This window comes from Candidatus Solirubrobacter pratensis, from assembly GCF_000425945.1.
In the GTDB taxonomy this organism is placed as follows: Bacteria; Actinomycetota; Thermoleophilia; order Solirubrobacterales; family Solirubrobacteraceae; genus Solirubrobacter; species Solirubrobacter pratensis.
Genome location: NZ_AUEK01000007.1, coordinates 556,347 through 602,736, shown reverse-complemented (window position 1 = coordinate 602,736; position 46,390 = coordinate 556,347). Strand labels below are relative to the sequence as shown.

Annotated in this window: 46 protein-coding genes, 1 tRNA gene and 1 riboswitch (1 of these 48 running past the window's edge); of the genes, 37 read left to right on the top strand and 10 right to left on the bottom strand. The window is 72.1% G+C overall.

Annotated elements, in window-relative coordinates:
* The first annotated feature begins 127 nt into the window (after positions 1-127).
* From ruvC to H958_RS0110275, 6 genes are all read left to right on the top strand, one after another.
* Positions 128-646 (top strand): crossover junction endodeoxyribonuclease RuvC, encoded by a 519-nt coding sequence (gene ruvC / locus H958_RS0110300; RefSeq protein WP_231379208.1) that lies wholly within the window; start codon positions 128-130, stop codon positions 644-646.
* Positions 643-1,221 (top strand): Holliday junction branch migration protein RuvA, encoded by a 579-nt coding sequence (gene ruvA, locus H958_RS0110295; protein WP_028058615.1) that lies wholly within the window; start codon positions 643-645, stop codon positions 1,219-1,221. The genes ruvC and ruvA overlap by 4 nt, the downstream gene beginning before the upstream one ends.
* Positions 1,221-2,264, top strand: coding sequence for a Holliday junction branch migration DNA helicase RuvB (gene ruvB / locus H958_RS0110290; RefSeq protein ID WP_156027884.1), 1,044 nt, complete (start codon positions 1,221-1,223; stop codon positions 2,262-2,264). Before ruvA ends, ruvB begins: the two co-directional genes overlap by 1 nt.
* A 122-nt stretch (positions 2,265-2,386) precedes the next feature.
* Positions 2,387-2,836, top strand: a complete 450-nt coding sequence (locus H958_RS0110285) for a PAS domain-containing protein (RefSeq protein WP_028058613.1) — start codon at positions 2,387-2,389, stop codon at positions 2,834-2,836.
* A gap of 75 nt (positions 2,837-2,911) precedes the next feature.
* A complete protein-coding gene (locus tag H958_RS0110280; RefSeq protein WP_028058612.1) occupies positions 2,912-5,851 on the top strand; it encodes a protein translocase subunit SecDF in 2,940 nt (979 codons plus the stop codon).
* Complete coding sequence (locus H958_RS0110275) at positions 5,851-6,126, top strand: hypothetical protein (RefSeq protein WP_028058611.1); 276 nt, start codon at positions 5,851-5,853, stop codon at positions 6,124-6,126. The genes H958_RS0110280 and H958_RS0110275 overlap by 1 nt, the downstream gene beginning before the upstream one ends.
* Here H958_RS0110275 and H958_RS0110270 read toward each other — a convergent pair.
* A complete protein-coding gene (locus tag H958_RS0110270) occupies positions 6,123-6,542 on the bottom strand; it encodes a class I SAM-dependent methyltransferase (protein WP_028058610.1) in 420 nt (139 codons plus the stop codon). The genes H958_RS0110275 and H958_RS0110270 overlap by 4 nt on opposite strands.
* Positions 6,543-6,594: 52 nt before the next feature.
* On the opposite strand from H958_RS0110270, the gene recJ reads away from it, so the two are divergent.
* From recJ to H958_RS48690, 3 genes are all read left to right on the top strand, one after another.
* The gene (gene recJ, locus H958_RS43105) at positions 6,595-9,357 is read left to right on the top strand and encodes a single-stranded-DNA-specific exonuclease RecJ (RefSeq protein WP_051324050.1); all 2,763 of its coding nucleotides are present in this window, start codon (positions 6,595-6,597) and stop codon (positions 9,355-9,357) included.
* A 152-nt stretch (positions 9,358-9,509) separates the two neighbouring features.
* On the top strand, positions 9,510-11,882 hold the full coding sequence (locus tag H958_RS36260) for a RelA/SpoT family protein (protein WP_231379207.1): 2,373 nt from the start codon (positions 9,510-9,512) through the stop codon (positions 11,880-11,882).
* 63 nt (positions 11,883-11,945) lie between these two features.
* Positions 11,946-12,068: a hypothetical protein gene (locus H958_RS48690; protein WP_255325416.1), complete on the top strand. Its 123-nt coding sequence runs from the start codon at positions 11,946-11,948 to the stop codon at positions 12,066-12,068.
* Here H958_RS48690 and H958_RS36255 read toward each other — a convergent pair.
* Entirely contained in the window at positions 12,065-13,024 is a 960-nt protein-coding gene (locus tag H958_RS36255) for a diacylglycerol/lipid kinase family protein (RefSeq protein WP_051324049.1), read from the bottom strand. The genes H958_RS48690 and H958_RS36255 overlap by 4 nt on opposite strands.
* Positions 13,024-14,013 (bottom strand): magnesium/cobalt transporter CorA, encoded by a 990-nt coding sequence (gene corA / locus H958_RS0110245; RefSeq protein ID WP_028058609.1) that lies wholly within the window; start codon positions 14,011-14,013, stop codon positions 13,024-13,026. Before corA ends, H958_RS36255 begins: the two co-directional genes overlap by 1 nt.
* Before the next feature lie 95 nt (positions 14,014-14,108).
* A riboswitch (SAM riboswitch) is annotated at positions 14,109-14,228 on the top strand.
* Positions 14,229-14,292: 64 nt separating this feature from the next.
* Here corA and thrC point away from each other — a divergent pair.
* From thrC to H958_RS36250, 3 genes are read left to right on the top strand one after another with little or no spacing between them, the layout of a single operon-like run.
* The gene (thrC, locus tag H958_RS0110240) at positions 14,293-15,528 is read left to right on the top strand and encodes a threonine synthase (RefSeq protein WP_028058608.1); all 1,236 of its coding nucleotides are present in this window, start codon (positions 14,293-14,295) and stop codon (positions 15,526-15,528) included.
* Positions 15,528-15,803, top strand: coding sequence for a ubiquitin-like small modifier protein 1 (locus tag H958_RS0110235; protein ID WP_028058607.1), 276 nt, complete (start codon positions 15,528-15,530; stop codon positions 15,801-15,803). The genes thrC and H958_RS0110235 overlap by 1 nt, the downstream gene beginning before the upstream one ends.
* Positions 15,800-16,699: a methylenetetrahydrofolate reductase gene (locus H958_RS36250; RefSeq protein ID WP_051324048.1), complete on the top strand. Its 900-nt coding sequence runs from the start codon at positions 15,800-15,802 to the stop codon at positions 16,697-16,699. Before H958_RS0110235 ends, H958_RS36250 begins: the two co-directional genes overlap by 4 nt.
* 31 nt (positions 16,700-16,730) lie before the next feature.
* Here H958_RS36250 and H958_RS0110225 read toward each other — a convergent pair whose 3' ends face one another.
* Complete coding sequence (locus tag H958_RS0110225) at positions 16,731-16,988, bottom strand: hypothetical protein (protein ID WP_156027879.1); 258 nt, start codon at positions 16,986-16,988, stop codon at positions 16,731-16,733.
* 161 nt (positions 16,989-17,149) lie between these two features.
* Between H958_RS0110225 and H958_RS46160 the strand changes: the two genes are divergently transcribed.
* Complete coding sequence (locus H958_RS46160; RefSeq protein ID WP_156027877.1) at positions 17,150-17,299, top strand: hypothetical protein; 150 nt, start codon at positions 17,150-17,152, stop codon at positions 17,297-17,299.
* Between the two features lie 44 nt (positions 17,300-17,343).
* On the opposite strand, the gene H958_RS36245 is transcribed toward H958_RS46160, so the two are convergent.
* On the bottom strand, positions 17,344-17,889 hold the full coding sequence (locus H958_RS36245) for a GNAT family N-acetyltransferase (protein WP_051324047.1): 546 nt from the start codon (positions 17,887-17,889) through the stop codon (positions 17,344-17,346).
* A 5-nt stretch (positions 17,890-17,894) separates the two neighbouring features.
* A complete protein-coding gene (locus tag H958_RS47470) occupies positions 17,895-18,548 on the bottom strand; it encodes a cobalamin B12-binding domain-containing protein (RefSeq protein WP_028058605.1) in 654 nt (217 codons plus the stop codon).
* 36 nt (positions 18,549-18,584) lie between these two features.
* On the opposite strand from H958_RS47470, the gene H958_RS47465 reads away from it, so the two are divergent.
* Both H958_RS47465 and H958_RS47460 read left to right on the top strand, forming a co-directional pair.
* Positions 18,585-18,779 (top strand): CpXC domain-containing protein, encoded by a 195-nt coding sequence (locus H958_RS47465; protein WP_028058604.1) that lies wholly within the window; start codon positions 18,585-18,587, stop codon positions 18,777-18,779.
* Positions 18,780-18,827: 48 nt separating this feature from the next.
* Entirely contained in the window at positions 18,828-19,013 is a 186-nt protein-coding gene (locus H958_RS47460; RefSeq protein ID WP_028058603.1) for a hypothetical protein, read from the top strand.
* Between the two features lie 50 nt (positions 19,014-19,063).
* Here H958_RS47460 and H958_RS36235 read toward each other — a convergent pair whose 3' ends face one another.
* The 3 genes from H958_RS36235 to H958_RS46155 all read right to left on the bottom strand — a co-directional run bounded on the left by H958_RS36235 (position 19,064) and on the right by H958_RS46155 (position 23,870).
* Positions 19,064-22,762: a M14 family zinc carboxypeptidase gene (locus H958_RS36235; RefSeq protein ID WP_156027875.1), complete on the bottom strand. Its 3,699-nt coding sequence runs from the start codon at positions 22,760-22,762 to the stop codon at positions 19,064-19,066.
* A 146-nt stretch (positions 22,763-22,908) separates the two neighbouring features.
* Positions 22,909-23,718: a M55 family metallopeptidase gene (locus H958_RS0110190; RefSeq protein WP_028058602.1), complete on the bottom strand. Its 810-nt coding sequence runs from the start codon at positions 23,716-23,718 to the stop codon at positions 22,909-22,911.
* Positions 23,715-23,870, bottom strand: coding sequence for a hypothetical protein (locus tag H958_RS46155; protein ID WP_156027873.1), 156 nt, complete (start codon positions 23,868-23,870; stop codon positions 23,715-23,717). The genes H958_RS0110190 and H958_RS46155 overlap by 4 nt, the downstream gene beginning before the upstream one ends.
* Before the next feature lie 47 nt (positions 23,871-23,917).
* On the opposite strand from H958_RS46155, the gene H958_RS0110180 reads away from it, so the two are divergent.
* Positions 23,918-24,379 (top strand): PH domain-containing protein, encoded by a 462-nt coding sequence (locus H958_RS0110180; RefSeq protein WP_028058601.1) that lies wholly within the window; start codon positions 23,918-23,920, stop codon positions 24,377-24,379.
* Between the two features lie 38 nt (positions 24,380-24,417).
* On the opposite strand, the gene H958_RS0110175 is transcribed toward H958_RS0110180, so the two are convergent.
* Positions 24,418-24,490 (bottom strand) — tRNA-Arg (locus H958_RS0110175).
* Positions 24,491-24,524: 34 nt separating this feature from the next.
* Here H958_RS0110175 and H958_RS0110170 point away from each other — a divergent pair.
* The 21 genes from H958_RS0110170 to nusA form a co-directional block, all read left to right on the top strand.
* Entirely contained in the window at positions 24,525-25,784 is a 1,260-nt protein-coding gene (locus H958_RS0110170; RefSeq protein ID WP_028058600.1) for a glycosyltransferase, read from the top strand.
* Positions 25,781-26,260, top strand: coding sequence for a metallophosphoesterase family protein (locus H958_RS0110165; protein WP_028058599.1), 480 nt, complete (start codon positions 25,781-25,783; stop codon positions 26,258-26,260). Before H958_RS0110170 ends, H958_RS0110165 begins: the two co-directional genes overlap by 4 nt.
* A gap of 27 nt (positions 26,261-26,287) precedes the next feature.
* Positions 26,288-26,857 (top strand): winged helix-turn-helix domain-containing protein, encoded by a 570-nt coding sequence (locus H958_RS0110160; protein WP_028058598.1) that lies wholly within the window; start codon positions 26,288-26,290, stop codon positions 26,855-26,857.
* The gene (locus H958_RS36230; RefSeq protein WP_051324046.1) at positions 26,857-28,059 is read left to right on the top strand and encodes an MFS transporter; all 1,203 of its coding nucleotides are present in this window, start codon (positions 26,857-26,859) and stop codon (positions 28,057-28,059) included. The genes H958_RS0110160 and H958_RS36230 overlap by 1 nt, the downstream gene beginning before the upstream one ends.
* Positions 28,060-28,081: 22 nt before the next feature.
* Positions 28,082-29,014 (top strand): ribonuclease Z, encoded by a 933-nt coding sequence (locus H958_RS36225; RefSeq protein WP_037409757.1) that lies wholly within the window; start codon positions 28,082-28,084, stop codon positions 29,012-29,014.
* 143 nt (positions 29,015-29,157) lie between these two features.
* Positions 29,158-29,844: an EamA family transporter gene (locus tag H958_RS0110145; protein WP_051324045.1), complete on the top strand. Its 687-nt coding sequence runs from the start codon at positions 29,158-29,160 to the stop codon at positions 29,842-29,844.
* A gap of 776 nt (positions 29,845-30,620) precedes the next feature.
* Positions 30,621-31,169 (top strand): bifunctional pyr operon transcriptional regulator/uracil phosphoribosyltransferase PyrR, encoded by a 549-nt coding sequence (gene pyrR, locus H958_RS0110140; RefSeq protein ID WP_028058596.1) that lies wholly within the window; start codon positions 30,621-30,623, stop codon positions 31,167-31,169.
* On the top strand, positions 31,170-32,108 hold the full coding sequence (locus H958_RS0110135; RefSeq protein WP_028058595.1) for an aspartate carbamoyltransferase catalytic subunit: 939 nt from the start codon (positions 31,170-31,172) through the stop codon (positions 32,106-32,108).
* Positions 32,105-33,427 (top strand): dihydroorotase, encoded by a 1,323-nt coding sequence (locus H958_RS0110130; RefSeq protein ID WP_028058594.1) that lies wholly within the window; start codon positions 32,105-32,107, stop codon positions 33,425-33,427. The genes H958_RS0110135 and H958_RS0110130 overlap by 4 nt, the downstream gene beginning before the upstream one ends.
* Before the next feature lie 58 nt (positions 33,428-33,485).
* Complete coding sequence (gene carA / locus H958_RS0110125; RefSeq protein WP_028058593.1) at positions 33,486-34,580, top strand: glutamine-hydrolyzing carbamoyl-phosphate synthase small subunit; 1,095 nt, start codon at positions 33,486-33,488, stop codon at positions 34,578-34,580.
* Positions 34,573-37,641 (top strand): carbamoyl-phosphate synthase large subunit, encoded by a 3,069-nt coding sequence (gene carB / locus H958_RS0110120; RefSeq protein WP_028058592.1) that lies wholly within the window; start codon positions 34,573-34,575, stop codon positions 37,639-37,641. The genes carA and carB overlap by 8 nt, the downstream gene beginning before the upstream one ends.
* Positions 37,642-37,888: 247 nt before the next feature.
* Positions 37,889-38,233, top strand: a complete 345-nt coding sequence (mihF, locus tag H958_RS0110115) for an integration host factor, actinobacterial type (RefSeq protein WP_028058591.1) — start codon at positions 37,889-37,891, stop codon at positions 38,231-38,233.
* Positions 38,234-38,241: 8 nt separating this feature from the next.
* Positions 38,242-38,772, top strand: coding sequence for a guanylate kinase (gmk, locus tag H958_RS0110110; RefSeq protein ID WP_407641134.1), 531 nt, complete (start codon positions 38,242-38,244; stop codon positions 38,770-38,772).
* 10 nt (positions 38,773-38,782) lie between these two features.
* Complete coding sequence (gene rpoZ / locus H958_RS0110105; protein WP_028058589.1) at positions 38,783-39,013, top strand: DNA-directed RNA polymerase subunit omega; 231 nt, start codon at positions 38,783-38,785, stop codon at positions 39,011-39,013.
* Between the two features lie 16 nt (positions 39,014-39,029).
* Positions 39,030-40,289 (top strand): bifunctional phosphopantothenoylcysteine decarboxylase/phosphopantothenate--cysteine ligase CoaBC, encoded by a 1,260-nt coding sequence (gene coaBC, locus H958_RS0110100; protein WP_028058588.1) that lies wholly within the window; start codon positions 39,030-39,032, stop codon positions 40,287-40,289.
* On the top strand, positions 40,290-41,264 hold the full coding sequence (locus H958_RS0110095; protein ID WP_051324044.1) for an AAA family ATPase: 975 nt from the start codon (positions 40,290-40,292) through the stop codon (positions 41,262-41,264).
* A 10-nt stretch (positions 41,265-41,274) separates the two neighbouring features.
* Complete coding sequence (locus H958_RS43100) at positions 41,275-42,375, top strand: DUF58 domain-containing protein (RefSeq protein ID WP_051324043.1); 1,101 nt, start codon at positions 41,275-41,277, stop codon at positions 42,373-42,375.
* A gap of 31 nt (positions 42,376-42,406) precedes the next feature.
* Positions 42,407-44,647 (top strand): transglutaminase family protein, encoded by a 2,241-nt coding sequence (locus H958_RS0110085; RefSeq protein ID WP_156027871.1) that lies wholly within the window; start codon positions 42,407-42,409, stop codon positions 44,645-44,647.
* A gap of 19 nt (positions 44,648-44,666) precedes the next feature.
* Positions 44,667-45,026, top strand: coding sequence for a tetratricopeptide repeat protein (locus tag H958_RS0110080; protein ID WP_028058585.1), 360 nt, complete (start codon positions 44,667-44,669; stop codon positions 45,024-45,026).
* A gap of 103 nt (positions 45,027-45,129) precedes the next feature.
* Positions 45,130-45,546 (top strand): ribosome maturation factor RimP, encoded by a 417-nt coding sequence (locus H958_RS0110075; protein WP_028058584.1) that lies wholly within the window; start codon positions 45,130-45,132, stop codon positions 45,544-45,546.
* Positions 45,547-45,551: 5 nt separating this feature from the next.
* A protein-coding gene (gene nusA, locus H958_RS36215) for a transcription termination factor NusA (RefSeq protein ID WP_037409756.1) crosses the window boundary here: on the top strand, positions 45,552-46,390 show its 5' portion. 430 nt of this gene lie beyond the right edge of the window; only the first 839 of its 1,269 coding nucleotides appear in the window; it begins with the start codon at positions 45,552-45,554; its stop codon lies beyond the right edge, outside the window.

The following is a 46,390-nucleotide window of genomic DNA, read 5'->3' as shown; positions in this document are numbered from 1 at the left end:
CAGGGCGAGATTCGCAACGGGCGCCAGCTGCGCGGGAGAATCGCCCCCTGGGCGATCTCTCCCTGCGAAACGAGCCCGCAGGGCGAGATTCGCAAAGGCGTCCGGGCCGCCGCGCAGAATCATCGCCGTGCACGTGATCGTCCTCGGCATCGACCCCGGCGTCGCCAACACCGGCTACGGAGTGGTCGCGCACGACCGCGGGCGCCTCGTGGCGCTCGACGGCGGCGTCATCGAGACGAGCGCGGGCCTGGACCCCGGTGCGCGTCTCGCGCGCATCCACGCCCGCGTGAGCGAGTTGCTGGACGGCTACCGGCCCGACGCGGTCGCGGTCGAGGACCTGTACTTCGGCGCCAACGCCCGCTCCGCGTTCGCGGTCGGCCAGGCCCGCGGGGTCGTGATCCTCGCGGCCGGCCAGCGCGAGATCGCCTGCACGTCGTACACGCCCCAGCAGATCAAGTCCGCCGTCTGCGGCTCCGGCCGCGCTGACAAGGGCCAGGTGCAGCGCATGGTGCAGACGCTGCTCGCGCTGCCGGAGCTCCCGAGACCGGACCACGCCGCCGACGCCCTGGCGGTCGCGATCTGCCACGCGAACGGCGCCCCGATGGCGGCCGCGCTCGCCCGCCGCGCGACGGCGGTGGCGCGATGATCGCCCTCGTCACCGGCGAGGTGGCCGTCCGGCGCGGGGATCACGTGGTCATCGCGGCCGGCGGCGTGGGCTACCGGCTCGCGGTCTCGGCCGAGACGCTCCGCCACGTCCCGCGCGTCGGCCAGCAGGCGACGCTCCACAGCCACCTGATCGTCCGCGACGACGCGCTGCTGCTCTATGGCTTCCACAGCGAGGCGGAGCGGGACCTGTTCCTGCTGCTGATCGGCGTCCAGGGCGTCGGCCCGAAGATGGCGCTCGCCGTGCTCTCAGGCGGTCCGCCGCGCGAGCTGCTGGCGGCCGTCGCGGCCGGCGACGTCGCGCGCCTGCAGGCCGTCCCCGGCATCGGCAAGCGCACCGCCGAGCGGATCGTCGTCGAGCTGCGCGAGAAGGTCGGCGCGGCGCCCGGCGACGCCCCGATCACGATCGCGCGCGGCGACGACCCGCGTCATCTGGCGCGCGACGGCCTGATCGGCCTCGGCTTCAGTCCCGCCGAGGTCGACCAGCTGCTCGACGGCGCCCCCGGCGAGACGCCCGAGGAGCTGATCGCGCACGCGCTCAAGGAGTCGCGCCGGTGATCCGCACGCCCGGCGCCGAGCCCGATCCGGACCGCCTCCGGATCCAGACCTCGCGTCTGCGCGAGGACGACGACGGCGAGGTCCGCCTGCGCCCGCGCCGGCTGGACGAGTTCGTCGGCCAGGAGGCGCTGAAGGCCCAGCTCGCGATCTCGATCCGCGCCGCGGCCGATCGCGGGGAGGCGCTCGACCACGTCCTGCTCGCCGGCCCGCCGGGCCTCGGCAAGACGAGCCTCGCCCGGATCGTCGCCGAGGAGCTCGGCGTCCCGTTCGTCCCCACGGCGGGCCCGGCGCTCGAGCGCAAGGCCGAGATCGCCGCCTTCCTCACGGACCTCGAGCCGCGCTCGGTCTTCTTCGTCGACGAGATCCACCGGCTCCCCCGGGCGGTGGAGGAGACCTTCTATCCGGCGATGGAGGACGGCCAGCTCCCGATCACCCTGGGCGTCGGCGCCGGCGCGAAGGTCGTCACGCTCGACATCCCCGCGTTCACGCTGATCGGCGCGACCACCCGCGCCGGCCTGCTGACCACCCCGCTCAGAGACCGCTTCGGAATCCAGCACCGGCTGGATCACTACGTCCCGGACGAGCTGGCGGCGATCGTGGTGCGCAGCGCCGGCGTGCTCAACGTGCCGGTCCATCTCGAGGGCGCGCGGGCGATCGCCGTGCGCGCTCGCGGCACGCCGCGCGTCGCGAACCGACTCCTCAAGCGCGTGCGCGACTTCGCCGAGGTCCACGCCGACGGGGCGATCGACGCGCAGACCGCCGACGCCGCCCTGGACCTCCTCGGCGTCGACCACGAGGGCCTGGACCGCACGGACCGCGAGATCCTCAGCATCGTGTGCGAGCGCTTCGGCGGCGGCCCGGTCGGGCTCTCCACGCTCGCGGTCGCGGTGCAGGAGGAGCAGGACACGATCGAGGACGTCTACGAGCCGTACCTGCTCCAGCGCGGCTTCCTCCAGCGCACGCCGCGCGGCCGCTGCGCGACGCCGCACGCGTTCCGCCACCTCGGCCTCGAGCCGCCGAAGGACGCCGAGAGCCTGTTCTGACGTCCGGGCACTGACCCCACGAAGGGGTCCCTTCGACCAGGCGGGAGTCCCAGCCGTAACGCGAGGACTCCCAGCGACATGAGCCGCCAGGCGAATGTCGCCAGCTACCCTCCCGATACGAAATGGCGCATCTGTTCATCTGCCCGAACTGCGGCAATCGCACGACGGCGACCGACCGCACCGCAGGCTTCCGCAACCAGGCGAGAGGCTGCTCGAAGTGCGGATTCGGGTTTCTCTTCGAGCTTCTGGACGATTACTACCCCGCGCCCAACGCCGCCTTCTTCGTCTGCGACAGCGAGGGCCGGATCATCGGCTGCGGCCGCGGCTCGCGCGAGCTGACAGGCCTCTCGGACGAGAAGGTGATCGGCCGTCCCGTGCGCGACGTCCTCGGTCTCTCCTTCGACGGCGGAGAGGACCATGTGGGCATGGCGCTCGAGTGGGGAGTGCGCCGACTCGGAAAGCGCGTTACGGTTCACGCCGAGGGAGATCTGCCGGCGAAGGCCGTCGCCGACCTCTTCCCGGCCTACGATGACGATGGCGGCCTGTTGCTGGTGCTGACCCCGTCGAAGTAGCCGCGCGAACTAGCCGATTGCCCGGCGGTCCGTCAGGACCGCACCGCCAAAGTACCCTTCCCTTACAGGTCACGCATGTCCGAACGCCGCCGCTCCTCAATCGTCCTGCTGCTCGTACTCGCTCTCATCGGCGGGGCGGTTGCGGTGGTCGCGACCAAGCCGACCCGCCTGGGGCTGGACCTCCAGGGCGGCGTCCAGCTCGTCTACCACGCCGAGCCGACCGCGGCGCAGCCGAAGATCGACGCCGACGCCATGCAGCGGTCGATCGATCTGATGCAGCAGCGCGTCAACGCGTACGGCGTGTCCGAGGCCGAGATCAACCAGGCGGGCTCCAACCAGATCGAGGTCGGGCTGCCGGGCGTCAAGGACGCCGAGCGCGCGGCCCAGCAGGTCGGCTCCACGGCGCAGCTGTTCTTCTACGACTGGGAGGCCAACCTCCTGGACGACAAGTGCAAGACGACGCCGGACGTCAACGCGAACAACCGCCAGCCGACGGTGGGGCTCTACAAGGCGGTCACGGCGGCGTCGAAGTGCACCGACGTCGGCGTCGGCCCGAACGGGCCGACCGACGCCGGCGACCAGAAGTACGACGGCGGCGTCTCGCAGGCGGCCGCCAAGCCGCGCTTCTACGCGTTCAACAAGAAGACGCACCAGGCGTACGTCAACGGCCAGACCTTCAATGACCGCAAGTCGGCGCTGGACTCGCTGAGTGACGCCCAGAAGACCAACGCCGAGATCGTCGAGGTCCCGGCCGGTGTCCTGGTCCTGCGCAACTCGAAGGCGAACGCGAACGCCGCGCCGCCGGACACCTGGTGGGTCCTGCGCGACCGCCCGGGCCTGTCGGGCGCCGACATCAAGAACCCGGAGCAGAGCTTCGACCAGTCGGTCGGCAACGAGCCGATCGTCACCTTCAACTTCACGAGCAAGGGCCGCAAGGCGTTCCACGACATCACGCGGACCGTCGCCCAGCGCGGCCAGGACAACGCGTTCGGCGGCGACCCGATCTCCACCTCGCAGCACTTCGCGATCGCGCTCGACAACGAGCTCGTCTCCGCGCCCTACATCAACTGGCGCGAGAACTCCGACGGCATCGACGGCGCCAACGGCGCGCAGATCTCCGGCAGCTTCACGATCCAGAGCGCCCAGGATCTCGCCAAGACGCTGAAGATCGGCGCCCTGCCGCTGAAGCTGACGCTCGTCTCGCGCTCGCAGGTCTCCGCGACGCTGGGCAAGCAGGCGCTGGATCAGGGCCTGAAGGCGGGCATCGCCGGCTTCATCATCGTCGCCCTCTTCCTGATCATCTTCTACCGCGTGCTGGGCGTCATCGCGACGGTCGCCCTGGGCATCTACGCGCTGTACTTCTACGCGCTGGTCAAGCTGATCCCGATCACGATGACGCTCCCGGGGATCGCGGGCCTGATCCTCACGCTCGGCGTCGCGGCCGACGCGAACATCGTCGTGTTCGAACGCGTGAAAGAGGAGATACGCGCCGGTAGAGGCGTGTCGACCGCCATCGTCACGGGCTACCGCAAGGGCCTGACGGCGATCGCGGACGCGAACATCGTCACGTTCCTCGTCGCGTTCATCCTCTTCATCATCGCCACCGCCGGCGTCCAGGGCTTCGCCTTCACGCTCGGTCTGGGCGTCATCGTCTCGCTCTTCACCGCCGTCCTCGCGACGCAGGCGATCCTGTACTCGCTGCGCGGGACGCGGCTGATCACGCACAAGTCGGCGCTCGGCGCCGGCGAGCAGAAGTACAAGTTCCGCTGGGACTACATGGGCAAGGCGAAGTGGTTCTTCTCCGCCTCCGGGATCATCCTGCTGATCGGCGCCCTGGCGATCTCCGGCAAGGGGATCAACTTCGGCATCGACTTCGACGGCGGCACGCGGATCACGACGGCGCTGGAGAAGCCGGCGACGGTCGAGCAGATCCGCAACGTGCTCTCGCCGCTCGGCCTGTCGGACGCCAAGATCCAGACCCTGTCGAATCCGCAGCTGGGCAAGAACGTCGTCCAGATCTCGACCAAGCAGCTCGGCCCCAGCGGCGTCGACCGCGCGGAGGCCCGCCTGGACTCGGCGTTCGGCGTCCAGGGCCAGCCCGAGGAGGAGTCGATCGGCCCGAGCTTCGGCAAGACGGTGGCCAAATCCGCGCTGATCGCGATCATCGCCTCGCTGGCCATCATCTCGATCTACATCGCGCTGCGGTTCGAGTGGAAGTTCGCGGTGCCGGTGCTGATCGCGCTGATGCACGATGTCCTGATCGTGTCCGGCGTCTACGCCCTGGTCGGCCGGGAGGTGACGACGTCGACGGTCGCGGCGCTGCTCACGATCCTGGGTTACTCCCTCTACGACACGATCATCGTGTTCGACCGCGTGAGAGAGAACATCCCGCGCATGCCGAGCGCGGCGTTCTCGCAGATCGTCAACCGGTCGATGTCCGAGGTCATCACCCGGTCGCTGGCGACGAGCTTCTGCACGCTGCTGCCGATCCTCTCGCTGCTGCTGTTCGGCGGCGACACGCTGAAGGACTTCGCGTTCGCGCTGCTGATCGGCGTCGCGTCCGGCACGTACTCGTCGATCTTCATCGCGACCCCGGTGCTGACGCACTGGAAGGAGCGCGAGCCCGGCTTCCGCGCCCGCCACGAGCGCATCCTGGAGACGCTCGGCGAGGTGCCGGCCTATGCCACCACGGCGCAGGGCGGGCCGATCGACGTCGCGCCCAAGGACAGCAAGCGCGGTCGCCGCCGCGTCACGACGCCGGTGGGCGAGGAGGTCTCGGGGTCGGAGTTCACCGAGATGGTGCGCGACCTCGGGCTGGACGAGGAGAAGGGCAAGCCGGCTCGCGAGCCGGCTGCCACGGGCGCCTCGCGTCCGGTCGGCGGGCGCCGTGCGCGGGCGCGCCAGAGCGGCGGCGCGCCGCCGGCGGGTCCGTCGTCGCCGCAGCCGCCCGACGGCGGCTCGCAGGAGCCCAAGGAACGCAAGCCGCGCAATCGCCGCCACGGGAGGCCGCGCTGATGGGACTGCTCGTCTGGGTCATGGTCGGCCTCGCCATCTGGCACGGCACCGTGTGGCTGCCGGACAACTTCTACGGCGGGATCGTCGGCGCGTTCTGCGGCGCCCTGCTGGGCTCGGTGATCCTCGGGATCATCATCAACGTCGGCTCGATCCCGGGCCAGCACGACACCGACCTGCTCACCGGCGTGGAGGCGATCCCGGGCGCGCTGCTCGGCCTCGCCGCCATGTGGTCCCTGGGCGTTCGCCAGCTCAGGCAGCAGGGCCGGCTCGCCTAGCGGCGAGCCCAGACCGCCCAGAGCTGATCGCCTGCGCCCGTCAATGACGTGCGCAGGTCGCTCTCGGCCGGGCCGAAGCCGGGCGTGGCGGCGAAGCGCTTGCGCAGCCGCCGCACCTGCGCGGCGGTGTCGGGCGCGAGCTGGTTGGTGAACGTCACCACGAAGCGCCCGCCCGGGGCGAGCACGCGCGCGACCTCGGCGAACAGCTCGGGGTCGTCGGGCAGCCCGAAGTAGACGACGTCGTCGAAGCTGTCGTCGCCGTGCTCGAGCCACCCCCCGCCGTGGACCGTGAGGTCGTCCGGCGGCACATTGAAGTGCTCGAGACCGGCGCTGCCGAGGTCCAGCACGTGCCCGTCGATCTGGAGGTCGTCATAGAGGTCGCGGATCGCGTCGATCGCCGCCGCGTCTAGCCGCATGCGCCTCATCTTGCCTCATTCCGTCCTGAGCCACACCTAGCCTGCCGGGGACGTGGACGCCCGTCTGACCGTGTCGCCGTACGAGTTCGCCGCCGCGGCGCGGCTGGCGCGGGCGCTCGGCTGCTCGCACGTCCTCGCGCAAGTTCTCGTGCGCCGCGGGCTGGGGGAGGCCGGCGCGGCGCGGGAGTTCCTCGCGGCGCGGGTCGAGCACCCGCTAGAAGCGTTCCCGGGGCTGGCCACGGCGGCGGTGCGGATCCTCGGGCACGTGGCGCGCGGCGCCCGGATCACCGTCCACGGGGACTACGACGTGGACGGCATCTGCGCCACCGCGGTGCTCGTGCGGGCGCTGCGCACGGTCGGCGCGGACGTGGACTGGTACCTGCCGTCGCGGATCGACGACGGGTACGGGCTGGCGGCGGCGACGGTGGAGCGGCTGGCCGCGCGCGGCACGCAGCTGCTCGTCACGGTCGACTGCGCGATCACCGCCGTGGAGGAGGTCGCGGCCGCTCGCGCGGCCGGCATGGACGTGATCGTCACCGATCACCACAGCCCGCGGGCCGACGGTGCGCTGCCGGACGCCCCGATCGTGCATCCCGCGCTCAACGGCTATCCATGTCCGGAGCTGTGCGCCGCGGCGGTGGCGTACAAGCTCGCGCAGGCGCTGCTCGCCGCCGCGGGGGAGGACGCGGCGCGCGCGGACGAGGATCTGGATCTCGTCGCCCTGGCCACGGTGGCCGACGTCGTGCCGCTGCACGGGGAGAACCGGCGGCTCGTGCGCGCGGGGCTGCGCGCGCTGGCCAACACGCGCAAGGTCGGGTTGCGCGCGCTGATGGACGTCGCACGCGTGGACCCGAGCCTGGTGGACGAGAGCGCGATCGGGTTCCGGCTCGGGCCGCGTCTGAACGCGGCCGGCCGGCTGTATCGCGCCGATGCGGGGTTGGAGTTGCTGCTCACGGAGGACCGAGAGCGGGCGCGCGCCGTCGCGGCGGAGCTGGACGCGGTCAACTCGGAGCGTCGCGACGTGGAGACGCGGATCCGGTTCGAGGCCGAGGCGCTGGCGTCCGAGTCCAGCGGCGCGGCGGGATTCGTCCTGGCGTCCGAGGGCTGGCACCCGGGCGTGATCGGGATCGTCGCGGCGCGGATCGCGGAGCGCCATCACCGCCCGGCGGTGCTGATCGCGCTGGAGGGCGACGAGGGCACGGGCTCCGGCCGGTCGATCCCGGCGTTCGACCTGCTGGGCGGGCTGCATGCGACGTCCGCGCACCTCGAGCGCTACGGAGGGCACAAGGCCGCGGCGGGCGTGTCGATCCGGCGCGAGAACGTCGACGCGTTCCGCGAGGCGTTCACGGCCCACGCCGCGGCGGTGCTGCGGCCGGAGGATCTGATGCCGGAGGTGCGGATCGACGCGGTCGCCCAGGGCGACGCGCTGTCGCTGGCGCTCGCCGAGGAGCTCGAGCAGCTGGCGCCGTTCGGCATGGGCAATCCGCGCGTGTCGCTGCTCGTCCCGGCCGCGACGCTGAGCGAGCCGCGCGGGCTGGGCGAGGGCGCCCGGCACTGCGCGTTCACGCTCAGCGCGGGCGGCGCGCGGTCGCGCTGCGTCGCCTTCGGGGCCGGCGAGAAGCTCCCGGTCGAGCCCGGCGTGCCCGCGGACGCCGCGGTGCGCCTGGAGATCGACCGCTGGAACGGCACCGTCTCGCCACGGCTCGTGCTGCGCCACGCCCAGGCGGCCGCGCCGCGCCCGATCGAGATCCTCGGCGAGGCCGCGTTCATGGCGGGAGTCGGGAAGGAGCTCGACCGCGACCTCCTCTATTGGAGCCTCGCGGGCGGCCGCGGTGACCTCGCGGAATTCGCGGGCGGCGGAACGCGAGAGCCGGCGCTTCCCGCCGGCGCGCCGCCCGCGTTCGCGGGCGGGGAGCCTGCCGACCACGCAGCCGCGGCGCGCGAGGCCGCGCTGGCCGGCGTGTACGGCTTCGCCGCCGCGGCCCGCGCCGCCGCCGCGGAAGCGGCCGCCTCGGGGGACGACGCGGCCTCGCGCGCCGACGCGGTCGGCCGCGGCGACGCGGTCTTGCGCGACGGCACCGCCGCGCCGCGCGAAGCCGTCTCCGCGCCCGCCCAGGCGTCCATCGCCACCTTCACCGGCGGCCCCGACCCCGCCTCGATGTTCCCCGCCGGCGGCGACCGCGAGCTCCGGGATCTCCGCGGCACGGGGATCGCCGGGCTTCTCGGGGACCTCGTGGCGAGCGGCGAGCCCGTGCTGGCGGTGACCGCGCACGCGCCGCATCGGGCCCGGTCGCTGCAGGCGCGCGTCGGCGGCTTCGCCGTCACGTCGTGGACCGCGCTGGAGGACGATCCGCGGATCGCGGCGCCGTTCGTGCACGTCGTCGCACTCGACCCGCCGGGCCGGCCGCCACTCGCCCATCCGTCCGGAGAGGGCTGGACGCATCTGGCATGGGGCCGGCCTGAACTAGAATTCTCTGTGCACATACATGAGTGGGACTTCGCTCTGCGCGACCCGCTGACCGCCGTCTACCGCGCCCTGCGCGCGCTGGGGACGGCCCGCGGGGAAGCCTGTGAGACGGTGCTCCGGGGCGAGGGGCCGCAGCCGAGGTCCGCCGCGCTGGCGGGGCGCCTCTTGCGGGTCCTCCTGGAGCTCGGGCTCGTGGATTTCAGCGCCGAAGGCCCGGCCCTGACGGCGGTGGAGAACCCCGAACGCACTACGCTGGAGCGCTCGGCCGCTTACCGGGCGTACCACAGACGGCTCGAGGACGGACGGCGATACCTGACCAGCAGCGACATAGTGGAGGCGGCAGCCTGAGCGGCGGCGAAGACGCCCGCGCGCCGCAGGTCACGGCGGAGGACATCCGGGCCGAGGCCGCGCGCCGCGCCACGGCCGGGCAAGCGAAGCGCGCCGAAGGCACCGCAGCCTCGTCCGGCCGCGGCTCCAAGCGCTCCAGACGCACCGCAGCCTTGTCCGGCGACATCGCTCCCGAGCTCGTCATCGCCGGCGGCGGCCCCGAAGCCGGCGACGCACCCGTCGCGGTCGCCGCTCACCGGCAGGTCGACGAGGCCGGCCACGGCGACGACGGCACCCTCACCATCCCGGACGACCTCACGCCGCTCGAGCACGAGCTGCTCGCCGACCTGTTCGCGATCGTCTCCGAGCACGCCGACGAGGTCGCCGAGCCGATCGACCGCCGCGCCGTCCTGCACGCGTTCACGTTCGCCTGCGACCACCACGCCGACCAGCGCCGCGTCTCCGGCGAGGACTTCATCGTCCATCCCGTCGGCGTCGCGAAGATCTGCGCCGGCATGCGCCTCGACACGGCGACGCTGTGCGCGGCGCTGCTGCACGACACCGTCGAGGACACGACGGCTTCGCTCGACGAGGTCCGCGAGGGCTTCGGCGAGGAGGTCGCGGGGCTCGTCGACGGCGTCACCAAGCTCACCGGCATCACGTTCCAGTCGCGCGACGAGGCGCAGGCCGAGAACTACCGCAAGATGATGGTCGCGATGGCCACGGACATCCGGGTCATCCTGATCAAGCTCGCCGACCGCCTCCACAACATGCGCACGCTCGGCGCGATGCCGAAGCAGAAGCAGATCGAGAAGGCCAAGGAGACGCTCGAGATCTACGCGCCGCTCGCGCACCGGCTCGGCATCCACGCGATCAAGTGGGAGCTCGAGGACCTCGCGTTCGCGACGCTGCACCCGCGCAAGTACCAGGAGATCAAGGGCCTGGTCAACCAGCAGCGCGAGGAGCGCGAGCGCTATGTGGCCAAGGCGGGCGGATACCTCGCCAAGGAGCTCGAGGCGCTCGGCATCACGGCCGAGATCTCAGGCCGCGCGAAGCACTTCTACTCGATCTACTCGAAGATGACCAAGAAGGGCCGCGAGTTCAACGAGATCTACGACCTCACGGCCATGCGCGTCATCGTCGACTCCGTCAAGGACTGCTACGGAGCCGTCGGCGTCATCCACTCGCTCTGGAAGCCCCTGCCCGGGCGCTTCAAGGACATGGTGGCGATGCCGAAGTTCAACATGTACCAGGCGCTCCACACGACGGTGATCGGGCCCGAGGGGCGCCCGCTGGAGATCCAGATCCGGACCGGCGACATGCACGAGACGGCCGAGTACGGCGTCGCCGCGCACTGGCGCTACAAGGAGGGCAACCAGGCCCGGATGGACCCGACCGACGCCAAGCTGAAGTGGCTGAAGTCGCTCCTGGACTGGCAGAGCGACAGCGACGGCGACGACCCGGCGGAGTTCACCGACCAGCTTCGCGGCGAGCTGATCGAGGACGAGGTCTTCGTCTTCACGCCCAAGGGCGAGGTCAAGTCGCTCGCGGCCGGCGCCACCCCGCTGGACTTCGCGTACGAGATCCACACCGACGTCGGTCACCGCTGCGTCGGCGCCCGCGTCAACGGCAAGATCGTCCCGCTGCACTACGAGCTGCAGTCGGGCGACATCGTCGAGATCCTCACCTCCAAGCGCGAGCGGGGCCCGTCGCGCGACTGGCTCTCGCTCGTCAAGACGACGCGCGCCCGCAACAAGATCAAGGCGTGGTTCAAGGCCGAGAGCCGCGAGGACTCCGAGCACACGGGCCGCGAGCTGCTGCAGGAGCACCTGCACAAGGCCGGCCTGCCGGCCCAGAAGCTCACGGGCTCGCCGTTGCTGGCCGACGTCATCCGCGAGCTGGGCTTCAAGAAGGCCGACGACTTCTACATCGCGCTCGGCGGGGCGAAGATCTCGCCGAAGGTCGTCGTCAACAAGGTCATGCAGCGCCTCAAGCAGGGCGAGGCCGGCGTCGAGGAGCCGACGCCCGGCGAGGACCTGCTGCTCGATCGCCGCAAGGCGCCCGCGCTCAGGCGGCCCGACGGCACGGCGGCGAAGTTCGGCATCCAGGTCGAGGGTGTGGCGGACGTCCCGCTGCGGCTGGCCAAGTGCTGCCGCCCGGTGTCCGGCGACCCGATCGTCGGCTACGTCTCGCTCGGCCGCGGCATCACGATCCATCGCGACGACTGCCCGAACGTGGCGGCCCTGCGCAAGGATCCGGGCCGCTTCGTGCCGGTCTCCTGGGACGGCGACAACGAGACGGGCTTCAAGGTCGAGATCCAGGTCGACGCGTGGGACCGCCACCGTCTGCTCGAGGACCTCAGCCGGACCTTCGCCGAGGCCGGCATCAACATCGTCGAGGCGCGCTGCCTCGTCCAGCACCCGATGACGCGCAACCGCTTCGTGATCGAGGTGGGGGACACCCAGGCGCTGAAGGCCGCGATCTCCCGCCTGCGCGCGATCGACAGCGTGTTCGACGCCTACCGCGTGATCCCGGCCGGGGGTTAGCACTACCGCGAATGGCAGGCTGGCGTCCTGTATCACAGGGCCGCCGCGGAAGATCATCCGGCTATGAGCACTCCCCGCACCGCTCAGACGATCGTCGCCCGGCTCACGAACGTCGCCCTCACCCCGGGGCGCGACGCGCACGACCGCCAGCGCGAGCTCGTCCGCGCGAGCCTGCTGGCCCGTTAGGCCACGACCCGCAGGACGCCCGGCGCCACCGCGAAGCGCGCTTCGAGCTCTTCGCCGATGTAGTCGCCGTCGACCTGGAGCGGGAGCGGGCGCGCGTCGGCGGACTTCACGACCGCCTCGGCGAACCCGCCGAACGCCGCGATCCCCCGGTGCTTGGCGATCCGCGCCGCACCCGAGAGGGCGCGGAACGTGACGGTCGGGACGTCGTACGGGCGCGCCCGCGTGAGCACGACGCCGGCCAGCGCGCCGGACTCGAAGCCGCCGCCTTCGACCAGCGGCACCGCGCGCGACTTGAAGTACGTGTAGTTGGCGGAGTTCTGCACGAACGCGCTGACACCGCTCACCGGCGGCGCGCCGTCGACCTCGATCGTCAGCTTCGGCGGGTTCACGACATAGCGCGACAGGAACGTCGCGACGGCCGACTCGACGAAGTAGAACGGGCCGAAGCGCGCCTTCAAGGCCGGGTGGGAGTCCACGCGCTTGACGACGCTCGCGTCGAGCCCCATGCCCGCCGCGAACGTGAAGTAGCGGCCGTTGAGCATGCCGAGGTCGACCGGGCGCGGCTCCCAGCGGTCGGCCAGCCGCAGCAGGTGCTCGGTGGCGTCCACGACGTCGGTCGGGATGCCGAGCTCCTTCGCGAACACGTTGTTGGAGCCGCCCGGCAGCGCGGTCAGCGCCGTCTGGGTGCCGGCGAGGCCGTTGGCCGCCTCGTTGACCGTGCCGTCGCCGCCGAACGCGACCACGATGTCGTATTGGGCGGCCGCCGCCTGGAGACAGAGCTCGGTCGCGTGCCCCCGGCGCTGGGTCTCGACGACGTCGACGTCGTAGCGGCCCTGGAGCGCGTAGACCACGAGGTGGCGCAGCCGCTCCTTCATCGCCGTCGCGATCGGGTTGACGATCACGAGCATGCGCTTGGCCCGGCCCTTGCCCTGAAGGGCCGCGACCACTGGGTCCACTACAGCCATCTGCGCCGCCGGAAGAAGAGCGCGACGCCCACCACCACGGCGAGCATGACGACCATGATGACCCAGAACGCGTGGATGGATCCTTCGCCCGGGACCCGCACGTTCATGCCGAAGATGCTGGCGATCAGCGTCAGCGGCAGGAAGATGATGCTGATCGCGGTCAGGACGCGGAACGTCTCGTTCGTGCGGTGCGCGAGCGCGGACTCGTTCGTGGCCTCCAGGCCCTCGACGACTTCCTTGTAGTTCTCGAGCATGTCCCACACGCGCTCGGACGCGTCGATGATGTCCTCGAAGTAGATGTCGAGGTCCTCGGCGATGTAGCGCGCCTTGTTGCGCTCGAGGTCGCGGAACGCGGCGCGCTGCGGGCGCACGACCTTGCGGAAGTTGATGATCTCCTGCTTGACGTTGGAGATGTCGCGCACGACCTCCTCGCCCTTGCCCTCGAAGATGTCCTCCTCGATGCGCTCGAGCTTGTTGCCCATCTTCGCGAGCATCGGGAACGACGCGTCGACCGAGTCGTCGACGATCTTGTAGAGCAGGTAGCCGGGGCCCTTGGCGAAGATGTCCTCGCGGATGTCCTCGTTGGTGCGGCAGCGCTCGAAGAGGTACTCGATCGGCTGCAGCGGCTCGTTCGGCAGCGTGATCAGGAAGTCGGGGCCGACGAAGATGTCGACCTCGGCCGCGTTCAGGCGCGAGACGCGCTTGTCGTAGCGCGGGAAGTGCAGCACGATGAACAGGTAGTCGTCGTACTCGTCGACCTTCGGGCGCTGGTTGCGCGAGCGGACGTCCTCGTAATCGAGCGGGTGGAAGTCGAAGTGCTCCTCCAGCCACGCCATGTCGATGGTGCGGGGGCGCTCGATGTTGATCCAGCGGAGGCCCGGCGCCTCGACGAGCTCGACGCGGGGCTCTGTCGCGTCCGGCTGTGCCTCAACGACCGCGCGCGAGCGGCGACCGAACGGGCTGCGTGGCAGGCTCGGCATGACGAGGACTGAGGGGCTCGTCGGTCGTCGGCATCATGCGCGGAATTGTATCCCCCGAGGTCAGGTTTTCGCTACGCTTGCCGACCACATAGCTGGACGCATCCAGAGGGGTGGAGGGATTGGCCCATTGAAACCCCGCCAACCTGTCCCGGTCGCACGCCGGGACAAGGTGGCAATTCCATCAGGCTCCAACGAACAAGCCTGGGAGATGCGGTGATGGGGCTACCGGTCTCCCGAGTCGACCCCCCGCCGCACCACCGGGCGGAGGAAACAGACCACATGCCGGCAGATGCCCTGAAGTGCAAGGAGTGCTCCACCACGTACCCCCTCGAGGCGAGGTTCGTATGCGAACGGTGCTTCGGCCCGCTCGAGGTCGCCTACGCGCGGCCTGAGGAGGACCCCGCCGCGCTGCGCCGCCGGATCCAGGCGGGCCCGCACACGCTCTGGCGCTACGCCGACTTCCTGCCGCTCGAAGGCCCGGCGCGCTCGGCGCTGCCGACGGGGTGGACGCCGCTGGTGAAGGCCGATCGCCTCGCGCACGTGCTCGGGATCGGTGAGCTGTACATCAAGAACGAGACCGCGAACCCGACGCACTCCTTCAAGGACCGCGTCGTCTCGGTCGCGCTGGCGCGTGCAAAGGAGCTCGGCTTCGACACGCTCGCGTGTGCCAGCACCGGCAACCTCGCCAACGCGGTCGCGGCGCACGCCGCCGCCGCCGGGCTGCCCGCGTACGTGCTGATCCCGCACGACCTCGAGGAGCAGAAGGTGCTCGCCACCGGCTCCTACGGCGCGCAGATCGTCGCCGTCCGGGGCAACTACGACGACGTCAACCGCCTCTGCACGGAGGTCTCGGGCGAGCGGCCCAACTGGGCGTTCGTCAACGTCAACCTGCGCCCGTACTACGCCGAGGGCTCCAAGACGCTCTCCTTCGAGGTCGTCGAGCAGCTCGGCTGGGAGCTGCCCGACCGGGTCGTGGGCCCGATCGCCTCCGGCTCGCAGTTCACCAAGCTCGCGCGCGGGTTCGACGAGTTCATCGCCGCCGGCCTGGTCGAGGGCTCGACGCCGATCATGAACGGCGCTCAGGCGCTCGGCTGCTCCCCTGTCGCGACCGCGTTCGCCGAGGGCCACGACATCGTGCGTCCCGTCAAGCCCGACACGATCGCCAAGTCGCTCGCGATCGGCAACCCGGCCGACGGCCCGTACGCGATCGAGCTCGCGCGCCGCACCGGGGGCAGCATCGACTCGGTCACCGACGACGAGATCCGTGCCGGCATCTCGCTGCTCGCGAAGACGACCGGCATCTTCACGGAGACCGCCGGCGGCGTGACGATCGCGACGCTCAAGAAGCTCGCCGAGCGCGGGGACATCGACAGGGACGAGCGGGTGGTCGCGATGATCACCGGCGACGGCCTCAAGACGCTGGACGCGGTCCGAGACACGTTCGAGGTCGCCGAGATCGGCGCCTCGCTGGACGCCTTCGACGCCCGTTTCGCCCCCCAGGAGGTGACGGTCTGATGCCGGTCACGGTCAAGCTCCCGACGCAGCTGCGCGACGCCGCGGGCGGCAACGCCTCCGCCACGGTCGAGGGCGGCACGGTCGGCGAGGCGCTGGAGGCGCTCTACAGCGAGCACGGCGAGCTGCGCGGGCGGATCGCCGACGACAGCGGCGAGCTGCGTCGCTTCGTCAACGTCTACCTCAAGGGCGAGGACATCCGCTTCCTCGACGGGCTCGAGACCGCGGTGTCCGACGGCGACGAGGTGACGATCCTCCCGGCCGTCGCGGGCGGATGACGCGGATCGACGAGGCGCTCGCGTCGGGCGCGGGGCCGGCGGTCTCGTTCGAGTTCTCGCCGCCGCGCTCGGTCGAGGCCGAGCTGGGCTTCTGGACCGCGATCGAGGAGCTCTCGGCGCTGCAGCCCGCGTTCGTCTCGGTCACCTGCGGCGCGGGCGGGACCACGCGCGACCTCACGCTCGCGGTCGTGCGCCGGCTGGCGCGCGAGCGCGGGCTCGAGGCAGTCCCGCACGTCACGGCGACCGGCTTCACCCGACGCGGCCTCGTCGCGCTGCTCGCCGAGGCGTTCGCGGGCGGCGCGGACAACGTGCTCGCGCTGCGCGGCGATCCGCCGCGCGGGGAGTCGACGTGGAGCGCGCCGCCGGGCGGCGTCCAGAGCTCGCTCGAGCTGATCGGCCTCGCCGCCGACGCCGGCTTCTGCGTGCTCGGCGCCGCCTACCCCGAGCCGCATCCCGACTCGCGCGGCTGGACGCACGACCTCGAGCACGTGCGCGCGAAGATCGCCGCCGGCGTGCGCGTGCTGATCACGCAGCTGTTCTTCGACAACGACGACTACCGCCGTTACGTCGATCGCCTGCGCGCGGCCGGGATCGACGTGCCGGTGCTGCCGGGCATCATCCCGATCGCGAGCATCGCGCAGATCGAGCGGATGACGGAGCTCTGCGGCGCGCGCATCCCGGTGGCGCTGCGACGGGAGCTCGAGGCGCGCCAGGACGACCCGCGCGCGGTCGCCGAGCTCGGCGTCGCCTACGCGACCGCCCAGGCCGCGGAGCTGCTCGCCGGCGGCGCGCCCGGCATCCACCTGTACACGCTCAACCGCTCCCCGGCGACACGCGCCATCGTGTCGGCGCTGCGCGCCTCCGGGGCGCTGTCGGCGGCCGCGGTCACGACGTAGGGCGAGTCCACCCGCGCCGCGCCCACGTCTCTCAGCCGGCGCGCCGAACCGCGCCCGGCGGCGCCGTGCCGCGGGGCGCGAAGTCGTCCGCGCTGACCAGATCGCGCTCGAACGCCAGGGCCAGGCAGTCGGCCAGCGTCTCCATGCTCTCCGCGACCGAGCGTTCGTACTCCGCGACGATCAGCGTGCGGTATTCCGCCTGGCGGCGGTCCAGCTCGCGCATGTCGGCTCGCGTGTGCGGTGCCTGCACCCAGATGGTGCAGTCCGCGCAGCGCAGCTCGACGAGCATGACGTCCGCGCCCTTCGCCTCGCAGCGCAGCGGCTGGAGGAACGTGGACCCGCACCGCGGGCACATTGTCAACGCTGCCACGGACGCCGAATCTACGGCGCGCGCCGGACGGAATCCGGGGGGATTGTGATTCTCGTCGCAAAGTGCCGATACTTGGGGATGTGAGCATCCCCGATCCGTCCCCGCAGGACACGACGCAGACCGAACGGCGGCTCGCGGCGTTCGGGATGTCCCCCGACGCTGCGAAGACCTACGCCGCGTTCCTCTCGGGCCGGCGCTCGATCGCGTCGTTCCCGCGCGAAGACCGCTGAAAGAGCGCGCCGGCAGCCCCCCGCAGGCGCGGAGGGCGCTGCACCTACCCGACGCCGCTCGACGACGCCGCCGCCGTCGGCTCCGCCACAGGCCCGTCGACCCGCAGCGTGAGGACCTGGCCGTGCCAGCCGTCGAGCTCGAACGTGCCGCTGCGGCGGAAGCCTTGGCGCTCGTACCAGGTCACCAGCTCCGGCGCGTCCGCCCAGCAGTCGACGCGCAGCAGCACGGCACCGGCCTCTCGCGCTTCGGCCGCCGCGCGCCGCACGAGCGCGCCGCCGACGCCGCGCCCCGCGTGCCGGGGCGACGTCACCAGCGCCTCGATGTAGCGCTCCGACTTCGCCACCGGGGAGACCCATGGCGGGCGAGCGCCGAGCACGAGCGCTCCCGCGACCTCGCCGTCGAGCAGCGCGATCCGCAGGCCGCCGCTCGCGGCCCACTCCGTCGCCTGCGCAACTCGCCGTTCGAGCGTGGAGAACGGCCGGCTTTCCCACCCGCCCATGCGGCCGCTGGCGACCAGCCGCGCGACCGCCTCGTCGAACAGCTCGAGCACCGTTCCGGCGTCGGAAGGACCGCCCTCCCGGATCTCCATGCACGTCACGCTAGCGGAGGCACGCGCTCGCGCAGGCACCCGACCAGCTCGCGCGCGTCGCGCACCACCATGTCGGCGCCGAGCTCGAGCGGGGCGGCGCTGGTCTGCGCCGTCCACAGCTGGCCGCCCGCGACGATCAACGGCCGCGGCGCGAGCTCGGCGAGCGCTTCGATCAGCTCGAGCACGCCATGCAGCACGCCTGCCGTCGCCGAGGAGAGCGCGACGACGTCCGGCCGCTCCTGGTCGACCAGCTCGACGATGTCGCGCACCGGCGGCCCGGCGCCGAGCAGGATCGCCTCCCAGCCGTCGCACTCGAGGAAGTCCGCCACCATCCGCGCGCCGAGCGAGTGCTCCTCCTGCGGGGTCCCGGTCACGATCGCGAGGCGGCCGTCCTTGGGCGGCAGCTCGCGCTGCGCGCTCAGCACGTCCAGCACCGACTGCGCGATCACGGTCGCGTAGTGCTCGTGCGCGACGTTCAGGTCCCCGAGCGCCCAGCGGTGGCCGACCTCGTAGAGCGCGGGCTGCAGGACGTCGACGTAGATGTCGGGGATCGCGACGCCGCCTGCGACCGCAGCGTCCACGGCGCGGCGCGCCCGCGCGGAGTCGCGGGCGATCAACGCCTGCAGGAAGTCGTCGCGGTGGATCTCCGCGCAGGCCATGCTCGCGCACGGTAACGTCTGAGGTGGTGGAATGCGATGTCCGCCGGCCAGCAGATAACCGTGGAGTGCCCGTACTGCGGAGCGACCTACGAGGTGTGGCCGCAGAGCGCGCCGGTGCTCGGCCTCGATCCGGAGCTCGGCGATCCCGGCTGGGTCGCCTCGCACGCCGCCGCGACCTGCCCTGAGTGCGGTAGGAGCGCCTGCTGCGGCGGGCTCTTGGCCGACCACTAGACCTAGGTCGGTTGCGGCGCGTCCGACCGCGGGCGTACCGTCACGGACATGGCGGATGCGACCGACCCCGACGAGACCGGGAAGGATCCCGTCGCCGATGCGCTCGGCAGCATCGACGCCGCGCGCCACGTCGCGCTCCTGACCGGGATGCCCGAGCAAGCCGCGGCGACCTACGCCGCGTTCCATTCCGGCCGCTGGGCTCAGGGCCCGGCGGGCCGCCGGGCCGCCGCATAGCCTAGGAAGCGCCCCGCGCGCGGCGGGGCGCTCCCTGAGGGCTCGCTTCGCTAGCGGGCGCTGACCTTCAGCGTCCGGGTGGTCGCGCCGCTGCGCACCTTGAGCACGACGCGCGGCGCCTTCTTGAGCCGCTTGGCCGACCGCAGCCGCACCGTCACCTTGCCCTTGCCGGACTTCGTCGTCGTCTTCTTGGTGCCGGCGAGCCGGGCGCTGCCCGTCAACTTCGCCGTGCGGCTGCTCGGCGCGACGGCGGTGATCGTGCACACGATCGTCTTGCCGTTGGCCGACAGGTCGCAGGTCACGCGGACGCTCGGGCTGTCGCCCGGGTCACCCTTGTCGCCCTTGGCGCCGGCGGGACCCGCGGGACCGGTCGCCCCGGTCGCCCCGGTCGCGCCGGTGGGACCCGCCGGACCCGCCGGGCCCGTCGCGCCGGCCGGGCCTGCCGGGCCGGCGGGACCCTGCGCGCCCGACGACGCCGCCGACACGCACAGGCCCTTCGTCGTCGAGTCGGCGTCGCCCGCCGAGTTGGTGCCGGTCACGCGAGCGCTGACGAGGTGGCCGAGATCGGCGCCGGTCAGCGTGTACGTGCTCGCCGTCGCTCCGCCGATCACGTCGCCGTCGCGCAGCCACTCGTAGCTGGTCGACGCCGGGTTGTTGAGGAACCCGCCGTTGACGACGGTCAGCACGGAGCCGACCGTCGGCGTGCCGGTGAGCGTCGCCGGGTTCGCCGGCAGCGGCGCCTGGACGAGCGCCGCCGCGGCCACGATCCGCACCGGGCGGTCGATCGACTTGACGTTGCCCGCCTTGTCCTCGATCTCCGCGTGCAGCGTGATCGTCGTGCCGGCCTGCGACGGGGCGGGGTAGTAGCGGAACTGGAACGGGAACGACTTCTTGGCCTTCACGAGCTGCCCGCCGACGTAGAGGCGGACCTCCTTGACGTCGCCGCGCTCGTCATGGCCGACGACCTCGGCGTCGACGGGATCGCTCGCGGCGATCGACTCGTTCTCGGCCGGGTACGTGAACTGCCCCACCGGCGGCGTCGTGTCGGCAGCGCCCGGCAGCAGGTAGCTGAACGCCCGGGCGACCAGCGCGTCGCGCGTCGCCTGGTCGACCTGCTCCAGCCCGAAGCCGAAGGTGATCGTGTCGCGCGTCGAGATCGCCACGCCGCCGTTGGCGGCCTGCGCCGGGGCCGTCTGCACGTCGAGCTCGGCGCGCTCCTGGCGCAGCGGCTGCTGCGAGGTCACGCTCGAGAGCGTGCGCAGGCGGGTGACCGACTTGGCCCGCGGCGCGGGGGCGCCGGCCGCGTCCTGATTCGGGTCGTCGCCCGCCGCGGTGTCGACGGCGAACGGCGCCAGCCCGGCGAAGATGCCGCCGGCGACGGGGCCGACCGGCGCTCCGTCGTAGGTCGCCGAGCCGTAGCCTCCGGCGCGCGCGGCGACGCCGAAGAAGTACTGCTCGATGTCGTTGTTGATGTTGTGCGGGCGGATGAACGCCGTACCCGGGCGGTCGTCGTCGCCGAGGTTGTTCGGCGGGTAGTTGAACCCGTAGAACTGGTCGGGGTTGAAGAGGAAGCTCGAGTACGCCGTCAGGCTGGTGCTCGTCGACGCGAACGTCACGTTGACGTTGCGGCCGTCGAGCACGGCCTTGCCGCCCTCGTTGAGGTAGTCGCGCAGGTTGAACCATCCCTTGGCGGCCCACTGCGAGACGGTCGTCGAGCCGCTGAACGCGGTTGGCGTGCTCAGATGGCGCGGGTTGGTCTCCGCGGCGTCCTGCGGGACGTAGTCGTCGCCGGTGTAGTAGTCGACGGCGTCGAAGTGCGAGAGCACGCCCAGGAACGTCGGGTACTTCAGGCCCGGCCGGCCGTCGGCGTTGGCGGGCGGCGCGTCGACGTCGAACGTGTCGACCTCGTAGCCGGCCGCCTTCAGCGCGTCGACGTGCTGCTGCAGGTAGCGCGGCGCCGTCGCGTAGCCGGGCTTGCGGTTGGGCGAGGTGCCGGTGTAGTCCTCGGCGGCGACGACGAGCACCCGCTTCTTGCTCTTGTCGTGCTGCGTCGACGCGATGCGGTAGGAGAAGCGCTGCTGCTGGCCGCCCGCGCGGACGGTCACCTGCACCGTGTCACCGGCGGCCGGGGTGCGCGGGGCGGCGGCGGTGCCCCAGTTGTCCGGCAGCGTCGCCCGGACGCGGACGAAGTAGGCGCCCGGCACGTCGCCGTAGCGCTCGCCGCCCTTGTACTCCTCGGCGCGCAGCAGCTGCGAGCGGCTCGCGCCGCCGGGACCGGAGATCGTGGCCGAGATGTCGACCGGGCCGAGCGAGCGGCGGACGACCGCCTCGACGATCTGCGGGCCGCCGTAGGACACGTCGAACTTCGTCGGCTGGATGTCGAGCGTCGGCTTGACCTGGTACTCGGCCGGATCCTGCGTGTAGTTCGACGGGCGGTCGACGTGCGTGGCCGAGTTGACCATGTTCAGCGCCAGGTCGAGGTTCTTGTCGAACACGGCCCTGACCTTGGCCTCGTCGTCGGGGAAGACGAACGAGCTGCCCGACGCGCCGGCGGTGGCCGCGGTGTCGAGCTCGGGCGTGAAGCCGATCGTGCCGAACTGGAAGTACGCCCAGTCGACGGTCTCGCCGTGCGTCACGTAGAGGTCGGACGCCTGGTCGGGCTGGTAGGGGTCGACGGCGGCGTCGCCGTCGGTGCCGGTGAGCGCGCGCGACAGCGTCTCGTCGTCCGACGGCCGGTTGGTGATGAATCCGAAGGACGCGTTCAGCAGCTGCGCGGCCGAGTGGTAGTTGAGGTTGTAGACCGGCTTGATCCTGCGGATGAAGCGGTCGTACGCGGCGTTCTCCGGCTCGGAGTTCGCGTAGGGGCCGCGGTAGTCCTCGGCGCTCGGGCTCGGGCTCGAGCCCTCGTTGTCCAGCGCCCACTGCTCCGGGAAGTTGCGGTTCGGGTCGACGCCGTCGCCCGCGTTGCCGTAGATGCCGTCGTTGTTGTTGTCGCGCAGCGTCTTGCGCCACAGGCGGTTGGAGTTCGCCGCGCCCGGGCCGCACAGCGCCACTGTGGCGCCGGTGCCGCACGTGAACGTGTAGTCGTAGCCGTCGGGGTTGAAGACGGGGAGGACCCAGATCTCGGTCGTCTTGAGGATGTCGCGGATCTTCGGGTCGTGCTTGTGCTCGAGGAACCACTTCGCCTCGCGGCGCGCGACCTCGGCCGCGATCCATTCGCGCGCGTGGTTGACGGCGCCGAACAGCACGGCCGGGCGCGAGCCGTCGGCCACGTTGCGCGCGTCGTCGGTGATCTTGATCGCGAGGATCGGCTTGCCGAGCAGCGAGGTGCCGATCGTCACGAGCTTGGCGACGTCGCGGTTGGCGCCGGCCTCGGCGCGCAGCTCGTCGGCGATGCCGCCCTTCTCGGAGTAGCTGCGGAACACGTCGTAGAACGGGTTGGGGCTGTCGCCGCCGGTGTCGAGCTTCTTGGTCTTCGCCAGGGCCTCTTGGGTCAGCGTGATCCCCTTGGCCTCGAGCTTGGCCGCCTGCGACGGCGTGATCGCGAGCTGGAGCTCCTGCTCGCCGGCGACGCTCGCGTCGAAGCCGGCGTGGTCGAGCTCGATGCCGGAGTCGGCGACGACCCCGGCCTGATCGCGGGTGACCGTGGCCTCGTAGGGCGTGAGGTACTCGTTCTTCGTGGCCGCGACCGCGGGGGTCGCGCCCAGGGTCAATACGGCGAGGGACAGCGCGAGAGCGCGCGTGCGCAAAGGGTTCCCTTTCGCTGGGTGAACGGACGGCGCCAAACTATGCGGAAATCCGATCGGCTTTGGGGGTTTTACGTGTGGAGATCTCTCAACGCCCGTTCGCCCCGCACACCCGGAACTCCCCTGGTGCGCTCATGCAAGGCGCGCGCTTAGAGATATAGGCGCCGCCAGGCGTCCCACCAGCGGGGCGCCTGGCTCTCGACCGTCCGCGGGCCGGTCAGCGTGACGCCCTCGCGATGGCGGTAGACGTCGGCGTCGTCGGGCGTCGCGAGCTCGACGGTGATCGTGCACGGCGCCCCCGGGTCATAGACGGGCGCGTCGCGCAGACGGGAGACCGCCTGCATCACGCCCGTCTCCAGCATCCCGCGCGCGCGGGCGGGGGCGACGTGGCGGGCGGAGAAGCGACCGAGGCCCTGCTTGACCGTGACGGTGCGCAGTGCGGGCCCGAGCAGCTCGGCGGCCTCGGCGCACACGACGTCGTCGCCGCTGACAAGCGCGACCGGGCAACCCCAGGTGCCGCACAGCGCGGCGTTGATGCCGACCTCGCCGACGGCGACGCCGTTGAAGCGCAGCTCGTGCCAGCGCGTGCTCGACACGGTGTGCGAGAGGACGCCGCGCTCGGCGCCGGCGCGCGCGTGCTGGCCGACGAGCAGCGCCGCGTCGCAGCCCGTCTCGAGCAGCTCCGTGTACCCGGTCCACTCGTGCTGCACGACGAACTCGCAGCGCTCGTCGAGCGCGTCGGGGATCAGCGAGTTGAACGAGCGGTCGCCGCCGGCGCCGTGGCAGTCCATCACCACGACCTCGCTCGCGCCGCCCTCGAACGCGCCGCGCACCGCCGCGTTGAGCTCCTCGGTGTAGAGCCGCCGGCCCTCCTCGTAGCCGTCCGCGCCGGCGTTGACCTGGTTCCAGCGGCAGATCCCGGCGACGCCCTCCATGTCGCTGATGATCAGGACCTTCAATCGTCGTCCCCGACCGGGTCCCCGTCGCCACCGAGGCGGTGCGCGAGCGTCTCCAGCGCCCACTCCGCCTGGGCCAGCGTCTCGCGCGCGTCGCTGATCAGCTTCTGGATCTCGCGCACCTGGTCCTCGAGGCTCTTGCCGGCCGGCACCATCGCGCAGGCAACGCTACAGGCTCCGACCGGGGCGGTATGGTCCGCTCGTGGACCTGCACCCCGGCGAGGACGTCGTCTTCGAAGGCCACCCGTCATGGCGGGCGGTGCTGTCGTTCTACATCACGGGCACGGTCGCGGTCGTGGTGATCGCCGTGATCGTCGCGCTGGTGGTCAGCGTCGTGGCCGGCGTGCTGGCCGCGATCGTGCTGTTCGCGCTCACGGTCGCCGTCGGGCTCGTCAAGCGGATGAGCACGACGTACATGGTCACGAGCCAGCGGCTCTACATCCGCCGCGGCATCTTCTCCAAGGCCGAGCAACAGACGCGCATCGACCGCGTGCAGAACGTCAACACCAGGCAGTCGCTGCTCCAGCGCGTCCTGTCGGTCGGCACGGTCGACTTCGACACCGCGGGCACCGACGACAGCGAGTTCCGCTTCGTCGGGATCGCCGATCCGGGACGCGTGGTCGGGGCCGTGGACCGCGCGCAGCGCGAAGCGGCCGAGGGCTGATCCGGCGAGGTCGCGGGGCGCCTGCCGTGTGAGGCTGACGCGCCCGGCAGGATTCGAACCTGCGACCTCGCGCTCCGGAGGCGCGCGCTCTATCCACTGAGCTACGGGCGCTAGCGGCCACGGAGCTTAGCGGTAGCGTTGGCGCGTGCCGAAGACGATCGCGTTCTTCCCCGAGGGCGCATATGGGCCGACGAACAACTGCGTCGGGATCGGGGACGTGCTGCGGCGGCGTGGACACCGGGTGGTGTTCATCGTCGAGGAGAGCTTCAGGGGGACGCTGGAGGCGCAGGGGTTCGAGGAACGGACGATGCGCCTGTCGCCGCCTCCCGAGGCTCCGGAGGTGCCCGGGCAGTTCTGGAAGGACTTCATCCGCGACACCGCGCCGGTGTTCCGCAAGCCGACGATCGAGCAGCTGTCGGAGTTCATCGCGCCGACGTTCCAGGCGCTGGTGGACGGCGCGCGCTACGTGGACGACCGCCTGCGCGAGATCTTCGGCGAGCTGCGGCCCGACGTGATCGTCGAGGACAACGTGGTCAGCTTCCCGGCGCTGCCGGCGAGCGGGATCCCGTGGGTGCGGATCGTCTCGTGCAACCCGGCCGAGCTGAAGGACCCAGCCGTGCCGCCGACGTTCTCCGGCTACCCGGCGAACGACCCGACCGGGTGGGACGAGTACTGGGACGAGTACGCCCGCGTCCATCGCGACATGCACGCGGAGTTCGACGCGTTCTGCCGCGAGCGCGGGGCGCCGCCACTGCCGCCGCTCGAGCTTGCGCACAGCTCCACCCACCTCAACCTCACGCTGTTTCCCGCCGAGGTGGACTACGCGCGCGCGAATCCGCTCGACGGCACGTGGCACAACCTCGAGGCGTGCGTGCGCACGACCGACGCGCCGTACGAGGCCCCGGCGGGGGAGGGGAAGCTCGTCTACCTGAGCCTCGGCTCGCTCGGGTCGGCGGACATCGCGCTGATGCAGCGCCTGATCGACACCCTGGCCGCAACGCCGCATCGCGTGATCGTCTCGCTCGGCCCGCAGCACGAGCTGCTGAGGCTCCCGGACCACATGACCGGCGCCGAGTTCCTGCCGCAGACCTCGATCCTCCCGCAGGTCGACGCCGTCGTCACGCACGGCGGCAACAACACGATCACCGAGTGCCTGTGGTTCGGCAAGCCGACCGTCGTGCTGCCGCTGTTCTGGGACCAGTACGACAACGCGCAGCGGATGGACGAGACCGGCTTCGGCGTGCGGCTGGACACGTACGGCCATGCGCCGGAGGAGCTCACCGCCGCGCTCGATCGCGTCCTCGGCGACGGCGCGCTGCACCAGCGGCTCGCGGCCGTCTCGGAGCGACTCCACCGGCGGCCAGGCACCGAGCACGCCGCCGATCTGATCGAGCGGCTGACGTGATCCTCGCCGTCATCAGCGACACGCATCTGCCCAAGGGCGCGCGCCGGATGCCCGATGCGTGCGTCGAGCGCCTGCGCAGCGCCGACGCGATCCTGCATGCCGGCGACCTGTTCGAGCTGTCGGTCCTGCGCGACCTCGAGTCGCTCGGGCCGCCGGTCCACGCCGTGCGCGGCAACGTGGACACCCCGGAGCTGCGGCTGATCCTGCCCGCGACGCGGATCGTCGAGGGCCGGATCGCGATGATCCACGACGCCGGCCCGGCGCCCGGCCGGCTGGCGCGGATGCGCAAGCTGTTCCCGGACGCGGAAGCCGTCGTGTTCGGTCATTCGCACATCCCGCTCCACGAGGAGCGGGACGGGTTCCAGATCTTCAACCCCGGCTCGCCGACCGAGCGCCGCCGCGCTCCGCGCCACACGATGGGGATGGTCACCGTCGCGACCGGACGACTGGAGTTCGAGCTCATCGCCCTTGACTGATGGCTTTCGAAAGCTATCTTTCGAAACATGTCTTTCGAGAGGCCGCGGGAGGTCACCGATCCCAAGGCGATGCGCGCGCTCGCGCATCCCGTGCGGCTGGAGCTGCTGGAGCTGCTCGCAGAAGGCCCGCTGACGGCGACCGAGGCGGGGGAGCGGGTGGGGGAGAGCCCGGCCAACGCGTCGTTCCACCTGCGCCAGCTGGCCAAATACGGCTTCGTCGAGGAGGCTGGGACGCAGGGCCGACGCCGGCCGTGGAAGCTCAAGCAGCTCGGCATGCGGTTCACCGACGTCCACGACGACGAGGCGACCGCCGGCGCCGCCCGCCGGCTGGACCGCACGTTCCGCGCCCGCTACCTCGCTCGCCTCGAGCAGGGGATGCAGGAGCGCGACGCCCTGCCGCGGGAGTGGCGCGAGGTCACCGGCGGCAGCCAGTTCCTGCTCTACCTGACGCCCGCCGAGCTGCGCGAGCTCGACGAGGAGATCACGCAGATGCTGCTGGCCCGCTACGCCGACCGCCGCGACGGCACCAAGCCGCGGCCGCCCGGCACCAGGCGGGTCGAGATGCTCGCCTTCGCCTACGTCCGGCCGGAGCCCTGATGCGCCGGCTGCTCGCGATCCGCGACGCGCGCATCTACCTCGCGGGCCAGTCGCTCTCGCTGCTCGGCGACACCGCGCTGTGGCTCGCGCTCGGCATCTGGGCCAAGGACCTGACCGGCTCGAACAGCGCCGCCGGCCTCGCGATCTTCTGCGTGATGGCGCCGCAGCTGCTCTCGCCGCTGGCCGGCCTGCTCGTCGACCGCGTGCGCCGGCGCCCGCTGCTGCTCGTCGTCAACCTCGTGACCGCCGGAGTCGTCCTGCTGCTGCTCGCGGCCGGCGAGCGCGTGTGGGTCATCTACGGGGTCGGCGCCGTCTACGGCGCGTCGTACACGCTGCTGGCCTCGGGCCAGTCGGCGCTGCTCGCGACGCTCGTCCCCCCGGACCTGCTCGGGGACGCGAACGCCCTGCTGCAGACGGTGCGCGAAGGGCTGCGGCTCGTCGCGCCCGTGGCCGGCGCCGGGCTCTACGCGGCCGCCGGCGGCGCCGCCGTCGCCGTGCTCGACGCCGTGACGTTCGCGGTCGCCGCCGCCGCGCTCGCCGCCCTGCACGTGCGCGAGGCGAGGCCCGAGCCGCACGGCGAGCCGTGGCGGCGGGCGGTGACGGCCGGCGCGCGCCACATCCGCCGCACGCCGCCGCTGAAGCACGTCGTCACCGCGGGCGCGCTCGTCCTGCTCGCGCTCGGGTTCAGCGAGACGCTGCTGTTCGCGATCGCCGACGAGGGCCTCCACCGGCCGGTGTCGTTCGTGGGCGTGCTGATGGCGGTCCAGGGCGTCGGCGCGGTGGCCGGCGCCGCGCTCGCGACGCGCGTGATGCGCCGCGCGGGCGAGGAGCGCCTCGCCGCGGCAGGGATGGCGGTGCTGGCGGCGGGCATGCTCCTGATGGCGAGCGGCGCGCTCGGGATCGTGCTGGCGGGCAAGGCGCTGTTCGGCTTCGGGATCCCGTGGATCGTCGTCGGCGCGATGACGCTGCTCCAGCGGCTCACGCCCGGGCCGCTACAGGGGCGCACGTACTCGGCGGCGGAACTGCTGCTCGGCGTGCCGCAGACGTTCTCCGTGGCGCTCGGCGCGGCGCTGATCACCGTGGTCGACTACCGCGCGATGCTGCTCGCGATGGCGGTGGTGACGACGGCCGCCGCCGTCTACCTGCAGCACCGCGGGGAGAAACGGCCTCGCGCGCGGTTCGAGACGGCGCCGGCGCGCTGAGCGCTAGCCTCGCACGCCGTCGATGGACCTCTCGCTGTTCTTCGCCGGCACGGCCGGCTCCGTCCCCACGCCGCGGCGCGGGCTTCCCGCGCTGCTGCTGCGCGCCGGCGGGGACCGGATCCTGTTCGACTGCGGCGAGGGAACCCAGCAGCAGCTGCTGCGCTCGGTCGGGCTGCCTGAGCTCGACGCGATCTTCCTGACGCACTTCCACCTGGACCACTGGCTCGGGATCGTCGGGATGCTGAAGACGTTCGACCTGCGCGCGCGAGAGCGGACGCTCGACGTCTACGGCCCGCCGGGTCTGCGCGGACTGTTCCACACGCTCAAGCCGCTGATCGGGCGCACCTTCTACCCGCTCAACGTCCACGAGCTCGAGCCGCATGCCGACGTCCGCTTCGACGGCTACTCGATCGCCTCGTTCCCGGTCAAGCACGGTGCCGGGGCCTACGGCTACGCGTTCGTGGAGGACGACCGCCCGGGGCGCTTCGACGTGGAGACGGCGCGCTCGCTCGGCGTGACCGAAGGCCCCGACTTCGGGCGCCTGCAGCGCGGCGAGACGGTCGACGGCGTGCGGCCGGAGCAGGTCGTCGGGCCAACCCGCCACGGCCGCCGGATCGTCTACTCCGGCGACACCGCGCCGGTCCAGACGATCGAGGTCTACGCGCACCAGGCGGAGGTGCTCGTCCACGAGGCGACGTTCTTGGAGGACGAGCGCGCCCGCGCGCGTGAGACGGGGCACTCCACCGCGCGCCAGGCGGCGCAGGCGGCCGCCGACGCGGACGTGAAGCTGCTCGCGCTGATGCACCTCTCGACGCGCTACTTCCCGCGCGACGTGCGCGACGAGGCGCGGGCCGTGTTCGCGAACACGGTCGTCCCACGCGACTTCGAGGCGATCGAGGTCCCGTTCCCGGAGCGCGGCGAGCCGCACCTCGTCAAGCCGGAGCCCGAGGCATAGACGGCGTTGCGCTGGCCCTCGTCCTGACGGCGGCCGGAGCGCACGCGGCGTGGAACCTGCTCGCCAAGCAGGCGCGCAGCACCGGCTTCGCGCTGGTCTGGCTCTACGGCGTCGCGGCCGTCGGGCTGTGGGCGCCGCTCGCCGTGGTCGACGCCGCCGTCGAGGGCGGGCTCAGCTGGGCGGGCGCCGGCTTCATGGCCGGCTCCGGGCTGCTGCACGTCGGCTACTACACGTTCCTGCAGCGCGGCTACCGCGACGGCGACCTGTCGGTCGTCTACCCGCTCGCCCGCGGGACGGGCCCGGTGCTGAGCGTCGCGGGCGCGATCGTCTTCCTCGGCGAGCGGCCGTCGGAGCTCGGGCTCCTCGGCGGCGCGCTGATCGTCGCCGCCGTGCTCGTGCTGGCGCTCGGAGGCGCGCGCGCCGGGATCGGCGACGCGCTGATGACCGGCGCGTTCATCGCCGCGTACACGGTCTGGGACGCGCACGCGGTCGGCCCACTCGGCCAGCCGCCGGTCGCGTACTTCGTCGGCGCCGAGGTGATCCGCGCCGCGCTGCTGGCGCCGGCGGCGATGCGCGGCGACGTCGCGGGCGCCTGGCGACGCGACCGGCGCGCGATCCTCGGCGTCGGGGCGCTGTCGCCGCTCGCGTACGTGCTCGTCCTGTTCGCGCTCACGCGCGCGCCGATCTCGCTCGTCGCGCCGGTGCGCGAGTCCTCGGTCGTGCTCGGCGCGCTGCTCGGCGCGCGCGTGCTGGGGGAGGGCGAGTTGCTCAAGCGCATCCTCGCGGCGGCCGCGATCGCCGCGGGGATCGTTGTGTTGGCGCTGTCGTAGGTGCGTGGCGGGGTGGCGGGCTGCGCTCCGAGGGCGTCCGGAGCTGGTCGCGGCCCGCAGGGCGTGGTGGGACTCGAACTGCGTATCGAGGGAGGGCCGGGGGTCTGATGGCGGCTCGCGGGGCGGGGTGGCGCATCGGGGGCGGGTCCGGAGCTGGTGGCGGCCGGCGAGGCGCCGTGGCGGGCCGGAACTGCGCATCGAGGGCGGCCCCGGATCTGGTGGCGGCCCGCGCGGCGCCGTGGCGGACCGGAACTGCGCCTTCGAGGGCGGCCTTGGAGCTGGTGGCGGCCCGCGCGGCGGATACCGCGCTCGATCGATCATCGTCGGAGCAGAAACGAGCGTTTCCGATCACGACCGCGCTCCACCGCAGGGGGTGCCCTACGAACCTTCGAACATGTCGAAGGAAGGTGAGGCACCCCCCGGCCGGGACTGATCGTTTCCGCGAAACCGGCCCGCCTCCCTCGATGCCCGCAGTTCGCCGGCGCCCGAGGGCCGCGGCGCGGAGACTGCGCGAGGCCACGCAGGCCATGGCGCTTAGGCCGCACAGCGACGGCGCGGAGATCGCGCGATCGCACGCGCGCCGTACGCCGCCGCGGCGCGGAGACCCGCGCGACTTCGCGCCCGCCGCGGCGCGGAGACCGCGCGATCGCACGCGCGACTTCGCGGCCGCCGCGGCGCGGAGAACGCGCGAGCCCGCCGCAACGCGTCGGCCCGCGCTGCTAGAACTCCTTCCGCCCTTTAACCCGGTCCCGTGAGGCCAGGAAGGAAACCCGCCAGTGCCCGATACGAAGGTCGTCCTCGACGAGGACGACATCCGCCGCACGCTCGTGCGCATCGCGCATGAGATCGTCGAGAAGAACGCCGGCCGGCCCGTCGCCCTCGTTGGCATCCACCGCCGCGGCGCGCATCTCGCCCAGCGCCTGCACGCGCTCGTCGCCGGACTGGTCGACGAGGAGGTCCCGCTCGGTGACCTCGACATCGCGTTCTACCGCGACGACGTCGCGCTGCGGCCCGCCGACCCGGCGGTGCACGACACCAACCTGACGTTCCGGCTCGACGAGTACACCGTCGTCCTCGTCGACGACGTGCTCTACACGGGGCGCACCACGCGCGCGGCGATCGAGGCGCTGTTCGACTACGGGCGCCCGGCGCGCGTCCAGCTCGCCGTGCTGGTCGACCGCGGACACCGGGAGCTGCCGCTGCGCCCCGACTACGTCGGCAAGAACCTCCCGACCGCGCGCGGCGAGCGCGTCAACGTCCACGTCGTCGAGGTCGACGGCGCCGACGAGGTCACCATCACCGAGCTCGAGGAGGCGCTGGCCTAAATGCGACACCTGCTGTCCATCGCGGACCTGGACCGCCCGGCGATCGAGCGCATCCTCGACCGCGCGAAGACGTTCACCGAGGTCTCCGAGCGCGAGATCAAGAAGGTCCCGGCGCTGCGCGGCCGGCGCGTGCTGAACCTCTTCTACGAGGCGTCCACCCGGACGCGCTCCTCCTTCGAGCTGGCCGCCAAGTCGCTGTCGGCCGACGTGATCAACTTCGCCTCGTCCGGCTCGAGCGTCGAGAAGGGCGAGTCGCTCAAGGACACGGTCCAGACGATGTCCGCCTACCGGCCCGACCTGATCGTGATCCGCAGCCCGCACGTCGGCGCCGCCCAGCTCGTCGCGGGCTGGACGCCGGCGAGCGTCGTCAACGCCGGCGACGGCAAGCACGAGCACCCGACGCAGGCGCTGCTGGACGTCTACACGCTGCGCGAGCGCCTCGGCGCGCTCGACGGGGCCAGTATCTGGATCGTCGGCGACGTCCTGCACAGCCGCGTCGCGCGCTCGAACATCATGGCCTTCACCAAGCTGGGCGCGAAAGTGACCGTGTGCGGCCCGCCGACGCTGATCCCGCGCGCGATGGAGACGCTCGGCTGCGAGGTCGAGTACACGCTCGACCGCCTGCCCGAGGCCGACGTCGTCTACGCCCTGCGCATGCAGAAGGAGCGCATGACCGACAGCTTCGTCCCGTCGATCCGCGAGTACGCCGCGCAGTACCAGATCAACGGCCGCCGCCTCGGCGCACGCCAGGTGCTGATGCACCCGGGCCCCGTCAACCGCGGCGTCGAGCTCTCGGCCGAGGTGATCGACTCGCCGCAGGCCGTGATCGGCCAGCAGGTCGCCGCCGGCGTCGTCGTGCGCATGGCGGTGCTCTACGAGCTGCTCGCCGGCCGCAGCGCTCCGCAGCCCGCCGTCACGCCTGCCCCGGTGTCGGCATGACACAGCTCGACCACCGTCCCACACCGCCCGCCGACCTGCTGATCCGCGGCGCCCACGTGCTCGACCCCCGCACCGGGATCGACGCCCCCCACGACGTGCTGATCCGCGGCGGCGCGATCGCGCAGATCGGCGAGCCGGGCACGCTGGAGCACGACGGCGAGGTGATCGGCGGCGAGGGCCGCCATCTGTTCCCCGGCTTCGTCGACCCACACGTGCACCTGCGCGTGCCGGGGCAGGAGCACAAGGAGGACCTGGACTCGGGCACCCGCGCCGCGGCCGCCGGCGGCTTCGTCGCCGTCGTCGCGATGCCGAACACCGACCCGGTCGTCGACTCCGCGTCGATCCTCGGCTCGCTGCGTGAGGCCGCGCGGCGTGAGGCGCGCATCCCCGTCGGCTTCCTCGCATCCGTCACCCGCGGGCTCCACGGCGAGGCGCTGACCGAGATGGCCGAGCTGCGCGCCGCCGGCGCGCTCGGCTTCACCGACGACGGCAAGCCCGTCCATCGCGCCGGCATCCTGCGCAAGGCGCTCCAGTACCAGAAGCTCGCCGGCGGGATCATCGCGCTGCACGAGGAGGACCCGACGCTCTCCGGCCGCGGCGTGATGCACGAGGGCGAGGTCTCCGCGCGGCTCGGGCTCGCCGGCATCCCGAGCATCAGCGAGTCGACGCTGATCGCCCGCGACGCCTCGCTCGCCCGCTACGAGGACGGCCGGATCCACATCCAGCACCTGAGCGCGCGCGAGTCGGTCGAGGCGATCGCCGAGGCCAAGGCGCGCGGCGTGAGGATCACGTGCGAGGCGAGCCCGCACCATCTCACGCTCACGCACGACGCGCTGCTCGAGACCCTGGACACGCGGCTGAAGATGAACCCGCCGCTGCGCTCCGAGGACGACCGGCAGGCGCTGATCGCGGGCCTGCGCGACGGGACGATCGACTGCATCGCGACCGACCACGCGCCGCACGCGCGTGAGGAGAAGGAGGTGCCGTTCGAGGAGGCGCCGATGGGGACGACCGGGCTGGAGACCGCGTTCGCCGCGGTCTACACGGCGGACGTCATCCCGCTCGCGCTGCTCGTCTCCAAGCTCTCCGCCGGCGCCGCGCTGATGGGGCTGGCGACGCCCGAGATCGCCGTCGGCCGCCCCGCGAACCTCGTGCTGATCGACCTCGAGGCCGAGTGGGAGGTGGGGGAGGCCGGCTACGAGAGCCGCTCCGAGAACTGCGCGTTCGCCGGCCGGCGCCTGCGCGGCAGGGTCCTCACCACGGTCGCCGCCGGCGCCGTCGCCTACCGGGAGCGCAGCATCGCGCTCCAAGCCGCATGAGATGGCCAATGGGTTCGACGATGCCAATGGGGCTGCCACGGCCATGCGGAGCGGCGGCATGAGCGCGTACGTCCTGCTCGAGGATGGCGTGCGCTTCGACGGCGAGGCCGTCGGGGCGCCGCGCTCGGTCACCGGCGAGGTCGTCTTCACGACCGGCATGTCGGGCTACCAGGAGTCGATGAGCGACCCGAGCTTCGCGCGCCAGATCATCACGTTCACGACCGCGCACGTCGGCAACTACGGTGTGTCCGAGAGCGCGATGGAGTCCGGCCGCATCCACGCCGCCGGGGCGATCATGCGGTCGGCCGCCGACTACGACGACGCGCCCCGCGCCGAGCAGGGTTGGCTGAGCTGGCTCGCGGCCAACGGGATCTCCGGCATCGCCGAGGTCGACACGCGCGCGCTCGTGCGCCACATCCGCTCCGCGGGGGCGATGCGCGGCGGGATCTTCGCCGCCGATGTCCCGGTCTCCGAGGCCCGCGAGCGGATCGCGGCTGAGCCGAGCATGGTCGGCCGCGACCTCGCGCGCGAGGTGACGATCGGGCAGCCCACGCGATACGAAGGCGAGGGCGACGGGCCGACGATCGTCGCGCTCGACACGGGCATCAAGCGCTCGATCATCCGCAACTTCACCAGCCGCGGCGCGACGCTGGAGATCTACCCGTGCACGACGCCGGCGGACGAGCTGCTGGCGCGCGACCCCGACGGCTTCTTCCTCGTCCCCGGTCCCGGCGACCCCGCGGCGCTCGGCTACATCGTCGAGAACATCCGCACGCTGCTGCACCGCAAGCCGGTGTTCGGCATCTGCCTCGGCCACCAGCTGCTCTCGCGCGCCGCCGGACTGGAGACGTTCAAGCTCCCGTTCGGCCACCGCGGCGCCAACCACCCGGTCAAGGACGTCCGCACGGGCCGGATCGCGATCACGTCCCAGAACCACGGCTTCGCGGTCAAGGGCCAGGCCGGGGAGATCATCGAGTCCGAGCTCGGCGCGGCCCAGCTGACGCACGTGAACCTCTACGACGGGACGATCGAGGGCATCCGCCTGCTCGACGTCCCCGCGGGCTGCGTCCAGTACCACCCGGAGGCGGGACCCGGTCCCAACGACAGTCTGCACCTCTTCGACGAGTTCATCGAGGCCATCGCGAATGCCTAGGCGGGACGACCTGCAGAAGATCCTCGTGCTGGGGAGCGGGCCGATCGTGATCGGCCAGGCGGCCGAGTTCGACTACTCCGGCGCGCAGGCCTGCAAGGTCCTGCTCGAGGAGGGCTACGAGGTCGTGCTCGTGAACTCCAACCCGGCGACGATCATGACCGACCCGGAGTTCGCGACGGCGACGTACGTCGAGCCGCTGCTCCCCGGTCCTGTCGCCCAGGTGATCGAGCGTGAGCGCCCTGACGCCCTGCTGCCGACGCTCGGCGGGCAGACCGCGCTCAACCTCGCCAAGACGCTCTACGAGGACGGCACGCTGGAGCGCTTCGGCGTCGAGCTGATCGGCGCGAACTACGACGCGATCTGCCGCGCCGAGGACCGCGAGCGCTTCGACGAGACGATGCAGGCCGCCGGCCTGCGCACGGCGCGCAACACGATCGCGACCACGCCTCAGGACGCGCGCGCCGCGCTCGACGCGTTCGGGCTGCCGCTGATCATCCGCCCGGCGTTCACGCTCGGCGGCCGCGGCGGCGGCATCGCGCGGACCCGCGAACAGTTCGAGGAGATCGTTCGCGGCGGCCTTGCCGCGTCTCCGATCGGACAGATCCTGATCGACGAGTCGGTGCTCGGCTGGGGCGAGTTCGAGCTCGAGGTGATGCGCGACCGCGCGGACAACGTCGTGATCGTCTGCTCGATCGAGAACGTCGACCCGATGGGCGTCCACACCGGGGACAGTGTCACCGTCGCGCCGCAGCAGACGCTCACCGACCGCGTCTATCAGAAGCTGCGCGACCAGGCGATCGCGGTCATCCGCGCCGTCGGCGTCGAGACCGGCGGCTCCAACGTCCAGTTCGCGGTCAACCCGGCGACCGAGGAGATCGTCGTCATCGAGATGAATCCGCGCGTGAGCCGCTCCAGCGCGCTGGCCTCCAAGGCCACGGGCTTCCCGATCGCCAAGATCGCGGCGCGGCTGGCGGTGGGCTACACGCTGGACGAGATCCCGAACGACATCACGCGCGCGACGCCGGCGAGCTTCGAGCCGACGCTCGACTACGTCGTCGTCAAGTGGCCGCGGTTCGCGTTCGAGAAGTTCCCCGGCGTCGACTCGACGCTCTCGACGCACATGAAGTCGGTGGGCGAGGCGATGGCCATCGGCCGCACGTTCGGCCAGGCCTTCGCGAAGGCGATCCGCTCGCGCGAGCTCGACGCCGAGGCCGACCTCTCCGGCACCGACGAGGATCTGCTGGAGCGGATCGAGCGGCCCGGCGCGGACCGCTACGACCTCATCCTCGAGCTCCAGCGCCGCGGCGTCGCCGACGGCGAGATCCGCGCGCGCACCGGCGTCGACCCGTGGTTCCTGCGCGAGCTGCGCCGCCTGGACGCCGCCGAGCACGGCGTGCGCACCTACAAGGCGGTCGACACCTGCGCGGCCGAGTTCGAGGCCGAGACGCCGTACTACTACTCCGCGCACGAGCGCGTCGCCGCGTCCGAGGTACGCCGCGGCGACCGGCCGAGCGTGATGATCCTCGGCTCCGGCCCGAACCGCATCGGCCAGGGGATCGAGTTCGACTACTGCTGCGTGCATGCGGCGATGACCGTGCGCGAGTCCGGCCGCGACGCGGTGATGGTCAACTGCAACCCGGAGACCGTCTCGACCGACTACGACACGTCGGACCGGCTCTACTTCGAGCCGCTGACGCTCGAGGACGTCCTGGCGATCGTCGAGGTCGAGCAGCCCGAGGGCGTGATCGTCTCCTTCGGCGGCCAGACGCCGCTGCGGCTCGCGGCGGGGCTCGAGCGGGCCGGCGTGCGGCTGCTCGGCACGCAGCCCGAGGCGATCGACCTCGCCGAGGACCGCGGGCGCTTCGGCGCGGTGCTCGAGCGGCTCGGGCTCAAGGCGCCTCCGTACGCGCTGGCGTCGACGCCCGCCGAGGCGATGGAGGCCGCGCCGGCCGTCGGCTTCCCGCTGCTCGTCCGGCCGAGCTACGTGCTCGGCGGCCGCGCGATGGAGCTGGCGTATACGCGCGAGATGCTCGCCGACTACTTCGCCCGGACGAAGCCGCGCGGCGAGATCTTCCTCGACCGGTTCCTCGAGAACGCGATCGAGGTCGACGTCGACGCGATCTGCGACGGCGAGGACGTCTGGATCGGCGGCATCATGCAGCACGTCGAGGAGGCCGGGATCCACTCGGGCGACTCCGCGTGCGTGCTGCCGCCGCACTCGCTCGGCGGCGAGATGCTCGAGGAGATCCGCGCCGCGACGCGCGCGCTCGCACTGGAGCTCGGGGTCGTCGGGCTGATCAACGTCCAGTACGGCGTCTACGGCGAGGACCTGTACGTCATCGAGGCCAACCCGCGCGCCTCGCGCACGGTGCCCTTCGTCTCCAAGGCGACCGGGATGCCGCTGGCGAAGATCGCGTGCCGCGTGATGCTGGGGGAGAAGCTCGCGGCGATGAGCCTGCCCGAGACGCCGGGCGGCGATCACGTCTCGGTCAAGGAGGCCGTGCTGCCGTTCGACCGCTTCGCCGGCGTCGACGCGCTGCTCGGGCCCGAGATGCGCTCGACCGGGGAGGTGATGGGCGTCGCCCCCGACTTCCCAACCGCGTTCGCGAAGGCGCAGGCCGCGGCGGGCACGCGCCTGCCGGCCTCGGGCACCGTCTTCCTCACCGTGACCGACTCCGACAAGTCGGCCGCGGTCGGCATCGCGGCGCAGTTGCACGACCTCGGCTTCCGCATCGTCGCGACGCGCGGGACCGCCGCCGGCATCAAGCGGATGGGCATTCCGGTGGAGACGATCAACAAGATCCAGGAGGGCTCGCCGCACGTCGCCGACTGGATCGAGAGCGGCGACGTCGACCTCGTGATCAACACGCCGACGGGCACGGCGGCCCGCTCGGACGGCTACGAGATCCGGCGCGCGGCCGTCGCCCGCGGGGTCCCATGCGTGACAACGATCGCGGGCGGGATGGCGGCGGCGAGGGCGATCGCGGCCGCGCGACTCGGCGCGCCGGCGGTCGTGTCGCTGCAGGAGCTCCACGCGGACGGGGTAGCACGGATAGTCTGACCGCTGAGGGGGTCTTTCCCTCAACTCCCCGAGGTCGCCGTCTTCGGCGGTCGGATACAGTGCGGCCGTCATCGGCGCCCGTTGCGACTGGACGCTTCGAAGCGCAACCTTGGGGCGTCCAAAATCCCTGCAAAGCGCCCTGTTACCGTCAAGTCCCCTTCAGAGCGTTGAACCTCAAGTAAAGGTCCAGGTGAATTCCCTACCTACGCCCTTGTCGCGCGCCGGAGGCGCTGTAGACTCGCCGCCCATGCCGCCAGCGACGAAGACGCCGTCCAAGCCCCTCGTGGCTGCCCCTGAGCGTTCCCTCGATCAGCGTATGGAGGCCCTGAAGCGCGCCAACGAGATCCGCACCGCGCGTGCGCAGCTCAAGCGCGACCTCAAGGCGGGGCGGCGCAGCATCCACGACCTGCTGCTGGAGCCGCCTGAGTACGTCGAGACGGCGAAGGTCTTCGACATGCTGCTGGCGGTCCCCAAGTACGGGCGCGTGAAGGTCAACAAGGTCCTCCAGCTCTGCCGCATCTCGCCGTCGAAGACGATCGGGGGCCTTTCGCAGCGTCAGCGCACGGAGCTCGTCTCCATGCTGCGCCGATAGCCCGGGCCTTGCTCTTCGTGATCACGGGGCCTTCGGGCGTCGGCAAGGGCACGTTGATTCGCACACTGCTGGAGCGCGTTCCCCAGCTCCAGCTCGCCGTCTCGGCGACGACGCGCGCGCCGCGTCCCGGCGAGCATGACGGCGTGGACTATCACTTCCTCAGCGACGTCGAGTTCGATCGGCGCGTGCTCGCAGGAGACTTCCTCGAGCACGCCGACTACTCCGGCCGGCGCTACGGGACCTTGAAGTCCGAGCTGGACAAGCGCGACGTCGTGCTCGAGATCGAGGTCCAGGGCGCCCGCCAGGTCGCCAAGGAGATGCCGGAGGCGGTGCGGATCTTCATCGCGCCGCCGTCGGAGGACGAGTTGCGCGTGCGGCTGATCGGCCGCGGGCACGAGACTCCGGAGCAGATCGACGCGCGGCTCGCGGTGGCCAAGGCCGAGCTCGCGGCCCAGGACGAGTTCTCGCACGTGATCGTCAACGACCGCCTGCCCGACGCCGCCGACGAGCTCGAGCGCGTCGTGCGCGCCGCGCTCTAGACTCTCGGTCGTGATTTCTCCCCGCGTAGACCGCCTGCTGGAGCACGTCGACTCGCCGTATGCCAGCGTGATCGTCGCCGCCAAGCGCGCGCGTCAGATCAACAGCTACTACCACAACCTCGGCGAGGGCACCTTCGAGGAGTTCCCGCCCCCGATGGTCGACACGGCCTCCAAGAACTACTTGACGATCGCGCTCGAGGAAGTCGCGAACGGCAAGGTGGCCTACCGCTACCGCGGCTGAGATCATCTGAAGCCTCGTGCCGCGCATCCTGCTCGGAGTGTGCGGCGGCATCGCCGCCTATAAGGCGCTAGAGGTCACGCGCCTCGCCACCAAGGCGGGGCACAGCGTGCGCGTGGTCTGCACCGAGGCGGCCACGCGCTTCGTCGGCACCGCATCCTTCGCCGCGATCACCGGCGCGCCGGTGCTGATCACCGAATGGGAGCCGGACCCGCTGCGCGGCGCCTTCCCCGGCGATCCGCCGCCCGAGCACGCCCCGCTCTCGCACCTCGCGCTGGTCGAGCGCGCCGACGCGTACGTGATCGCGCCCGCGACCGCGCAGACGCTCGCGAAGCTCGCGGGCGGGCAGGCCGACAACCTGCTCACCGCGGCGGCGCTCGCGTGCCGGCGACCGATGATCGTGGCTCCGGCCATGAACCACGCGATGTACGAGCATCCGGCGACCCAGGCCAACCTCGACGCGCTACGCGCGCGGGGGGTGATCGTGCTGGAGCCGGGGACCGGGCCGCTGGGCTCGCCGGGCGAGTTCGGCATCGGCCGGCTGCCCGAGCCGGCGGAGATCCTCGCCGCCGTCGAGGCCGTCCTCGCCGCTGCGCCCCGCGACCTCGACGGTCTCGGCGTGCTCGTCACGGCAGGCGGCACGCGCGAGCCGATCGACGCCGTGCGCTTCGTCGGCAACCGCTCCTCAGGGCGCATGGGCCTGGCGATCGCCGCCGCCGCCGAGCGGCGCGGCGCCAGCGTCACCCTCGTCGCCGCGAACGTATCGATCCCCCGGCCGCCCGGGATCGAATACGTGGACGTGGAGACCACCGCGCAACTCGCCGCCGCCTGCGACGCGCACTTCGATGCCGCCGACGTCCTGATCATGGCCGCGGCGGTCGCCGACTACGCGCCCGCCGCCCCGCACGCGGGCAAGCTCAAGAAGGACCAGACCGGGGAGGAACTCACCCTGCGGCTGGAGCGTACGCAGGATGTGCTGTCCGGCCTCGCCGCCCGCCGCCGCGCGGACCAGATGCTCGTGGGCTTTGCCGCCGAGCACGGCGACGGCGCGCTCGCGTACGGTCGCGAGAAGCTGAGCCGCAAGAACCTCGACGCCGTCGTCGTGAATGACATAGGCGGCACGGGCATCGGCTTCGACGCCGCCGACAACGAGGTGTGGATCGTGACCGAAGGCGATGAGCGGCATGTGCCGCGCGCGCCGAAGGACGAGATCGCCGAGGCGATCCTCGATGCCGTCTTGAACCGCCGTTCATCTAACGAGTTAAAGGTTCGCGACTGAATGGAACCCCTGGAGGAAGCCGCACCGGAGGGCCTTGCCCCCGCCGAGATCGAGGCCGCGGTGTCCGTGGCGCGCCGGGTCGCCGACAACATCCGCCGTGCGGTCGAGGTGCGCGACAACGTGATCCAGCACGTGATGGTCGCGATGCTCGCCGAGGGTCACATCCTCGTGGAGGACTACCCGGGCGTCGGCAAGACCGCGCTCGCGCGCGCGCTCTCGCGCTCGATCGACTGCCAGTTCGCGCGCGTGCAGTGCACGGCCGACCTCCTGCCCGCCGACATCGTGGGCACCAACGTCTACAACCAGCGCGAGGCTCGCTTCGAGTTCCGCCCGGGTCCGATCTTCGCCAATGTCGTGATCGTGGACGAGGTCAACCGCGCGTCGCCGAAGACCCAGTCCGGCCTGCTCGAGTGCATGCAGGAGCGCCATGTCACGGTCGACGCGATGTCGCACGAGCTCGCGCGCCCGTTCCTGGTCTTCGCGACCCAGAACCCGGTCGAGTACGAGGGCACCTACCCGCTGCCCGAGGCCCAGGTCGACCGCTTCATGGTGCGGCTCTCGCTCGGCTACCCGGACGCCGGCGCCGAGGCGATCATGCTCGCCGGCCACGAGTCCGGCGACCGCGTGCTCGACCTCGAGCCCGTGACCGACCGGGCCGAGGTGGTCGACGCCGTCGAGACCGCCCATCGCGTCCACGCGTCGCGCGCGCTGCGCGACTACATCGTGGCGCTGCTGCGGCGCACCCGCGAGGATGACCGTGTCGAGCTCGGCGCCTCCCCGCGCGCGGGCCTGATGCTGCTGCGTGCCGCCAAGGCGCGCGCGCTCGTCAGCGGCCGGGACCATGCCCTGCCCGACGACGTCCAGGCGCTCGCCGAGCCCGTGCTCTCCCACCGGCTGATGCTCGCCCCTGAGGCGGCGGGCGTCACGCGCGAGGAGATCGTGCGCGACGCGATCGCCGCGGTCCCGGCGCTCTAGAAGGTCACTGATGCGCTCGGCACTCGGCTGCGCGGGACTCGGGCTCCTGCTGCTGCTGGTCGCCGGCACGTTCGACGCCGAGCCGCTGTACGTCACCGGCGCCGCGCTGCTGCTGCTCGGCGCCGGCGCGATGCTGTGGATCGGGATCGGCAGCCGCGGCGCGTCGCTCGGCCGCGAGCTGACGGCGCGCTCGGTGATGGAGGAGCAGCCGCTGCAGGTGCGCATCCACGCCAAGGCGGGGCGGATGCCGCTGCCGCCGGGCTGGATCGACGAGCCGCTGCTGCCCGAGCCTGTCCGGCTCGCCGCCGGGCGCCGCGACGCGCGCGTGCGCATCGACGTCACGTTCGGCCGCCGCGGCCGGCGCCGGCTGCCGCCCCCGGCGCTCGTGCTGCGCGACCCGTTCGGTCTCGCCCAGCGCGTGATCGGCGGGCCGGCGACCGACGAGGTGCTCGTGCTTCCCAAGCTCTACCCGGTGACGGTGACGGCGGGCGGGGGAGACTCCACGCCCGCGCACGCGCGTGCGTCGCTGCTCGCGCAGGCGGAGACCGAGATCGACGGCCTGCGTCCCTGGCGCGAGGGCTCGCCGGCGTCGCGCATCCACTGGCAGTCGTTCGCGCGCGGCGCCGGACTGATGGAGCGCAAGCTGATCTCGGAGGCCGACTCGCGCCCGCTGATCGTGCTGGACCCGCGCGCGCCCGCCGGCCCGGAGGCGCTCGACGCCGCCGTGCGCGCCGCCGGCTCGCTCGCGGTCCACTTCGCCAAGCGCACCGGGTGCGGGCTGCTGCTGCCGGGCGACCGGCGCGCCACCGTGATCGTCCACGACCTGCTGGCCTGGCCGGCCGCCCACGTGCGGCTCGCGCTGCTCGACGACGGCACCGGCCCGTCGCTGACCGCCGCGCAGAACCGCCGCGGACTGATCGTCTACGTGGCGGCGCGTCCGGTCGACCGCGCGCCGCGCGGCCTCGGACGCACGCCGGGCGGCTGCCTGGTCGTCGTGCCCGGGACGCTGCCGGGCCGGCGCGCGGTGCTCGAGGTCGCCGGCTGCCACGCCTACGTCTCCGGCCGTGCAGGCGGCGCCGCCGCCGTGGCCGCGCTCGAGGGCGCCGCATGACCACGCCGCGGCTCGCCGGCGGGGGGAGGGCGTGAGCGCCGCCACCCACGCCGGCTCCGGGCCGGGCGTGCCCGCATCCCGGGTGCGTACCGGCGGCGGCGAGCTGCTGTTCTCGCTCCCGCTCGCGCGCGGCCTCGCGTTCGGGGCGCTGGCGTCGTGGGGCGCGCTGCACTGGATGGCGATGCTCGAGCCCGCCGAGCCGATGCGCGGCTGGGCGGTCGTCGGCGTCGGCCTACTGGCGATGCTCGCGCTGCTGCTCGCGGGCCGTCGCCAGGGCCTCCGGCGCGTGCTGTTCATGCTCGCCGCCCTCGTCCCGCTGGTCGCGCTGGCGCTGCTGGCCGGCGGCGCGCGCGACGAGCTGCTGCAACCCGGCCGCTGGAGCGAGCTCACCGGCGGGATCTCGCGCGGCATCTCGGACCTGCCGGGCGTGCGCGTGCCCTACCGCGGCATCGACCCGTGGGTGCGCATGGTGATCCCGCTCGGCGGCAGCGCGCTCGTGCTGATCGCGGCGTTCCTGACGTTCTGGCCCCGCCGCGGCGGCCTCGGCTTCCCGATCCCTGCGCTGCTCGCGCTGATCGTGCTCTACGTCACGCCCGTCGTCGCGCTGGACTTCGGCGCTGAGTTCATCCGCGGCGCCGTCTTCACGCTGCTGATGGTCGCGTTCCTGCGGCTCGAGAAGCTGCGGATGCCGGACGCGGGCGCCGCCGGGCTGCTCGCCCTGGGGGCCGTGCTGCTCGCGCTGGTCGCAGCGCCGCTGTTGAACCGCAACGCGCCGTGGTGGGACTACGAGACCTGGGCGCTGGAGACGTCGGCGTCGAAGTCGACCGCCTACAGCTGGGATCACACCTACGGCCCGCTGACCTGGCCGCGCGACGGTCGCGAGCTGCTGCGCATCAAGGCCCAGCGCCCCGCCTACTGGAAGGCGGAGAACCTCGACGCGTTCGACGGTAGGCACTGGGTGCGGACCGATCAGGCGGCGCAGGAGAGCGAGCTCTCGCCGGACCCCAAGATCGACAAGGAGTTCACGCAGCGGATCCGCGTCTCGGTCCGCAACCTGCGCAGCGAGCAGTTCATCACCTCCGGCTACGCGACGCTCGTGGACCTGCCGAACGTCGACGAGATCCCGACCCAGGACGGCCTCTTCCTGCCCGCGCGCCCGCTGCGCCGCGGCGACACCTACACCGCGACCGTCTACTACCCGCGGCCCACGACCCGGCAGCGCCAGCGGGCCGGTACCGACTACCCGGCCGACCTCCAGCACTTCCGCACGCTCACCGTGCCGGTCCAGCGCCTCGGGCTGGCGGGCGTCTCGCGCCTGCGCGTGACGTTCCCGGCCTTCGGCGACGACGGCGCGCCGATGGTCGGCCCGCCGACGCAGCCCGGGAGCGATGCCGTCACGACGCTCGAGCAGAGCTCGCTGTCGCAGGTGTGGGCGCTGGCGCAGCGGCTCAAGCGCGGCGCCGACACGCCAGAGGACTACGTCCAGCGGGTGCTCGACTACCTGGGCGAGGGCTTCGGCTACAGCGAGGTCCCGCCCAAGTCGGCGGAGACGCTCCCGGGCTTCCTGTTTGAGGCCAAGCAGGGGTACTGCCAGCAGTTCTCCGGCGCGATGGCGCTGCTGCTGCGGATGGGGGGCGTGCCGGCGCGGGTGGCGACCGGCTTCTCGACCGGGGCGACCGACCCCAAGACCAACGAGTACATCGTGCGCGACTTCGACGCCCACTCGTGGGTCGAGGTCTTCTATCCCGGCTATGGCTGGTACACGTTCGACCCGACGCCCGCCGCCTCCCCGGCGCGCGCGCAGCCGGCCGATGCCGCCAACCTGCCCACCGCGAGCTCGGGCGCGATCCCGAGCTTCGGCCCCGGCGACGCCCCGGCCTCGCGCCCGGACGGCACGGCCACCGCGCACGACGAGGGCGTCTGGTGGCACGTGCCCGCCTATGTGGTGGGCGGACTGGCGCTCCTCGCGCTGGCCTCGCTGGCGCTGCGGCGCCGGCGCCTCGGGGCCCGGCCGGCGCTCTCGGAGCTCGAGCGCGCCCTGCGCCGGACGCGCCGCGAAGCGCTTCCCGGAACGACGCTGCACGCCCTCGAGCTGCGCTTCGCCCGCACGCCGGCGGCCGTGGGATACGTGCGCGCGCTGCGCGACGCGCGCTACCGCGACCGCGACGCGCACCCCACGCGCGCACAGCGCCGGGGGCTTCGCTCCGAGCTCGCCCGAGGTGGCGGAATTCGCGGCAGAGTGCGCGCATGGTGGGCGCTTCCACCTCGCTAGCCGCCTACAATCCGAGGGCATGGATGATGTCTACGACCTCTACCAGCGCGGGATGTCGCTGCTCGAGGACGGGCACTTCCACGCGGCGACGGTCCCCCTCTCCAAGGCCGCGGACCTGGAGCCGGACAAGACGTCGATCCGCGAGGCGCTGGGACGCGCCTACTTTCGCTCCAGCCACTTCGAGGAGGCGCGTGCGGAGTTCGAGGCGGTCGTCGAGCGCGCGCCGACCAACGACTACGCGCTGTTCTGTCTCGGCCGCTCCCTGCTGCAGTTAGGCCGGGCCGCGGAGGCCCGAAAGCCGCTCACGCTGGCGGCCACGATGAACCCGAAGCGGCACGATTACCGCATCTACCGCGACCGCGCTCGAAAAGCTGCGTAGCGGCGCTGACGCTGCTACCCTGAACCGACAAGCTTTTCGCGGCCGGATGGCCACTTTGGGAAGCGGGCGAAGAGCCCGCTTTTTTGTTGACAAGGGAGGTGACATGAGCAAGATCCAGGCCGATATCGAGGCCCGCCTGGCCGAGGTGGAGCCGGACGTCGAGGTCCTGCTCGCCGAGGTCGTCGGGGATGGCCTCGTCCGCCTCTTCATCGACCACCCGAAGGGCGTCACGCTCGAGCTGTGCGAGCGGGTCACGAATCACCTTCCCTCGGTGCGGGAGAAGTATGCACTCGAGGTATCTTCTCCGGGCACGGAACGCCCACTGACAACGCCAGAGCACTTCCGCCGCTACGTCGGCCGCCGCGCGCGCGTGCGCACGCGTGGGGAGCACGAAGGACGCCATTCGTTCACGGGTGAGCTCCTGAACGCGACCGACGATGCCGTGACCGTCGCCGCGGACACGGGTGTCGTCTCGATCGCGTACGCCGACATCCATCGTTCCAACCTCGTGGGAGACTGAGGCCCATGTCCGCAGAGATCGTCGAAGCAGTCAAGGCGCTCGGGCGCGAGAAGGGCATCGCCGAGGAGAAGCTGATGGGCGCGCTGGAAGACGCGCTGCTGTCGGCCTACAAGAAGCAGCCCGGCGCAGCCCGCTACGCCCGCGTGCGCATGGACCGCGACTCCGGCGACTTCATCGTCGAGGAGTTCCTGCTCCCGCCCGAGCTCGAGGACCAGCTGCTCGATGAGGCCGAGGAGCAGGCGACCGGCGCGCTCGAGCGCCGCGTGGATCCGGAGACCGGCGAGGTCATCGTTCCGGAGGCCCCGGACATCGATCCCGGGCGCCTGAGCGACTTCGAGGACCAGATCGAGCTGCGCGACGTCACGCCGCACGACTTCGGGCGGATCGCGGCGCAGACCGCCAAGCAGGTCATCCTGCAGCGGATCCGCGAGGCCGAGCGCGACATGATGTTCGAGGAGTACCGCGACCGCGTGGGCGAGCTGATCACCGGCATCGTCCAGCAGTCGGACTCCCGCTACACGCTCGTGCAGCTGCGCGAGCGGGTCGAGGCGCTGCTGCCGAAGTCCGAGCAGGTCGACGGCGAGCGCTACGACCATTCGCAGCGCATCAAGGCCGTGATCAAGGAGGTCTCCTCCTCGACCCGCGGGCCGAGCATCATCGTGTCGCGCCGCGACCCGGAGCTGATCAAGAAGCTGTTCGAGCTCGAGGTGCCTGAGATCGCCGACGGGCTGGTGGAGATCACCGGCGTCGCGCGCGAGCCCGGCTACCGCTCGAAGATCGCCGTCGTCTCCCACGCCGACGGCGTGGATCCGGTCGGCGCCTGCGTGGGCCCGCGCGGCTCGCG

Coding starts and splice junctions, on each gene's coding strand:
- ruvA (WP_028058615.1), top strand. CDS start 643: ATGATCGCCCTCGTCACCGGCGAGGTGGCCGTCCGGCGCGGGGATCAC.
- H958_RS0110285 (WP_028058613.1), top strand. CDS start 2,387: ATGGCGCATCTGTTCATCTGCCCGAACTGCGGCAATCGCACGACGGCG.
- H958_RS0110280 (WP_028058612.1), top strand. CDS start 2,912: ATGTCCGAACGCCGCCGCTCCTCAATCGTCCTGCTGCTCGTACTCGCT.
- H958_RS0110275 (WP_028058611.1), top strand. CDS start 5,851: ATGGGACTGCTCGTCTGGGTCATGGTCGGCCTCGCCATCTGGCACGGC.
- H958_RS0110270 (WP_028058610.1), bottom strand. CDS start 6,542: ATGCGGCTAGACGCGGCGGCGATCGACGCGATCCGCGACCTCTATGAC.
- H958_RS48690 (WP_255325416.1), top strand. CDS start 11,946: ATGAGCACTCCCCGCACCGCTCAGACGATCGTCGCCCGGCTCACGAAC.
- corA (WP_028058609.1), bottom strand. CDS start 14,013: ATGCCGAGCCTGCCACGCAGCCCGTTCGGTCGCCGCTCGCGCGCGGTC.
- thrC (WP_028058608.1), top strand. CDS start 14,293: ATGCCGGCAGATGCCCTGAAGTGCAAGGAGTGCTCCACCACGTACCCC.
- H958_RS0110235 (WP_028058607.1), top strand. CDS start 15,528: ATGCCGGTCACGGTCAAGCTCCCGACGCAGCTGCGCGACGCCGCGGGC.
- H958_RS36250 (WP_051324048.1), top strand. CDS start 15,800: ATGACGCGGATCGACGAGGCGCTCGCGTCGGGCGCGGGGCCGGCGGTC.
- H958_RS0110225 (WP_156027879.1), bottom strand. CDS start 16,988: ATGCTCGTCGAGCTGCGCTGCGCGGACTGCACCATCTGGGTGCAGGCA.
- H958_RS36245 (WP_051324047.1), bottom strand. CDS start 17,889: ATGGAGATCCGGGAGGGCGGTCCTTCCGACGCCGGAACGGTGCTCGAG.
- H958_RS47470 (WP_028058605.1), bottom strand. CDS start 18,548: ATGGCCTGCGCGGAGATCCACCGCGACGACTTCCTGCAGGCGTTGATC.
- H958_RS47465 (WP_028058604.1), top strand. CDS start 18,585: ATGTCCGCCGGCCAGCAGATAACCGTGGAGTGCCCGTACTGCGGAGCG.
- H958_RS47460 (WP_028058603.1), top strand. CDS start 18,828: ATGGCGGATGCGACCGACCCCGACGAGACCGGGAAGGATCCCGTCGCC.
- H958_RS46155 (WP_156027873.1), bottom strand. CDS start 23,870: ATGGTGCCGGCCGGCAAGAGCCTCGAGGACCAGGTGCGCGAGATCCAG.
- H958_RS0110160 (WP_028058598.1), top strand. CDS start 26,288: ATGTCTTTCGAGAGGCCGCGGGAGGTCACCGATCCCAAGGCGATGCGC.
- H958_RS36230 (WP_051324046.1), top strand. CDS start 26,857: ATGCGCCGGCTGCTCGCGATCCGCGACGCGCGCATCTACCTCGCGGGC.
- H958_RS36225 (WP_037409757.1), top strand. CDS start 28,082: ATGGACCTCTCGCTGTTCTTCGCCGGCACGGCCGGCTCCGTCCCCACG.
- H958_RS0110135 (WP_028058595.1), top strand. CDS start 31,170: ATGCGACACCTGCTGTCCATCGCGGACCTGGACCGCCCGGCGATCGAG.
- H958_RS0110130 (WP_028058594.1), top strand. CDS start 32,105: ATGACACAGCTCGACCACCGTCCCACACCGCCCGCCGACCTGCTGATC.
- carA (WP_028058593.1), top strand. CDS start 33,486: ATGAGCGCGTACGTCCTGCTCGAGGATGGCGTGCGCTTCGACGGCGAG.
- carB (WP_028058592.1), top strand. CDS start 34,573: ATGCCTAGGCGGGACGACCTGCAGAAGATCCTCGTGCTGGGGAGCGGG.
- mihF (WP_028058591.1), top strand. CDS start 37,889: ATGCCGCCAGCGACGAAGACGCCGTCCAAGCCCCTCGTGGCTGCCCCT.
- H958_RS0110095 (WP_051324044.1), top strand. CDS start 40,290: ATGGAACCCCTGGAGGAAGCCGCACCGGAGGGCCTTGCCCCCGCCGAG.
- H958_RS43100 (WP_051324043.1), top strand. CDS start 41,275: ATGCGCTCGGCACTCGGCTGCGCGGGACTCGGGCTCCTGCTGCTGCTG.
- H958_RS0110080 (WP_028058585.1), top strand. CDS start 44,667: ATGGATGATGTCTACGACCTCTACCAGCGCGGGATGTCGCTGCTCGAG.
- H958_RS0110075 (WP_028058584.1), top strand. CDS start 45,130: ATGAGCAAGATCCAGGCCGATATCGAGGCCCGCCTGGCCGAGGTGGAG.